Source organism: Glycomyces halotolerans (assembly GCF_054779575.1).
Window position 1 is genome coordinate 111,001 of the sequence record NZ_BAAGXZ010000002.1, and the last position, 54,217, is coordinate 165,217.

The 54,217-nt window shown below is 68.8% G+C and carries 60 protein-coding genes (2 of these 60 running past the window's edge); 25 read left to right on the forward strand and 35 right to left on the reverse strand.

Features of this window, described 5'->3' with window-relative positions; translation table 11 throughout:
• Positions 1-1,158: the end of an Hsp70 family protein gene (locus tag ACYVL2_RS02410; protein ID WP_460539817.1), read on the forward strand. The gene continues 1,173 nt to the left of window position 1, outside the view; 1,158 of the gene's 2,331 nt are visible here — the last part of the coding sequence; the start codon falls outside the window, past its left edge; the stop codon is at positions 1,156-1,158.
• Positions 1,159-1,161: 3 nt separating this feature from the next.
• Positions 1,162-1,665, forward strand: a complete 504-nt coding sequence (locus ACYVL2_RS02415; protein WP_460539819.1) for an SRPBCC family protein — start codon at positions 1,162-1,164, stop codon at positions 1,663-1,665.
• 67 nt (positions 1,666-1,732) lie between these two features.
• On the opposite strand, the gene ACYVL2_RS02420 is transcribed toward ACYVL2_RS02415, so the two are convergent.
• The 3 genes from ACYVL2_RS02420 to ACYVL2_RS02430 form a co-directional block, all read right to left on the reverse strand.
• Positions 1,733-2,692, reverse strand: coding sequence for a chaplin family protein (locus ACYVL2_RS02420; protein ID WP_460539821.1), 960 nt, complete (start codon positions 2,690-2,692; stop codon positions 1,733-1,735).
• A gap of 298 nt (positions 2,693-2,990) precedes the next feature.
• Entirely contained in the window at positions 2,991-3,266 is a 276-nt protein-coding gene (locus tag ACYVL2_RS02425) for a hypothetical protein (protein ID WP_460539823.1), read from the reverse strand.
• 377 nt (positions 3,267-3,643) lie between these two features.
• Positions 3,644-4,618 carry a DUF368 domain-containing protein gene (locus ACYVL2_RS02430; protein ID WP_460539825.1) on the reverse strand — a complete coding sequence of 325 codons (975 nt, stop codon included), beginning with the start codon at positions 4,616-4,618 and terminating at the stop codon, positions 3,644-3,646.
• 214 nt (positions 4,619-4,832) lie between these two features.
• On the opposite strand from ACYVL2_RS02430, the gene ACYVL2_RS02435 reads away from it, so the two are divergent.
• Entirely contained in the window at positions 4,833-5,948 is a 1,116-nt protein-coding gene (locus tag ACYVL2_RS02435) for a hypothetical protein (RefSeq protein ID WP_460539827.1), read from the forward strand.
• 6 nt (positions 5,949-5,954) lie between these two features.
• Here the strand turns inward: ACYVL2_RS02435 and ACYVL2_RS02440 are convergent, their stop codons facing one another.
• From ACYVL2_RS02440 to ACYVL2_RS02455, 4 genes are all read right to left on the reverse strand, one after another.
• Positions 5,955-6,818, reverse strand: coding sequence for a hypothetical protein (locus ACYVL2_RS02440; protein ID WP_460539829.1), 864 nt, complete (start codon positions 6,816-6,818; stop codon positions 5,955-5,957).
• A 108-nt stretch (positions 6,819-6,926) separates the two neighbouring features.
• Positions 6,927-7,283 (reverse strand): ArsR/SmtB family transcription factor, encoded by a 357-nt coding sequence (locus ACYVL2_RS02445; RefSeq protein WP_460539831.1) that lies wholly within the window; start codon positions 7,281-7,283, stop codon positions 6,927-6,929.
• A 607-nt stretch (positions 7,284-7,890) separates the two neighbouring features.
• Positions 7,891-8,913: a LacI family DNA-binding transcriptional regulator gene (locus tag ACYVL2_RS02450; protein WP_460539833.1), complete on the reverse strand. Its 1,023-nt coding sequence runs from the start codon at positions 8,911-8,913 to the stop codon at positions 7,891-7,893.
• A 34-nt stretch (positions 8,914-8,947) separates the two neighbouring features.
• A complete protein-coding gene (locus ACYVL2_RS02455) occupies positions 8,948-9,814 on the reverse strand; it encodes an HAD family hydrolase (protein WP_460539835.1) in 867 nt (288 codons plus the stop codon).
• 111 nt (positions 9,815-9,925) lie between these two features.
• Between ACYVL2_RS02455 and radA the strand changes: the two genes are divergently transcribed.
• A complete protein-coding gene (radA, locus tag ACYVL2_RS02460; protein ID WP_460539837.1) occupies positions 9,926-11,362 on the forward strand; it encodes a DNA repair protein RadA in 1,437 nt (478 codons plus the stop codon).
• A gap of 188 nt (positions 11,363-11,550) precedes the next feature.
• Positions 11,551-13,554, forward strand: a complete 2,004-nt coding sequence (locus ACYVL2_RS02465; RefSeq protein WP_460539839.1) for an acyltransferase family protein — start codon at positions 11,551-11,553, stop codon at positions 13,552-13,554.
• A gap of 6 nt (positions 13,555-13,560) precedes the next feature.
• Here the strand turns inward: ACYVL2_RS02465 and ACYVL2_RS02470 are convergent, their stop codons facing one another.
• Together ACYVL2_RS02470 and ACYVL2_RS02475 are read right to left on the reverse strand one after the other, a co-directional pair.
• On the reverse strand, positions 13,561-14,073 hold the full coding sequence (locus ACYVL2_RS02470) for a hypothetical protein (protein WP_460539841.1): 513 nt from the start codon (positions 14,071-14,073) through the stop codon (positions 13,561-13,563).
• Entirely contained in the window at positions 13,968-15,125 is a 1,158-nt protein-coding gene (locus ACYVL2_RS02475; protein WP_460539843.1) for an RNA-guided endonuclease InsQ/TnpB family protein, read from the reverse strand. Before ACYVL2_RS02475 ends, ACYVL2_RS02470 begins: the two co-directional genes overlap by 106 nt.
• Before the next feature lie 24 nt (positions 15,126-15,149).
• Here ACYVL2_RS02475 and tnpA point away from each other — a divergent pair, with 24 nt between their 5' ends.
• Positions 15,150-15,566 (forward strand): IS200/IS605 family transposase, encoded by a 417-nt coding sequence (gene tnpA, locus ACYVL2_RS02480; RefSeq protein ID WP_460539845.1) that lies wholly within the window; start codon positions 15,150-15,152, stop codon positions 15,564-15,566.
• A 60-nt stretch (positions 15,567-15,626) separates the two neighbouring features.
• Here tnpA and ACYVL2_RS02485 read toward each other — a convergent pair whose 3' ends face one another.
• Together ACYVL2_RS02485 and ACYVL2_RS02490 are read right to left on the reverse strand one after the other, a co-directional pair.
• Positions 15,627-16,583 (reverse strand): hypothetical protein, encoded by a 957-nt coding sequence (locus ACYVL2_RS02485; RefSeq protein WP_460539847.1) that lies wholly within the window; start codon positions 16,581-16,583, stop codon positions 15,627-15,629.
• A gap of 95 nt (positions 16,584-16,678) precedes the next feature.
• Positions 16,679-17,365 carry a DUF4386 domain-containing protein gene (locus ACYVL2_RS02490; protein ID WP_460539849.1) on the reverse strand — a complete coding sequence of 229 codons (687 nt, stop codon included), beginning with the start codon at positions 17,363-17,365 and terminating at the stop codon, positions 16,679-16,681.
• A 181-nt stretch (positions 17,366-17,546) separates the two neighbouring features.
• Between ACYVL2_RS02490 and ACYVL2_RS02495 the strand changes: the two genes are divergently transcribed.
• The gene (locus ACYVL2_RS02495; RefSeq protein ID WP_460539851.1) at positions 17,547-18,242 is read left to right on the forward strand and encodes a TetR family transcriptional regulator; all 696 of its coding nucleotides are present in this window, start codon (positions 17,547-17,549) and stop codon (positions 18,240-18,242) included.
• A gap of 67 nt (positions 18,243-18,309) precedes the next feature.
• On the opposite strand, the gene ACYVL2_RS02500 is transcribed toward ACYVL2_RS02495, so the two are convergent.
• From ACYVL2_RS02500 to ACYVL2_RS02510, 3 genes are all read right to left on the reverse strand, one after another.
• Positions 18,310-18,480, reverse strand: coding sequence for a hypothetical protein (locus ACYVL2_RS02500; RefSeq protein WP_460539853.1), 171 nt, complete (start codon positions 18,478-18,480; stop codon positions 18,310-18,312).
• Positions 18,481-18,686: 206 nt separating this feature from the next.
• Positions 18,687-18,884 carry a DUF4926 domain-containing protein gene (locus ACYVL2_RS02505; RefSeq protein WP_460539855.1) on the reverse strand — a complete coding sequence of 66 codons (198 nt, stop codon included), beginning with the start codon at positions 18,882-18,884 and terminating at the stop codon, positions 18,687-18,689.
• Positions 18,881-19,552, reverse strand: a complete 672-nt coding sequence (locus ACYVL2_RS02510) for a DUF6883 domain-containing protein (RefSeq protein WP_460539857.1) — start codon at positions 19,550-19,552, stop codon at positions 18,881-18,883. The genes ACYVL2_RS02505 and ACYVL2_RS02510 overlap by 4 nt, the downstream gene beginning before the upstream one ends.
• A gap of 118 nt (positions 19,553-19,670) precedes the next feature.
• On the opposite strand from ACYVL2_RS02510, the gene ACYVL2_RS02515 reads away from it, so the two are divergent.
• Complete coding sequence (locus tag ACYVL2_RS02515) at positions 19,671-20,309, forward strand: hypothetical protein (RefSeq protein WP_460539859.1); 639 nt, start codon at positions 19,671-19,673, stop codon at positions 20,307-20,309.
• A gap of 105 nt (positions 20,310-20,414) precedes the next feature.
• Here the strand turns inward: ACYVL2_RS02515 and ACYVL2_RS02520 are convergent, their stop codons facing one another.
• The 3 genes from ACYVL2_RS02520 to ACYVL2_RS02530 form a co-directional block, all read right to left on the reverse strand.
• Entirely contained in the window at positions 20,415-21,119 is a 705-nt protein-coding gene (locus tag ACYVL2_RS02520) for a cation diffusion facilitator family transporter (protein WP_460539861.1), read from the reverse strand.
• On the reverse strand, positions 21,119-21,448 hold the full coding sequence (locus ACYVL2_RS02525) for an ArsR/SmtB family transcription factor (protein WP_460539863.1): 330 nt from the start codon (positions 21,446-21,448) through the stop codon (positions 21,119-21,121). Before ACYVL2_RS02525 ends, ACYVL2_RS02520 begins: the two co-directional genes overlap by 1 nt.
• 86 nt (positions 21,449-21,534) lie before the next feature.
• Positions 21,535-22,302, reverse strand: coding sequence for a TRM11 family SAM-dependent methyltransferase (locus ACYVL2_RS02530; protein ID WP_460539866.1), 768 nt, complete (start codon positions 22,300-22,302; stop codon positions 21,535-21,537).
• A 495-nt stretch (positions 22,303-22,797) separates the two neighbouring features.
• Here ACYVL2_RS02530 and ACYVL2_RS02535 point away from each other — a divergent pair, with 495 nt between their 5' ends.
• Both ACYVL2_RS02535 and ACYVL2_RS02540 read left to right on the forward strand, forming a co-directional pair.
• Positions 22,798-22,935, forward strand: coding sequence for a hypothetical protein (locus ACYVL2_RS02535; RefSeq protein WP_460539868.1), 138 nt, complete (start codon positions 22,798-22,800; stop codon positions 22,933-22,935).
• Between the two features lie 10 nt (positions 22,936-22,945).
• Positions 22,946-23,386 (forward strand): GNAT family N-acetyltransferase, encoded by a 441-nt coding sequence (locus tag ACYVL2_RS02540; RefSeq protein ID WP_460539870.1) that lies wholly within the window; start codon positions 22,946-22,948, stop codon positions 23,384-23,386.
• Positions 23,387-23,474: 88 nt separating this feature from the next.
• Here the strand turns inward: ACYVL2_RS02540 and ACYVL2_RS02545 are convergent, their stop codons facing one another.
• Together ACYVL2_RS02545 and ACYVL2_RS02550 are read right to left on the reverse strand one after the other, a co-directional pair.
• Entirely contained in the window at positions 23,475-23,909 is a 435-nt protein-coding gene (locus ACYVL2_RS02545) for a class I SAM-dependent methyltransferase (protein WP_460539872.1), read from the reverse strand.
• Positions 23,910-24,016: 107 nt separating this feature from the next.
• Positions 24,017-24,322, reverse strand: a complete 306-nt coding sequence (locus ACYVL2_RS02550) for a hypothetical protein (RefSeq protein ID WP_460539874.1) — start codon at positions 24,320-24,322, stop codon at positions 24,017-24,019.
• Between the two features lie 345 nt (positions 24,323-24,667).
• Between ACYVL2_RS02550 and ACYVL2_RS02555 the strand changes: the two genes are divergently transcribed.
• The 5 genes from ACYVL2_RS02555 to ACYVL2_RS02575 all read left to right on the forward strand — a co-directional run bounded on the left by ACYVL2_RS02555 (position 24,668) and on the right by ACYVL2_RS02575 (position 28,681).
• Positions 24,668-25,492, forward strand: coding sequence for a Scr1 family TA system antitoxin-like transcriptional regulator (locus ACYVL2_RS02555; protein ID WP_460539876.1), 825 nt, complete (start codon positions 24,668-24,670; stop codon positions 25,490-25,492).
• The gene (locus ACYVL2_RS02560; protein ID WP_460539878.1) at positions 25,452-25,766 is read left to right on the forward strand and encodes a DUF397 domain-containing protein; all 315 of its coding nucleotides are present in this window, start codon (positions 25,452-25,454) and stop codon (positions 25,764-25,766) included. Before ACYVL2_RS02555 ends, ACYVL2_RS02560 begins: the two co-directional genes overlap by 41 nt.
• A 350-nt stretch (positions 25,767-26,116) precedes the next feature.
• On the forward strand, positions 26,117-26,863 hold the full coding sequence (locus ACYVL2_RS02565; protein ID WP_460539880.1) for an SAM-dependent methyltransferase: 747 nt from the start codon (positions 26,117-26,119) through the stop codon (positions 26,861-26,863).
• A gap of 150 nt (positions 26,864-27,013) precedes the next feature.
• Entirely contained in the window at positions 27,014-27,601 is a 588-nt protein-coding gene (locus ACYVL2_RS02570; RefSeq protein WP_460539881.1) for a dihydrofolate reductase family protein, read from the forward strand.
• 114 nt (positions 27,602-27,715) lie between these two features.
• The gene (locus ACYVL2_RS02575; RefSeq protein WP_460539883.1) at positions 27,716-28,681 is read left to right on the forward strand and encodes an aldo-keto reductase family protein; all 966 of its coding nucleotides are present in this window, start codon (positions 27,716-27,718) and stop codon (positions 28,679-28,681) included.
• A gap of 169 nt (positions 28,682-28,850) precedes the next feature.
• Here ACYVL2_RS02575 and ACYVL2_RS02580 read toward each other — a convergent pair whose 3' ends face one another.
• Positions 28,851-29,357 carry a hypothetical protein gene (locus ACYVL2_RS02580; RefSeq protein WP_460539885.1) on the reverse strand — a complete coding sequence of 169 codons (507 nt, stop codon included), beginning with the start codon at positions 29,355-29,357 and terminating at the stop codon, positions 28,851-28,853.
• Positions 29,358-29,485: 128 nt separating this feature from the next.
• Entirely contained in the window at positions 29,486-30,061 is a 576-nt protein-coding gene (locus tag ACYVL2_RS02585) for a TetR/AcrR family transcriptional regulator (RefSeq protein WP_460539887.1), read from the reverse strand.
• Positions 30,062-30,144: 83 nt separating this feature from the next.
• Here ACYVL2_RS02585 and ACYVL2_RS02590 point away from each other — a divergent pair, with 83 nt between their 5' ends.
• Together ACYVL2_RS02590 and ACYVL2_RS02595 are read left to right on the forward strand one after the other, a co-directional pair.
• A complete protein-coding gene (locus tag ACYVL2_RS02590; protein ID WP_460539889.1) occupies positions 30,145-30,729 on the forward strand; it encodes a dihydrofolate reductase family protein in 585 nt (194 codons plus the stop codon).
• Positions 30,730-30,805: 76 nt separating this feature from the next.
• On the forward strand, positions 30,806-31,276 hold the full coding sequence (locus ACYVL2_RS02595; protein WP_460539891.1) for a rhodanese-like domain-containing protein: 471 nt from the start codon (positions 30,806-30,808) through the stop codon (positions 31,274-31,276).
• Between the two features lie 141 nt (positions 31,277-31,417).
• Here ACYVL2_RS02595 and ACYVL2_RS02600 read toward each other — a convergent pair whose 3' ends face one another.
• Positions 31,418-32,416 carry a hypothetical protein gene (locus ACYVL2_RS02600; RefSeq protein WP_460539893.1) on the reverse strand — a complete coding sequence of 333 codons (999 nt, stop codon included), beginning with the start codon at positions 32,414-32,416 and terminating at the stop codon, positions 31,418-31,420.
• A gap of 112 nt (positions 32,417-32,528) precedes the next feature.
• On the opposite strand from ACYVL2_RS02600, the gene ACYVL2_RS02605 reads away from it, so the two are divergent.
• The 3 genes from ACYVL2_RS02605 to ACYVL2_RS02615 all read left to right on the forward strand — a co-directional run bounded on the left by ACYVL2_RS02605 (position 32,529) and on the right by ACYVL2_RS02615 (position 34,076).
• On the forward strand, positions 32,529-33,356 hold the full coding sequence (locus ACYVL2_RS02605; RefSeq protein ID WP_460539895.1) for a helix-turn-helix transcriptional regulator: 828 nt from the start codon (positions 32,529-32,531) through the stop codon (positions 33,354-33,356).
• A 100-nt stretch (positions 33,357-33,456) separates the two neighbouring features.
• Entirely contained in the window at positions 33,457-33,693 is a 237-nt protein-coding gene (locus ACYVL2_RS02610) for a FitA-like ribbon-helix-helix domain-containing protein (RefSeq protein WP_460539896.1), read from the forward strand.
• Positions 33,690-34,076: a type II toxin-antitoxin system VapC family toxin gene (locus ACYVL2_RS02615; RefSeq protein ID WP_460539899.1), complete on the forward strand. Its 387-nt coding sequence runs from the start codon at positions 33,690-33,692 to the stop codon at positions 34,074-34,076. The genes ACYVL2_RS02610 and ACYVL2_RS02615 overlap by 4 nt, the downstream gene beginning before the upstream one ends.
• 20 nt (positions 34,077-34,096) lie before the next feature.
• Here ACYVL2_RS02615 and ACYVL2_RS02620 read toward each other — a convergent pair whose 3' ends face one another.
• Positions 34,097-36,823: a helix-turn-helix transcriptional regulator gene (locus tag ACYVL2_RS02620; RefSeq protein WP_460539901.1), complete on the reverse strand. Its 2,727-nt coding sequence runs from the start codon at positions 36,821-36,823 to the stop codon at positions 34,097-34,099.
• Between the two features lie 131 nt (positions 36,824-36,954).
• On the reverse strand, positions 36,955-37,548 hold the full coding sequence (locus ACYVL2_RS02625; RefSeq protein ID WP_460539903.1) for an NADPH-dependent FMN reductase: 594 nt from the start codon (positions 37,546-37,548) through the stop codon (positions 36,955-36,957).
• A 180-nt stretch (positions 37,549-37,728) separates the two neighbouring features.
• Between ACYVL2_RS02625 and ACYVL2_RS02630 the strand changes: the two genes are divergently transcribed.
• Positions 37,729-39,114: an MFS transporter gene (locus tag ACYVL2_RS02630; RefSeq protein ID WP_460539905.1), complete on the forward strand. Its 1,386-nt coding sequence runs from the start codon at positions 37,729-37,731 to the stop codon at positions 39,112-39,114.
• A 22-nt stretch (positions 39,115-39,136) separates the two neighbouring features.
• On the opposite strand, the gene ACYVL2_RS02635 is transcribed toward ACYVL2_RS02630, so the two are convergent.
• Positions 39,137-41,959 carry an ATP-binding protein gene (locus ACYVL2_RS02635; RefSeq protein WP_460539907.1) on the reverse strand — a complete coding sequence of 941 codons (2,823 nt, stop codon included), beginning with the start codon at positions 41,957-41,959 and terminating at the stop codon, positions 39,137-39,139.
• A gap of 193 nt (positions 41,960-42,152) precedes the next feature.
• Here ACYVL2_RS02635 and ACYVL2_RS02640 point away from each other — a divergent pair, with 193 nt between their 5' ends.
• Positions 42,153-42,734, forward strand: a complete 582-nt coding sequence (locus ACYVL2_RS02640) for a hypothetical protein (protein WP_460539909.1) — start codon at positions 42,153-42,155, stop codon at positions 42,732-42,734.
• Between the two features lie 121 nt (positions 42,735-42,855).
• On the opposite strand, the gene ACYVL2_RS02645 is transcribed toward ACYVL2_RS02640, so the two are convergent.
• The 6 genes from ACYVL2_RS02645 to ACYVL2_RS02670 form a co-directional block, all read right to left on the reverse strand.
• Entirely contained in the window at positions 42,856-43,761 is a 906-nt protein-coding gene (locus ACYVL2_RS02645) for a hydroxymethylglutaryl-CoA lyase (RefSeq protein ID WP_460539911.1), read from the reverse strand.
• Between the two features lie 70 nt (positions 43,762-43,831).
• The gene (locus ACYVL2_RS02650) at positions 43,832-44,428 is read right to left on the reverse strand and encodes a TetR/AcrR family transcriptional regulator (protein ID WP_460539912.1); all 597 of its coding nucleotides are present in this window, start codon (positions 44,426-44,428) and stop codon (positions 43,832-43,834) included.
• A gap of 17 nt (positions 44,429-44,445) precedes the next feature.
• On the reverse strand, positions 44,446-45,618 hold the full coding sequence (locus ACYVL2_RS02655; protein ID WP_460539914.1) for a mechanosensitive ion channel family protein: 1,173 nt from the start codon (positions 45,616-45,618) through the stop codon (positions 44,446-44,448).
• Between the two features lie 137 nt (positions 45,619-45,755).
• Positions 45,756-46,553, reverse strand: coding sequence for a mechanosensitive ion channel family protein (locus ACYVL2_RS02660; RefSeq protein WP_460539916.1), 798 nt, complete (start codon positions 46,551-46,553; stop codon positions 45,756-45,758).
• Positions 46,554-46,612: 59 nt separating this feature from the next.
• Positions 46,613-47,188 carry a dCTP deaminase gene (dcd, locus tag ACYVL2_RS02665; protein WP_460539918.1) on the reverse strand — a complete coding sequence of 192 codons (576 nt, stop codon included), beginning with the start codon at positions 47,186-47,188 and terminating at the stop codon, positions 46,613-46,615.
• A gap of 9 nt (positions 47,189-47,197) precedes the next feature.
• Positions 47,198-49,315 carry a hypothetical protein gene (locus ACYVL2_RS02670; protein ID WP_460539919.1) on the reverse strand — a complete coding sequence of 706 codons (2,118 nt, stop codon included), beginning with the start codon at positions 49,313-49,315 and terminating at the stop codon, positions 47,198-47,200.
• A 95-nt stretch (positions 49,316-49,410) separates the two neighbouring features.
• Between ACYVL2_RS02670 and ACYVL2_RS02675 the strand changes: the two genes are divergently transcribed.
• The 3 genes from ACYVL2_RS02675 (at position 49,411) to hepT (ending at position 51,050) form a co-directional block, all read left to right on the forward strand.
• Entirely contained in the window at positions 49,411-50,103 is a 693-nt protein-coding gene (locus ACYVL2_RS02675; protein ID WP_460539921.1) for a glycosyltransferase family 2 protein, read from the forward strand.
• A 90-nt stretch (positions 50,104-50,193) separates the two neighbouring features.
• Positions 50,194-50,607, forward strand: coding sequence for a nucleotidyltransferase family protein (locus ACYVL2_RS02680; protein WP_460539923.1), 414 nt, complete (start codon positions 50,194-50,196; stop codon positions 50,605-50,607).
• Positions 50,604-51,050: a DUF86 domain-containing protein gene (hepT, locus tag ACYVL2_RS02685; RefSeq protein WP_460539925.1), complete on the forward strand. Its 447-nt coding sequence runs from the start codon at positions 50,604-50,606 to the stop codon at positions 51,048-51,050. The genes ACYVL2_RS02680 and hepT overlap by 4 nt, the downstream gene beginning before the upstream one ends.
• On the opposite strand, the gene ACYVL2_RS02690 is transcribed toward hepT, so the two are convergent.
• The 4 genes in view from ACYVL2_RS02690 to ACYVL2_RS02705 are tightly spaced (at most 15 nt apart) and all read right to left on the reverse strand, a layout consistent with a single transcriptional unit that may run on beyond the window.
• Complete coding sequence (locus ACYVL2_RS02690; protein ID WP_460539927.1) at positions 51,037-51,627, reverse strand: LutC/YkgG family protein; 591 nt, start codon at positions 51,625-51,627, stop codon at positions 51,037-51,039. The genes hepT and ACYVL2_RS02690 overlap by 14 nt on opposite strands.
• Positions 51,624-53,006, reverse strand: a complete 1,383-nt coding sequence (locus tag ACYVL2_RS02695; RefSeq protein WP_460539929.1) for a lactate utilization protein B — start codon at positions 53,004-53,006, stop codon at positions 51,624-51,626. Before ACYVL2_RS02695 ends, ACYVL2_RS02690 begins: the two co-directional genes overlap by 4 nt.
• Positions 53,003-53,713 (reverse strand): (Fe-S)-binding protein, encoded by a 711-nt coding sequence (locus ACYVL2_RS02700; protein ID WP_460539931.1) that lies wholly within the window; start codon positions 53,711-53,713, stop codon positions 53,003-53,005. The genes ACYVL2_RS02695 and ACYVL2_RS02700 overlap by 4 nt, the downstream gene beginning before the upstream one ends.
• A gap of 15 nt (positions 53,714-53,728) precedes the next feature.
• Positions 53,729-54,217 carry the 3' portion of a GntR family transcriptional regulator gene (locus ACYVL2_RS02705; RefSeq protein WP_460539933.1) on the reverse strand. 210 nt of this gene lie beyond the right edge of the window, so only the last 489 of its 699 coding nucleotides appear in the window; the start codon falls outside the window, past its right edge; its stop codon occupies positions 53,729-53,731.

Sequence of the window (54,217 nt, forward strand, 5' to 3'; positions counted from 1 at the left end):
TCCGCCCCGCCGGCGACCGAAGCCGACCGGGCCCGGAAGAAACGCCGCACCAGGGCGGTCGTGGTCGCGGTGATCATCGTCGACGTCCTCATCATCGCCGTACTCCTCGCCGTCTTCCGGCCCGGTGGCGACGCCGACGGTGACACCGCCGACGGCGCCACCGGTGACGGCGCTACCGGTGACAGCTCCACCGATCCGGGCCTCCCCGAACCCCGCACGATCCAAGCGCACGACGACGCGATCTCCGGCATCGTCGTCCCACCTGGCGCCGACGGCATCACCTACACCGCCAGTGCCGACGGCACGGTCAAACGCTGGGACATCGACGACCGCTCGTTCCAAGGCTCGTGGGACGCCGGAAGCGCAGTGGCGATCGGCATGGTCGAATTCTCCTTCGGCGAGCGCGTCGCCGGCATCGACCGCCGGCTCGGCGTCCACGCCTGGGAACCGGGCGCCTTCGAGGTGGAACAGGTACACGAGCCGCTGCAGGACTTCGACCCCAACGCGATCCGCGGCAGCGCGGTGGGAACCCACGACGGGCACGCGGTCATCGCGCTCATGAGCGACGACGCCTACACCGTCTACGACCTCGAGGACGGCCTGCCGCACGACATCGTGCCGTTCACCGACGAGCAGCGCCGGGGCCGGGCCGATTTCGCGGTCTTCGACGGCGCCGTCGCGACGGTCACCGTCGAGCCCGGAGGCGAGATCGCGCTCTTCGACGCGGTGACCGGCCAATCGCTCGGGACCGACTTCGAAGCGGCCGCCGGGTGGGACGAGACGGACCGACCCGAGTCGGTGAACGTCGTCAAAAGCGACGGTGTCCCCTACGTGCTGGTGTTCAAGGAAGAGCGCCTCTACCGCTGGAACCTCGAGACCGGCGCCTTCGAAGACGAGGTGTACTGGGGCTCCGAGGCACCCGAGCGCCTCGCCCGCAACAGCGTGCCGGTCGACGGCGAACAGGCGCTGGTCAGCATCGACGAGGACGGCGCGGCCTCACTGCGGTCGCTGGACAGCGGCGAAGCGCTGGCCGACTTCTCCCTGACCGAGTCGGTTCCGGTCACGTACGCGACGACGGCTTCCTACGACGGGTATACGATCGCGTTCACCGGCCACGACGACGGCACCGTCCGGCTCTGGAAACTCGGGGAAGGCTGAACAGTGACACTCCTCATCATCGCCCTGGTCATAGTGGCGGCCCTGGTCGGCTACGCCGTTTGGGCACTGCGACGGGACGAGCGGATCGAGACGTCCGCCGCGATCGACGCGCCCGCCCACGAGGTGTGGGCGGTCCTCACCGACTTCGATTCCTACGGCGAATGGAACCCCTTCATCACCGCCATCAGCGGGCAGCTCGCGGAAGGCGAACGGCTCCGGGTGACCATGCGGCAGAGCAACGGCAGACCGTTCCACGTCCGCCCCACCGTGCTGCGGGTCTCGCCGGCCCGCCAGATCCGCTGGCTCGGCCGCCTGGGGACCGGCGGAATGTTCGACGCCGAACACTACTTCCTGCTCGAGCCGCAGGCCGACGGCACGACCGTCCTGGTCCACGGCGAACGCTTCACCGGCGTCCTGGTGCCGCTGATGAAGCGCACCCTCGCCGACACCGAGCAGAGCTTCATCTCGATGAACGGCGCCTTGGCCGAACGGGTGACCCGCGCCTGAGCACGACTGAAGGCCGGCGCCGCGACGCATGTCGCCGCACCGGCCTTCGGACTCGTACCGCTGCCGCTTAGAGCAGGCCGTTGGTCAGTCCGCCGACGACCGGGAGGTCGCCGACCGGCAGGCCGTCGGTCACCGCGCCGGCGGTGCCGGTCACGGAGTCCAGGCTGGGAGCGCCGATGGCGGGCAGCTGCTCCTCCACGAGCTCGGTGGCCGACTCGGTGGTCGAGGCCTCCGCGGCCGAGGACTCGGTGTAGCCGGCATTCTTGTGGCTCTCGGAGCCCGAACCGTGCTCGGCACTGGCGCCGCCCTCGCAAGAGGCGGTGGCGGTGCCGAGAACCGCGACGGCGTTGCCGCAGATGTTGACCGGCGCCTGGATCGGCGCGTACACCTGGTTGCCGTTGCCGATGCCGACGTTTTCCGTGCTGGTCATGTTGGTGTCGCCGCCCTCGAGCGTGGCCGAGGCCCCGCCCACGCACTCGGCTCCGGCGATGCCGCCGGCCGCGACGGCATTGCCGCAGACGTTGACCGGCGCCTGGACCGGCGCGAACAGCTGGGTGCCGTTGAGCAGGCCGACGTTCCGCTTGCTGGTCATGTTGGTGCCGCCGCCGCCGGCCTCTTCGATGGCGGCGCTGGAGCCGCCGGTCGACCAGGCGTCGGCCATGCCCAGGAGCGTGCCGGCGTTGCCGCTGATGTCCGTGGGAGTCTGGATCGGCGTGTAGGCCTGGTTGCCGTTGCCCAGTCCGACGTTGTCCTTGCTGGTCATGTCGCCGCTCAGGCCGGAGAAGTTGGCGCTGGCGCCGCCCTCGCATCCGGCGGTCGCGGTGCCGCCGACCGCCGCGGCGATACCGCAGATGTTGATGGGCGCCTGCACCGGAGCGACCACTTGGTTGCCGTTCGCCGCGCCGACGTTGCCGGACGACGTCATGTCTCCGCCTTGGGCGTGAGCGGCTCCGGCGCCGGCCACGAGGACCGCCCCCGCAGCGATTACACCGGTCTGTGCGGTCTTAAGTGCCCATGAGTTATTCACGAACCGTCACCTTTCAGGGAAATCGTTCTCGATTTTTTGCATCACGTATCCCCCGTGAAGCCCCATCGATTCCGATGGCTTGTGGGTGTTCGCGCCGGCGAGATTCCTCGCCCCGAACGGGTTGCCTCGAAACATGGAGAGTTGTAGTCGGCGCGGGCCGCGCAGGTCCGGGCCCTTGGCGCTGTGCGGCCCGCCGCCGAGTTTCCGCCGGCCTCAGAAGGACGAGACGGTCATGTCCCCCGGAGGCCGGGCAGTGCTTGCGTGTTCGTCGCGGCCCGCGGCCGCGTCCGAAGAGTCCTTAGAAGGGCAGCGGGACCGGCAGGCCCCCGCCGAGGTTCCCGAGCAGGTCGTCGACCGCGCCGGACGGAGCGGGCGGCTGAACGTCCGCGGTCATGTCGGCGAGATCGCCCGCCGCCGGAGTGTGCGGCCCGCCCAGACCCGGCACCGGCAGTCCGCCGAGCAGTTCTGGAGCCGTGTGGGCGGCGGCCTGGTCGACGTCGGCGGCTTGAGCGCCCGTCCCGGTGAGCAGCAGAGCCCCCGTGGCGAGCCCTCCGACGAGCGCCGCCCTACGCATAGTGCGATCCATCTGCTTTCTCTTGCCTTTCTTCAGACCACACGGGGCCGGCGGTGCGACTGGGGTATCAGCGCGGCCGGTGCCGCCGTGAGGACCAAGATCTGTGAGTTGTCGGTTGTTGTCCAGCGCGCCGACCGAGGACCTTTCGCGTCCGGTCGGCGAGACTCTCAGCCGCGACCGCGCCGACTGGATCGCCGACGGATCGAGAGCCCTTCACGCTGCGGGCCGGTGGCACCTCCGGCCGCGACTTCGCGGTATGTGACCGCGCAGCCACCCTGACTAACTGGGAAGGAGAAGCAACGGTTACGCCCGTGCGGCAAGAAATTCGAAATCACCGGATTCGCGGCCACGGGCGCAACCACCGCGACTACCAGTGTCTATTGCTCGACTTTGTTGCGCTGCTTGGATTCCCAGAACATGGCGGCCAGGATGATTCCGGCTCCCAGGAGCGCCAGCAGGATCGGACCGACGATCGAGCCCGAAGGGGCCAGGAGGTCGTTGCCCTCGGTCTGCCACGGCCACAGCGACCGCAGGGAACCGCACATGAGACCGGCCAGCACGGCCATCGTCGCCTGCCTGCGTTGGTGGAGCAGCCACTGGAGGAGCTTGACGAACGATCCGAGACCGAACATCGCGCCGAGCCCGAACACCGCCATGAAGGCCAGGTCCAACTCGTCGAGTGCGTGCTCGACGTGGACGTACAGGCCCATCGCCAGCAGCAGGAACGACCCCGACACGCCGGGGAGCACCAAGGCGTTGATGGCGATCGCGGCGCCGACGAACACCAGCCACAGCGGAGGGTCGGACAGCTCCGACGGCGGCAGGCCGGTGAGGAAGAACGCGGTCACGGCCGCGGCAGCGAACAGGACCGCGTCCAGCGCCCTGAAGCGCCTCGGCAGCATCCGCAGCGGCACCGCGATCGAGGCGGCGATCATGCCGAAGAACAGCGCCAGCATCGGCACCGGCTCCGACTCGAGCAGCGGCGCGACGGTCTTGATCGTCAGCAGCAGCACCGTGACCATGCCGGCGCCGACCGGCGCCAGCAGCGGCCAGTCGATAGCCTTGAGCGCGCGCAGACCAGCGCCGAAGCCCTCGCGGCGGACCGCGCCGGACACGAGCGCGCGAACCGCGTGGAGCAGTTCGCCGGCGGCGTCGATGAGCTGGTCGTAGAGGCCGACGACGAGCGCGATGGTGCCGCCGGAGACGCCTGGGACGCCTTCGGCCGCGCCGATGGCGCCGCCTCGAACGGCGTTGAAGGGAGCCGAGCGCCAGGGGGTGCGCGGCCGCGGACCGCCGGGGGAGGCGGGGTCGTGCGGGACCGGGCCGTCGGAGGTGCTGCGGTAGATGGTCACGGAGCCAGCGTAGTCGGCGCGTCGTGGCGCTCGCTTCGGTCGTCCGGCCGATGCCCGAGGCGGCCCGGCCGCCGCCGGGGTTGCCGCCCACCTTGTGTCGGCGGGTATGCGAGCCCGGGCCATACTTAGTGGTAATCGGCGGATGTGACGGCTCGCGCTCATGCGGCGGAGCGGTCGCACCGCTCACGATCGCGGCGTGGGAGGGAGGGTCACGATGAGTCGCACGGTCGGGCCGTACAAAGATGTCGCGACTTCCAGAGTCGAAGGGGCCTACGAGCTGTGCGAGGGCGTCGACGAGACGGGCCGGCCCGTCCAGATCCTCACCATGGGCTCGACCTCCTCGAAGGACCCCGCCCGACGCGGCCTCCTGTCGGACACGGTGGCCTGGGCGTATGCGACCGCCGGCCCTGACGACGCCCCGATCCTCGTCGCCGACCTGGAAGGCGAGCAGCCGTACGTAGTGGTGCTGCGGGACCAGCGACTTCGCGGCGCCGACCGGATCCTCGACCGGCTGCTCGCGCTTGGACCGGCGACCGGTCCCCTGCCGGTGGGCGCGGCCGCGGCGGCGAGGCCGCAGGCGCCGGCCTCGCCGGCCGGTCCGCCGTCGGCGCCGCCCATGTCGCCGGCCGTGTCGATCGCGCCGCCGAGGCGGCGCTCGCAGCTGCGGCCGATTCTCATCGGCGTCGCCAGCGTGGTCGCGATGGTGGCCCTGGTGGTCGGCGCCTGGATCATCTGGACGACCGTGGCATCGGGCGGCGACGCCTCCAACGGGTCCGCGCCGCCGGCCGACACCGGCGCGACCGCGGCCGACGGAACGTCGACGGACGCGGCCGCCGAAGAGGGCCCCGACTCCCCGGAGATGCCGCGTCTGCAACCGGACGCCGGAGAGGTGTCACTGGCCGGGTCGCTGTTCTCGGACTCGGACGGCACCTCGACGGTCGTACTGCGCGGCTGGCCGTTCGCCTTCCGCGTACCCGACGGCTACCGGTGCGACGCGACCGACCAGTCGACCCGGTGCGTCGCCCCCGACGGGGAGTCGTCCGTGCGCGTCGAGTGGACGGTGTGCGAGTCCGAGTGCGACCAGGACCGGCGGCGGGACCTGCGCGAGCAGTTGCCGTTCCAGCCGTTGCAGGTCCTGGAGAACGGCGAGGACGCGTTCTCGGTGCGTACGCCGTACGAGGAGTGGAAGGCGTCCTTGAGCGTGTTCGTGCAGACCGAGGAGGAGGTCCTGCACGTGACGGCGGTGGCCGAGGTGCGCGAGGAGCGTGCCGCGGAGATCCAGCCGGTCCTCAACGACGTCTACAACCAGGCCACCGCGATCGAGCGCTAGCGGGGGCTATCGGCCTTCGGAGAAGGAGTCCCACGCCGCCAGCGTCGATTCGACGAGCGTGTCCGAGCGCCCGGGCGGTTCGGGCACGAAGTACTGGAAGCCGGCCTCGGTCATCAGCTCCCGGTACTCGTCGAGCCCGTAGGAGCGCAGCAGGTTGTAGGCCGCTTCGCGGCGGGCGTCGTCGATGTCGGAGGCGACCAGCATCGGGTACTCGAACTGGGCGACCTGCGCGGAGCCGGTGGGGATCTGGAGGTCGTCGCCGGTCTCGGCGTTGTGGCGCTCGACTTCGTGGGCGCTCATCACCGGGTGGGCCCCGGGATCTTCGGCGCCGTCGACCGTGGCCTGGTCGACGCCGAAGATGACCATCCACATCAGGCTCGCGGGGTCGTCACGGGGGTCGTCGAGGGCGACGTTGACCGCGTCTGGGTCGACCGAGTCCGGGTCCTCTCCGGCGGGCAGGGCGATGCCGACCGGACTGGAGGCGGTCGAGACCTGCAGGATCTGCCACTGATCGGCGAGGCCGTGCTCGGGGATCTCGAGCCTCAGACTGGTCTCGGGGATCCACACGTCGGCGTCGGCTTCGGCGATGTTCTCCGGCTCGACCGACTCGACGATGATCTCTGCGCACACGTCGGAGCCGCGCTCGGGCGCGCCGCCGCCTCGCTCGACGAATTCGTCGAGCACCGGGGCGATCTCGGGATTGGCGGCCACGGTCAGCGTGGTCTCGGTATCGCACGACCGCACGTGAGCGATGGCCGCGTTCAGCGTGTAGACCGTGACCGGCGCGAACACCGCCAGCAGAGCGGCGCCACCGAGAAGGCGGCGACCCTCTTTCGAGAGTCGTCGCGGTCTGCGGTGTCTGCCGGTCATGTGACCAGTGTATGACCGGACACAAATCCAGTCGAGATCCCGTATTTCAGTTATTCGCCCTCGACCGACGGTGACGGCTGCCGGTACCGTCGGTCGGTCGAGGACGCGCTAGCGACGACGACGCCTTTTGGGAGGCGTCAGGAGATCGGCGACGATCCGCATCGTCTCGGGGACGAGGCGGAAATAAGCCCACACGCCGCGCTTGTCGCGCTCGACGACCCCGGCCTCGGCCAGGATGCGCAGGTGGTGGCTCACTGTCGGCTGGGAGAGTCCCAGCGGCTCGGTCAAGTCCGCAACGCAGGCTTCCTGTTCAGGAGATGCCTGGATGAGGCTGATGAGCTGCAGTCGATTCGGGTCGGCAAGTGCTTTGAGGACACCTGCGATGCGCTCGGCGTCGGCCTTGGAGAGGGTCTCCCCGCTGACCGGCGAAACGGGCGTCTCGGCCTCAACGGTGACTCGCACCATGATCGCGTTCCTTCCGGATTGGTTTCCAGGCGGTTCTGGGGGTATGGCCGCGCTGCCATTAATCCAGTTCCAAACCTGAATATGCCTTTGCGGTGTGGCCGGGCGGTAACGACGACGCTTCCGGCGCGCAAAGGGTTCGGTTCCTCGGATCCGAATGGGAGCTGCACCACGGCTCCTACCTGATCCAAGGCCGAGAATACGCCGACGTTGCCAACTGGACCACCGCTGTCGGAAGACCGGCTCTCCGCGGCCCGACCACACTCGACGGGTTGAAGAGGAGCTACCAGGAATTACATCCATACACGCCAATATTTAATCATTCGCCATCTCCAGCGTGAGATAGAAGTCACTCTCTGTACGTGACCGCCGTCTCAGCATCTAGAACGGCGCGGGTGTGCAGCGTGCGCTCCTCCGCCGGCAACCGCATAGGATGTTTCCGATTACGGCCGCGAAACCGATTTCCGACCCCTCAAGGGTACCAAGTCCTGGGCCTTCGCGCCTCAACCGTTTATATGAGTTTCCTTAGAGCGAAGGCAAAAACGTCAAAACGGCTCGCATGGACATATTCCAATACGCCCATGTGAACCGTTTCCGGAAGGTTCGGTGTTTATTTAGTTCGGGGCGGCGCGGTCGAGGCCCGCTCGATCAACTCGGCCTCGACCGAGATCTGATCGGGATAGTCGCCGCCTTCTTCGAGCGCCGCGTCCAAAGCCCTGATACCCATGTCGTGAAGCGGCAGGGCCACCGTCGTCAGCGACGGAGTCAGGTCCCGCACCACCGGGATGTCGTCGAAACCGGCCACCGACACCTCTTCGGGGATCCGCACGCCCGCCTCGCGCAGCGCCGTGCACAGGCCCGTCGCCTGGACGTCCCCGGTCACGAACACCGCGGTCGGAAGCTCGCCGCGCTCCAGCAGCTCCCGCCCGGCCTGGTAGCCGCCGTCCCGGCTGAACTCCGAGGGCACGAAGACCACCTTCGCGTCCTCCGGCAACGCACCGACGAAGCCGTCGCGCCGGTCCCTGACCACCTGGAGCTGCTCGGGGCCCGAGACGAGCGCGAAGTCGCGGTGGCCCAGATCCACGAGGAACTTCGCCAGAACGCTCGCCCCCTCGCGGTTGGCCGGGCGCACCACCCGGCCCGGCAGACCGGGCTGGCCGACGCTGACCACCGTCGCTCCGAGCTCCAGCAGATCCGACAAGTGGTCGGCCAGCCGCGACTCGGCGGCGTCGTCAGTGGTCCGCGAACCGGCGACGATCACCGCGCGCGGCCGGTAGCCGCGAAGCGAGTCCAAGTGCTGAATCTCCGAGTCCGGGTCGATGCCGGTGTCGGCGATGAGCACCCGGACGTTCCGATGGGCCGCCTCCGCCAGGACGCCGCCGGCGATCTGACCGAAGTACGGGTCGGTGACGTCGTGCAGCAGCAGCGCCACCGTCTGCGAGGTCGACCGCGCCAGAACCTGCGCCCCGACGTTCGGGGCGTAGCGCAACCGGCGTGCCGCCTCGCGTACTCGTTCGCTCAATTGGTCGCTCACCCGATGCGGGGAGCCGTTGAGCACACGCGAGGCGGTGGCCACCGAGACACCGGCGGCTCGGGCGACATCGGCCAGTCGGGCCGGTTGTTTGCGTTCCATTTCGCTGAGGCTACCTACTGGGGGAAAACGCTGCTCAGGCGGTCCTGAGGCGACGATCCCTCCATACGCGCCAGACCACATAAGCCACTGCCGCCACGCCGACGCCGGCCGCGGCGTACTTCAACCGCCGGGGTCCCGACAGACCCGGCCGGAGCGCGACCGGACGGCGGAACGCCAATTGCGGCCAGCCCTCCTCGAGCGCGAGCCGCCGCAGGCCCCGGTCGGGGTTGACCGCGCGAGGGAAGCCGACCGCGCGCAGCATCGGCTCATCGGTGATCGAGTCGGAGTAGGCGAACGAGGACTCCAGGTCGATGCCCCGCTCGGCGGCGAAGTGCTTGATCGCGTCGGCTTTGGACTGCCCGGCGGCATAGAACTCGATCTCGCCGCTGTAGCGGCCGTCGGGGTCGATGATCAAGCGCGTGGCGATGACGTCGGTGACCCCGAGCATGCGGCCGATCGGCGCGACCATCTCCTCACCCGAGGCGCTCACCAGCACGACCGCTCGGCCGGCAGCCCTGTGCGCCTCGATGAGCGCGGCGGCCTCGGCGTACACGAACGGGTCGATCAGCTCGTGGAGGGTCTCCTCGACGATCTCGCGGACCTGGTCGGAGGGCCAGCCGCGGGAGAGCGCGGCGAAGTAGTCGCGAGTGCGCGCCATCTGGGCCTCGTCGGAGGACCCGCCGAGGCGGAACACCAGATGCGAGTAGGCGACCTTGAGGACGTCGCGACGGGCGAGCAGACCGCCCTGGTAGAGCGGCCGGCTGAAGGCCATGGTGCTGGCCTTGGCGATGACGGTCTTGTCGAGATCGAAGAAGACCGCGCCTTTGCGAGGAGTCCCGGGGCCGTGGTCGCTCTCGATGGACGGTGCCGGTGAGCCGGAGAACGGCTCCTCTGTATCCATGGCGCCAGTCTAAGCGCAACCGGCGACAGGGGCGCCTTCGGTGAAAGTTGCGGAGCCGAAATCGCGATCGCCTTCGCGGCCGGTGTCGGGCCCGGCCCGTAGGCTTGCGCCATGCCGAAGAGCCAGCGGATCTCCTACGCCTGCGCCATGTGCGGTCATCGCGTCCCCAAGTGGGTGGGGCAGTGCCCCGACTGCGGGGAATGGGGCTCCATGGAAGAGGCCGCCGCCCCGCCGCGGCAGGCGCCCGCACCGGTCGGGTCGGTGAGCGCCGCCAGGAGACCGGCCACCCCGGCGCAGCGGATCGGATCGGTCTCGGCCGAACAGGCGGCGAGCCTGCCGACCGGTATCGGCGAGTTCGACCGCGTGATGGGCGGCGGACTCGTCCCCGGCGGCGTCACGCTGATATCCGGCGAGCCGGGCGTCGGGAAGTCGACGCTGCTGCTGGAGGTGGCGCACCGGTTCGCGGAGCGGGGCGGAGCGAACAATGAGCGCAGCGGCGAAGCCGGATTCGGGCGGGCGCTGGTGGTCACCGGCGAGGAGTCCGCGGCGCAGGTCCGCAGGCGCGCCGACCGCACCGGTTGCCTGTCCGAGGAGCTGTACCTGGCCGCCGAGACCGACCTGGGCGCGGTGCTCGGCCACATCGAGGACGTGAGGCCGTCCCTGCTGATCCTCGACAGCGTGCAGACGGTGATCGCGAACGACGCCGACGGTGTGCCGGGCGGTGTCACGCAGGTCAAGAGCGTCGCCAGCGCGATCATCGCCGAAGCGAAGGCCCGGAACATGGCCGTGGTGCTCGTCGGGCACGTGACCAAGGACGGCGGCATCGCCGGCCCCAGGGCCCTGGAGCACCTGGTCGACACGGTGGTGCATTTCGAGGGCGACCGGCATTCGATGCTGCGGCTGCTGCGCGGGGTGAAGAACCGCTTCGGGCCGGCCGACGAGGTCGGGTGCTTCGAGATGACCGAGGACGGGATCGTGTCGCTGGCCGACCCGTCGGGGCTGTTCCTCGACGACGCGCCGACCGAGCCGACTCCGGGCACGTGCGTGACGGTGACGATGGAGGGCCGCCGGGCGGTGCCGGTGGAGGTCCAGGCGCTGGTGGGCAAGTCGGTGAAGGACGGGGCGATTCCCCGCCACACGGTCTCGGGGCTGGAGCAGGCGCGGCTGAACATGGTGCTGGCGGTGCTGACGCGCCGCGGCGGGATGCGGTTGCTGGACCGAGAGGTGTACGCGACGACGATCGGTGGCATCCGAGTGCGGGAGCCGGCCTCGGATCTGGCGTTGGCGCTGGCGTTGGTGAGCGCGGAGCAGGAGATCGCGGTGAGCGCTGATCTGGTGGCGATCGGCGAGGTGAGTTTGACCGGGCAGGTGCGGCGGACGGTGAACGCGGACCGGCGCCTGTCGGAGGCGGCGCGTCTGGGGTTCAAGACGGCGATCGTGCCGCGGGGCTCGGTCTCGGAGCGCCACACCGGCATCGAGGTGATCGAAGTGGAGGCGATCAACGATGCGAAGCAGGCTGCGGCCCGGTCTTGGGCCCGGCGAGGTTGAAAAGCTCGGCCGAGCGAGGCTCGCGCTCGGAGATCGGAAAGACTCCGCGTACCGACGCGTCGGGGCCCGGCGAGGTTGAAAAGCTCGGCCGAGCGAGGCTCCGGTCATTGTGATTTGTCGTCAAGGGAGTGTTCGTCCCTTCCGTACGACGAGTTCACCTTTGCGCCAAGAACGTATGCTGAGCTGCCATGGTGGACCTCCGCGACGAGTACCGCCCCGAAATCCAGGGTCTGCGAGCCTTCGCGGTCCTGCTGGTCGCCGTCTACCACATCTGGTTCGGCCGAGTCTCCGGCGGCGTGGACGTCTTCCTCCTGCTGACCGGCTTCTTCATCACCGGCTCACTGGTGCGCTCCTACGAGAAGCACGGCCGCTTGATGCCGGTGACCTTCCTGTCTCGGCTGTCGCGCCGCCTCATGCCGACCGTGGCGGTGGTCTTGCTGGGGATCCTGGTGATCTCCTGGCTGTGGATGCCGTCGTACCGCTCGCGCGGCATCATGACCGAGACGTTCGCCTCGGCGCTCTACTACGAGAACTGGCTGCTCGCACAGCACACCGTCGACTACCTGAATCGGCACGATCCGGTCAGTCCGCTGCAGCACTTCTGGTCACTGTCGATCCAGGGGCAGTTCTACCTGCTCTGGCTCGCGCTCATGGCCCTCGTCGCGGTGGCGGTCAAAGCGCTCGGCGGCCATGTCCGGAAACTGATGTTCGGCGCCTGCGCGCTGGTGGTGGCGGTGTCCTTGCCGTATTCGGTGGCCGCGACCGCCGATAACCAGACCTGGGCCTATTTCAGCACCGGCACTCGGCTGTGGGAGTTCGGTCTCGGCGGGATGCTCGCGATGGCGCTGCCTCTGCTGCGGATGCCGGTGTGGTTCCGCTTCGCGCTCGGGTGGCTCGGCGTGGTGTCGCTGGTGGCTTGTGGTGCGCTGTTCGACGTCTCGGACCAGTTCCCCGGCTATGTCGCGCTATGGCCGGTGGGGGCCGCGGTCCTGGTGATCCTGGCCGGCACGACCGGCAAGCCTCTGGCGGTCGACCGTCTCCTGGCCTCGCGGCCGATGACGGCGCTCGGCGACCGCTCCTACGCGCTGTACCTGTGGCATTGGCCGATTCTGGTCGTGTACTTGTATCTGACCGCGGAGCGGAGCGTGTCGGTGATGGGCGGTCTCGTGGTCCTGGCGGTCTCGCTGGCGGCGGCGTACGTGACCAAGTGGGCGGTCGAGGACCGGGTGGCGCGGCCGAAGCGGCGCGGATTCAGCCGGTCGAGGTCGGTCGCGGTCGCGGCGGCGTTTCTGGTGCCGGTGCTGGGTGCGGCCGGAGTCGCGCAGGCGCAGTTGGTCGAGCGCAAGGAGCGGCTCGACACCAAGATCGAGGAGGCGGCCGAGAGCGGCGAGGTCTATCTCGGCGCCGAAGCGCTCACCGACGAGAAGCTGTGGGCGCAGCTCGAAGACGACGACATGCCGATGGTCCCGCCGCTGGAGGAGATCAAGGACGTCCCGTACTACTACGCCGAGGGCTGCGACGCCCAGACCCGGCGTGTCTGCGTCTACGGGGACCGGAACGGCGAGCACACCATCGCGCTGGTGGGGGCGTCGAGGATCGGTCACTACTTTCCGGCGTTCGAGCAGGCGGCGTTGGAGCGCGGCTGGCGGCTGCTGGTGTTCACCAAGAGCTCGTGCCAGTTCAGCACCGGGGTGCTCTACACGCCCGGCGGCCACGTCTTTCCGGAGTGCATGGAGTGGAACCGGTGGGTGATGGAGCAGTTGGAGCTGTCGCGGCCCGATCTGGCGGTGACGCTGGCGACGCGGGCGCTGCACGACGGGGAGGAGACGTACGGCGGTTTCGTGAACCGGTGGCACCAGTTGGACCACTGGGGGATAGACGTGCTGGCGCTGCGCGACCTGCCGCGGATCGACCACTATCCGGAGGACTGCATCGGGCTCCACGGCGTCGACGCCTGCGCCGACGAGGCGGCGCCGAGTCATGGCGAGACGGATCCGACCCTCGAGTTGGAGAACGTGCCGGACAACGTGGCCTTCGCCGACTTCACGCCGTACGTGTGCCCGGGCGGCACCTGCCCGGCGGCGATCGGCAACATCCTGACCTACCGCGACAAGTCGCACATCACCGCGACGTACGCGGCGACGCTCGCGCCGTTCGCGGAGCAGGCGGTCCTGGACGCGACCGGCTGGTAGCCCGGTTCAGTCCACCGTGACAGCCGTGAGCGCCGCTTCCAGTTCGGCGAGGTGGTTCTCGTAGTCCGGCTCCATCTCGAGGTACGACGTCAGGAGCTGCCGCCGGTACTCCTCGTCGGCGGCCTCGGAGTAGCCGCTTTCGGCGTCGCAGGCGGCGATCGTCGCCGCCGCTTCGAACTCGGCGGCCTTCGTCTCCTCGTACCGTTCGCGGTCGGCGTCGGTGATGTCGGAGTAACGGAATTCGGTGGTGTCGCCGTCGGGTGGTGGCGGCTTCCGGGAGTTGACATCCTCTCCTCCCTGAAGGGAGGAGATTCCCGGCTTGCGGTCCGCGTGTGCGGTCCGACTACGGGTGGGTTCCTGTTTCAGCGAGCCGCGCCGGGTCTCCCCGGTCTTACCAGCCCTCCGCAGGCGTTTTAGGTCTCCGCGTGTCCCTCGGCGACCATCCGCTTGCCTTCGCGGCGGATGTTGATTTCGGCGTTGGCATCCCGGTCGTGGACCGCGCCGCACCCGCACGCCCACGCTCGGACCTTCAGGCCCTCCAGGCCCTTCGGTCCGGTGAGGACACCGCAGGCCGAGCACAGGCGCGTGGACGGGAAGTACCGGTCCACTGCCGCGAATGTCCTGCCCGCGCGCTGTGCTTTGGATTCGAGCCGTGCCAGGAACATCCCGAACGCCGCGTCCTGGACCGACTTCGCAGCCCGGCCCCGGCTGAGTGCTTTGACGTGCAGGTCTTCGACGTAGATGCCTTGGTTCTCGGCGACGATCGTCTTGACCTGCTTGTCGACCCAGTCGGAGCGGGAGTGCTTGATCTTCTCGTGGACCTTCGCCACGCGGACGCGGGCCTTGGCCCGGTTCGCCGACCCTTGCTGCTTACGCGACAGCGACCGCTGGGCTTTCTTGAGCTTGCGCTCCAGCTTGCGGAAGAACTTCGGCGACTCGATCACCTTGCCGCCGCGCAGGACCGCGAACGACTTCAGGCCCAGGTCGATCCCGGTTTCCGCTTCAGGGTCTTCCAACGGTTCAGCCAGTTCCGCGCCGTCGTCCAGCTCGACAACGAAGCTGGCGTAGTACCTGCCGGTCGGGGTTTTGATGACCGTGACCGAGCTGGGCGCGGACGGCAGTTCCCGCGACCACGCGACCTTCAGATCCCCGATCTTCGGCAGGCGCAACCGGCCGTTGCCGAGGACGGCGAAGCGGGCGTTGCGGGTGAAGCGGATCGACTGCGTGTTCGAGCGGCGCTTGAACCGGGGCGGCCCGATGCGAGCCCCGGCGCGCTTGCCTTTGAGGGAGGCGAAGAAGTTCCGCCGCGCCCGGTCGGCGTCGGCAAGGGCCTGCTGCAACACCACCGCCGACACCTCACCCAACCACGCCCGCTCCCGGGTGTGCTTGGCTTCGGTGATCAGCGTCTTGGACAGGACAGCGGTCGTCGGGTACGGCAGTGCCTCGGCGTGGGCGTGCTTGCGGGCGGCCACGGCGTCGTTGTAGACCACGCGAGCGCACCCGAACGCCTGCGCCAGCGATTGCCGCTGGGGGCGAGTCGGGTAGATCCGGTACCGGTACCGCAAGAGCACACGAGGATTCTACACTGTTGGTTTATGGGCACTGATTTCGAGGTACGCACCGGTCGCCATTGCGTTTTCGCGATGCACGCGCACTTGGTTTTCGTCACGAAGTTCCGGCACCGGGTATTCACCGACCGGCACCTGACCCGGATGGAGGCGATCATGCGGGACGTGTGCGCGGATTTCGAAGTCGAGCTCAAGGAGTTCAACGGCGAGGGCGACCACGTGCACCTGCTGGTGAACTTCCCGCCCAAGGTCGCCGTCTCGAAGCTGGTCAACTCGCTCAAGGGCGTCTCCTCCCGCAGGCTCCGTCAGGAGTTCCCTGAGCTGGAGCGACACTACTGGAGGGCGAAGCGGCTGTGGTCGGGCTCGTACTTCGCCGCCAGCGTCGGGGGCGCGCCCCTGGACGTGGTCCGCCGGTACATCGAAGGGCAGCAGCGCCCGAGCTAGGCTCCCAGTCCCGCTGACGCGGGACCGCGAGCAGGCAATCGCCCCGGATTCACCTCCGGCCTAAAGGCCGGAGCACTCTCCGGGAAACCGGTAACGGTCGTCCCAGTAGTCGCCGTAGTCGAGCCCGCCGATGTCCGAGCGGCCCCATTCGGTGTAGCCGGCCGCTTCCACGCAGGTGAAGAACTGCTCGCTTTCGGGAAGCACCGTCAAGTCCGACCACGACATCGGAATGGCGCTGCCGCCGAGGGTCGGCCCCCAGACCCACTGCTGGTGCCCGAAGTCGTGTTCGAGGAGCTGCGGTTCGCCGTAGAGGTCACTGAGGACTTCGCCCTTGCATCCTTCGGGTGGCTCGCTCACATCCGAGCGCTGCCGCCATTCGCCGTCCGGGATGCCGAGCTCGGCCCAGTCGTCGCCGCTCATGATGCTCGCGGCCTTACTCGTCATCGCCCATGCGGTGCCGCGGTAGGCGATCTCCCAGCGCATCTGCTCGATGGCCGGGAGCTGCTCCCAGCCTTCGCCGAGCGGTTCGAGTTCGGCCAGTTCGGCCGGCGGTGTGAGCTCATCGAGGGCCGCTTCTTCGCCGTCGCGCTCACCCGATTCGCGCTCGGCTTCCTGGAGTTCGATGCCGGCCTGGTCGTCGTAGGAGCGAACGAAGCGGAGCCAGATGCCGAGCGCGCGGGTCTCGGCCTCCTCGGGTGCGGGCAGATCAAGCGGATCGCCCGCGGCCTCGAGGGACGCGCTCGGCGGCGGACCCGCGAAGCTCCAGTCCATGGTCAGCTCTTGGACGTCGTGAACGGTGAAGCGCTGCTCCTCGAGGCAGTCGATGATGAGGCGAGTCTCCTCGAGTCCCAGCTCGGCTCGGGTCGTGGCGACTTCGCTCCACAGCCGATCGAGCCGGTCAAGGTCGCCCGCGGCAGGGGAAGCGCTCGGCGACGGCTCAGAGTCGGTCGATGCCCCCGCACCGCAGCCGCTCAGGAAGACCGGCAAGGCGGCGGAGAGAATGACTGCTCGGCGCACGAGGGGTTCCGTTCCTGTCGTCTAGGGGGCCGGCTGCCGATGGTACCGAGGGGACGGTGCCGCTGCGGGCCGGTACCGATCGGCAGCCTTGAGCTTCAGCGGACCGCGCTCGGTTCCAGTGCTTCGAGGGCGGCGGGCCTGAATCCCTTGATGACCAGCCAGAGGGCGAACGACAACTCCCAGGCGAACACGGGGACGGCCACGATCGCGCCGATCGCCGAGGCCTGCGGGTAGACGCCGAGCAGCACCATCACGGTCGAGGCGAAGATGAGCACGCCGCCGACGAGCCCCAGCACGCCGATGGCCCTGGGGACCAGTCCGGACCGATACATCAGGTAGGCCATGAGCACGGTGTGCACGCTGACGACGAAGCTGGGCCCGACCAGGAACGTCCACTCGTGGAAGGCGACCAGGGCCTGGGCGGGGCCGACGAGCGAAGCGTCGCCGCCGTCTTGTCGTAGCGTCAGCACACCGAGGATCGCGGCGACGCCGAGCAGGACGGCGGACGCTTCGAGCGTGCGGAGGCCGACATAGCCGAGCGCGATGCCTTCGTTCTGGCGCTTGACGACCGGGAACAGCGCGACGCCGGTGCCCACGATGGCGACGGCGAGGAAGAGTTCGAGCACCGCTCCGAGCATCACCTGGCTGTCGGCGCCGGGTCCGAGGACGTATTCGGGGTCGCTCAGCACCGGGTCGTAGAGCAGTCTCCCGGTGACCGAGGTGACGTGGGTGACCAGGTAGAGCAGGCCTGCGGCCAGCGCATATTTTCTTGCCGAGTCCATCGGGACTCCTTCCTCGAGCAGGGGCTTGTCGGGTGCCGCCGGCGCGGGCCGCGGAGTGAACGGTGCGGGGCGGCGGCTCGATGACGATCGAGGTGTACGGCGTACACCTCGGCATGAACGGTAGCGTGTACGGCGTACGCCTGTCAAGCGGGCCTGGGCAGCGAGGCCGAAGGGGGATGGGATGACCGAGCGGGAGCGGGCGGCGCGTCGGGAGCCGCTGAACCGGGACCGGGTGCTTCGGGCCGCGGTGGCGCTCGCGGACGAGATCGGGATCGAGGCGTTGAGCATGCGCAAACTGGCGCAGCGGCTCGGCGTGGTGCCGATGGCGCTCTACAAGCACGTGGCGAACAAGGAGGAGCTGCTCGACGGCATGGTCGAGGTCATCGTCGGTGAGATCGATCCCCCGATGGCGCATCCGGATTGGAAGACCGCGATCCGCGAGCGCATCCTCTCGGCGCGGCGGGCGATGCTGCGGCATCCGTGGGCTTCAGGGGTGATCGAGTCGCGGCCGGGCCCGACTCCGGTGGTGCTGGACTACATCGAGTCGATCATCGGCATGTTCCTCGCGGGCGGTTTCTCGGTGGACCTGACCCACCATGTGATGCACGCCTTGGGGAGCCGCATGTGGGGGTTCAGCCAGGAGGTCTTTCCCTCGTCTCCGGCTCCGGACCCGGAAACCCAAGGGGCCATGGCCGAGGCGATGGCGGCGAGGTATCCGGGGATCGTGCGGATCGCGACCTCCGGTTCCCATGACGAGGGCTCGATCGTCGGCGGCGGCTGCGACGACCAGTTCGAATTCGAGTTCACGCTCGACCTCATGCTGGACGGCTTCGAGCGGCTCCACCGCCAGGGCTGGAGCTCGTCCGACCGCCGTTGAATCCCCGCGTCGCGGGTGGCGGCCGGTGTGGCGTTTTACGAGGTGCGGCGGGGATCGGAATGGCTGTTCAGCGGCGATCCGATCGCCGACCGAAGACGATGGCCAGCATGAGCCACGCCAGACCGGCGCAGAGGCCGATGAAGATCGCGATCTCCAAGGCGCTGAGCACGATGTAGAAGCCGAGAGCGAAGATGAGGGCCAGGATGATCGCTCCGCCGATGCGAACGGTGTTGGTCATATGCGTCCCTTCTCGTCGGGGCCAGGCCCATGGCCGGAAGAGTGAGGCCGGCCGAGACGATGGATAGTCCGTTCGCGGCCGGGAGCCAGGAGCGTCGGTTACCCATCAGGAGCCGCGATATCCCCCGTGGCGACTGCGGGCGGCGGGCGGACGAACGGCTGCGATGAACTGCCCGTCCATGTCGACCCACGGTGACCTGCGTGCTTCTAATCGGTAGTCGCAGTCGTGCGCAGCTGGTCGGGGCGGAGTGGAAGGAGGGCGATAGTGATGCCTTCAGAGTCAGTGAACTCGACTTCGAATCCGGGCGGATCCTCGTAAGAGTCCACAATAGTCCCGATTTGGCCCTTGACCAGGCGCTCGTGCGGAATATCCTCGGTCAGCTCGACCACGTCGTAGGGTCTCACGGTCCCTCCTTCGGCGGGAAGCTCATCGTCACCAGACGGGCGCCGCTACGGTCCACGATCCAGGCCGTCCTCACCGTCATTGTCCCTTTCGGGCCGGTCAGATCGAGGTCAATGCTCCAGCGCGTCCCGTGAACATCCGTCCGTCCGGGCATCGGCTCGCCGTTTGGGGCCTTCTCGCGAATCTGTCGTTTCACTTCCTCGGCGTCGCCCGGCCCGAGACCCGTACGGGACTTGATGACCCTCGCCTTATGGCCTCCCACCGGATGCATTGGGTCGAGCACGTAATGGGTGAGCTTCCGGTCATCGATGCCGGCCCGGGAGAGATCGAGACTCCTCGGTGCGTACGGTGCGGCGCCGGACAGCGGGCGGGAGCCATTCCCGCCGGTCGGAACCGAAGTTCCCGAGCCGGCCAAGACACCGACGTACCGGTTCCAGGCGTCGGTGGCCGAGGCGAGGTGCGCGAGGGCTTCGGCGACTCTCTCCTGGGCCTGCTTCCAGGCGGCGAAGGCTTCGTGGGGCAGCTCGTTGTTCGACTCGTCGAGCGTTCGCCGGAGGGCGTCGGCGTTGTCGCTCAGCGCGCTGTCGGCGGTGCGGGCGTTCGCGGCGGCTTCATCGGCCCGCGAGATGGCACCACGGATCGCCGCGACGACTTCACCGACGGTTGCCATCTGGTCAGTCTGACCGAAATAGACCCGTCGTGGTGTCCGCTAGGCGACAAACCCTAGCCCGAGTCCACATTGAGGTGACAGGATGTGCTCGTTCCGACACCCTTCCAGAGGAGAGTCCATGCGTTTGATCCGACGACTCCTGCTCGCGGCGGTCCTCGCCGTGAGCGCGACCCTGCTCGTCCCGGCCGGACCGGCACACGCCGCCGGCCAGGAAGTGAAGATCTGCTTCCCGGTGGGGACGACGCCCGGCGGCGTCACCGTCTGGGATTGCCATACGATCGTCATGCCCGAACTCAAGCCGAAGCCGCCCTGGTGGCCGCCCGAATGCCTTTCGTGCCCGCCCGCGTTCGACTTCTGGGACCATAAGCTCGACCCGAAGGTGCAGCTCGAGTACCTCGACCGTCTCGGACAGGGTTTCGGCCACCTCGCCGAATCCAAGCTCGCCGAAGACCCGGAGGCGGCCGAGGAGCTTCGGGAGAAGGCTGCCCAGACGCTGCTGAGCTCGGCTGAGGTACTCGGAAATTACGAGCTGGAACTGAGCCGGGTCGGCTGGGCCGACCTCGAGAACAACGAGTTCTACGAAGATCCCACGCCGACCCCCGTGCTCGAGGCGGCCGGAAAGAACCTGGCGGCCGGGCTGCGACTGATGCAGGAGGCACTCGGCGACCCGAGCCCGCAGCCCAGCATCGAGGCGGCGATGGAGCGATTCGACGAGGCTTACGCGAACCTCACTCAGCTCGGCACCGAACAGAAGTAGGTCTCGAGTCGGGGCCGCCTTCCCCGGCCAGGGCCCCGCGCCTTTCGCGGCCGCCGGCCACTGGCCGGCGGCCGCACTACCTGTCGAGGAGCGCGGTCAGCGCCGCTACCGGTCGTCGCCGCAGCACGCGTCGTCACAGCTGTCGGGCTGGTCCCTGTCGACGGGGAAGACGGGCGCGCAGCAGTTCTCGCCCTTCCACGCCTCGCGTCCTTCCCTGACCGCGACCACGGCGATGAACAGGGCGGCGAGCGAGTCGGCCCACCACCATCCGAGGAGGCTGTTGGCCGCCAGGCCGACCAGGACCGCGGCCGAAAGATAAGTGCACAGCAGCGTCTGCTTGGAGTCGGCGACGGCGCTCGCCGAGCCGAGTTCTCTTCCGGCGCGGCGCTGAGTCAGTGAGAGCGCGGGCATGATCACCACGGACAGGGAGACCAGCACGAGTCCGACCGTGGAGTGTTCGGGCTGCGCGGCTCCGCCGAGTAGCGTTCGGACCGATTCGACGGTGACCCAGGCGGCGAGCGCGAAGAACGAGACGGCGATGATCCGCAGCGTCACGCGTTCGCGGGATTCGCGGACGTCGTGGTCGGCTGCCGAGAACTGCCAGGCCACGGCGGCGGCCGAGGCGACTTCGACCAGGGAGTCGAGGCCGAAGCCGACGAGCGCGGTCGAGGAGGCGAGGGTGCCGGCGCTGATCGCGACGACCGCCTCGACGAGGTTGTAGATGATCGTCGCCGCGACCAGTAGGCGGATGCGTCCAGTCAGGCGCGAGCGTCGCTCGGCGGTCAATACTGCGGCTTCGGGTGCGGCCATCAGCTGCAGCCCTCGTCGCAGTCTTCGGCGCAGGCGACGGGGTCGACGGCCAGCACCACGCCGAGCAGGTCGCCGAGGGCGTGAGCGAGGCGGGAGTCGGCCAGTTCGTAGCGGGTGCGGCGTCCTTCGGGTACCGCGGCGACCAGGCCGCAGCCGCGAAGGCAGGCGAGGTGGTTCGAGACCGACTGACGTGACGCTCCTAGGAGATCGGCCAGGTCGGCCGGATATCCGGGCGCCTCGCGGAGTGCGAGCAGCAGTCGGGCTCGGGTGGGGTCGGACAGGGCGTGCCCGAAGCGCGCGAGCACCTGCCCATGGGTCAATGTCTCCATGACGACGATAGTACAGCCAATTCTGTATTCATCAACCCGTGTACTGTCGCGCGCTCGGACCGCCGGTTCCATGTGATGGCGACCGGCTAGGGCCGCAATGGGGTTCTTCGATCCCATCTGGGCTCGGCCACTGCGATGACCGGGTGCTGCCCGGACAGGCTCAGCTGGTACGTGTCGACAAGTTTCCAGTCCGATCGCTCGGTCTCGAAGTGGCGTAGCTGGTCCGGCGGCAACAGGCACGCAAGCCGCCCGTCGTCGGCGATGACCCGCCGCCATTCCGCCAGGAGGACGGGGAGGCGCTGCTGTGTGGCGACTTGGCGGCCCCAAGCCGGATTGGTCACTATCCGGTCGACGGTGCCGTTGGGCATCGGGAGTTGAGCGGCATCGGCCTTCGCCAAGGCAATGCCCGCGAGGTGCCGCGCATTGCGCACCGATGCGGCGAGCGCGTCGGGGTCGAGGTCCGAACCGATGAGGTCGGCACCGGGTGCCAGTTCCGCGGCCTCGACGAGGATCGTTCCCGCACCGCAGCAGGGATCGAGCACTGTCATCCCGGCTTCGATCCCGGCGAGCCGGGCCATCGCCGCCGCGACCGGCGGATGCAGCGTGCCCCGGATCGACGTGGTCTTCCAGGAGCGGCGGTGTAGAGGTGGGCGGCGGCCTCGGTATCCGAGCAGGAGACCCTCGGGCGACAGCACCGCGCGCCATTCAGCCGCACCGGCCGGCGGTCGTTGGCCGCCGCGGCGGGAAGCGAACCGGGCGTTGAGCTGCTCGGACAGGAACGCGCCGACGACATCCTCGAGGTCGTGGCGGTTGTAGGTTCGCTGGCCGATAATCGAGGCCGAGACGGTGAACACCCGATCGCCACGGTCGAAGTCGGCTTCGACCGGATACAGGTCCGCGGCCTTGAGCCGAAGAGGCAGGCGCTCCAGATCAGCTTTGGTGGGGCCGGGATCGACGGTTTGGACTACTTCGGTGAGGAGGTCGTCGACAGTTCGCGGCCGATCCACAGTGGGTGGCCCTGGGGCGGCGAGTAGCAGCTGACGCTTCCGGATGGAACGGAGCCGGTATCCGAGCTCGATGAGCTCCTCGGCTGCGAGATGCTCGAGTCCGTGCACGGTGCTGGCGAAGAGATTGCGGCGTTCCGATGATTCGGGCGTGGACGAGCCCACCGTCGAACGACGGTTTGCTGACATGACAAAGCTCCCGGTGAGCGACCTGGAGCGGCGGACAGCCGCCCCACATCGCTAGCCACGGGTTTCCCTCGGACGGCTAGCGGAGAGCTAGCCGAGGCGGAAGAAGCTGTATGTCACGGCGCCATGCTAGCGCAGCGAGCGGCCTACGATACCCATGTGACTCAACGGCCGGCGCTCTTCGACTTCGACAACACCCTCGCCGACCCAGCCGGCGGCGGCGCCATCAAGTGGCCGCTGAACACCCTCAGTACCAGCGACGACGCTCCCTCGCCCCTTGAGCACCGGTATCGATAACCTGGAGGCCATGACGCTGTTCCGCGAGGCCGGGCCGGGCGACTTCAAGGCGATCCGAAGCCTCTACCGACAATTGCACCCGCAAGATCCGGTACTTCAGGACGGTTCCGACGCGACCGCTTTCGAGCAGATCCTGGAAACACCGGGTCTGCGCCTGTTCGTCCTCGAGGTCGACGGCGCCGTCGTCGCCACGACCTATCTGAATGTGATTCCCAACCTCACCCGGTCCGCAGCACCCTACGCGGTCATCGAGAACGTCGTTGTGGACCAGGACAAGCGCGGCGCCGGACTCGGGAAGCGGATTATGAGGGCCACGCTCAATGCCGCCTGGGACGCCGGATGCTACAAGGCGATGCTCCAGACCGGCACCCGGAATCCGGACACACATGCGTTCTACCAGGCATGCGGGTTCTCGGCTGACGCCAAGACCGCATATCTCGCGCGCCCATGACGACCGGCATCGGCGGCATCTCCGCGGCCGGACAGAAGACCCAAGCTCTATAAACCGAGGCCCCCCGGAAACTCGGGACGTATCGGCATTACTCGTGGGACTTCTGTGAGGGCTTCCGGCATTCGAGGATGCCGGAATGGCTGGTGATCCGAAGGAGGTCCTGTTCGGCGAAGTACTCTTCCAGCCGGGCTCCGATCTGGGCCATGACTCGATCGAATTCCGCATCGCTCAGGTTCCGGAAGCTGCGGGTCGATTCGAGCATGGCCGGTGCCTTGTCGACGGCTATGACTTCGGTGGCAGGGAAGTCGGCCCTGAGCCGACGCACGTACTGGCCATTGCCGCAGCCCACATCGAGGATCTTCGCGGGCTCCCCCTTGATGTGGGATGACACTATGCCGGGGAGGTCGTAGTCGGGACTCTTGTAGTCGTACAGCCGCTGCCGGACCGCCAGATTGCTGGGGTCGCGGTAATTCTCGCCCGACTGGAAGTGGTTGACCGATGCTTGACCGTGCTGCTGTCCCATGGTGCCCTTCGTGTCGACGGCGTGGAGCTGGACCGATCACCGCTCGACCTGCGATGGCAGCCCTTGAGGTACACGCTCCATGGCGAGGCCTGGTTGCCGAGCGGAGGTTATCGGGCCCGCTTCCAGGAGTGATAGAGCTGCACTACGTTCAGGCGGAGGGTTTGGCGCAGTTCGGGGGTCGGGAATCGCCAACGCTGAGCCTCCACGAGGTGCAGGTTCGGCGAGTCGGTCTCGACTCCGGTGACCACGCCTAGGTAGTGAGTCAGCTCTCCTGGGGCGATTCGGAAGCAGAGCACCGAGACCCAATCGGGATCCAGTAGGCACCGAATGCGGACCGTCCCGACGACGGTCACGCCCACCTCGATCTCCTCGGGATCGGGCGGCGGATTGAGAGCCGCGCTCGGATAATGCATTCGTAACTCCACTTAGGATTATCGGATATCCGATTGAGTAGTGCCCGAGGACCGCGTATCGGGATCGGGAGGCCGCGGCCCCCGGGCTTCCCCACCGATCGCGAGCCGTATGGCGCCGCTCGCGATGACCACCAAGTTAGAGCGTGTTTCCGCAGGCCACAAGGCACATCGCGCGCCGAGTTTGTCAGTCCGTTGGCGACAGTCCGAACGCAGGACCCTGAAGTTTTGAGGCCAAAACCTTTAGGGCGGTTCGTTGTCGGTGATTGGGATGACTGAGGGCAGTGTCATCATGAAATCCCACCAGTCGAATTGCATCGGGGGTTCACGATGATTCGGGCGAAGCTCATGCGTTGGTTCGTGGCGGTCGTCTTGCGGGACGCGCGAGTCGCAGCAGGTCTCACGCAGTCGGAAGCCGCTTCCGCATTCGGCTACTCGACCGGGACGATCTACAACTGGGAACGCACGGCCAGCCACCCGAAGCCGAGCGAGGTTGCGCAGATCGCCGAGACCTACTCGCTGAGCCCGGAGCTCAAGCGCTACCTCAAGATGATCTTGGAGAACCGCGACTCGAAGCTCCTACAGGCCGACGCGAGGTTCCACGCCTTGTCACTTGCCAAGGCCGAGCTCCACTCAGGTGACATCTTCAAACATGAGCCGCATCTTGTTCCAGGTCCCTTGCAGACTCGTGACTACCATTTCATGGTTCCGCAGGCTGCTGAACAGCTCAGCGAACATGAAGCTCAGAAGGGTTGGAATTTTAAGCAGAGCAGGCAGCTTGGCCTCCGTTCCCGCAAACCTCTCCCTGAGATCCGATACCTCGTCGGGGATAGCCCGGTCTATAGTCTCCGAAGTCTGCCAGATAGCGTTCGCACAGAGCAAGTACGCCAGATGCTTGCAAACGAGACGCTTCCCAACACCTCTATCAGGGTGATGACCCGTTTCCATCATGCTCGAAACACCCAGTTTGAGATCTTCAAACCCGGTAACAGCGATACCGCCCCGCCGGTCTTCATCTACTCCGAGATATTTCACGCCAGCTGGTGCATGGAAGGAGAAGCCCTGATCGACAGGTACGATGGTGCGAGTCAGGCCATGTGGCAACTCGGGATACCGTTGAAGGAGTTCCTCCATGAACACTGCCGTGACCTCGTGGCGCAAGAGCACCCGTAGCGGTGCTTCCGATCAATCCAGCTGTGTCGAGGTCCGGCGAGCTTGGCGCAAGAGCAGCCTCAGCGGTTCGACGAACGATTCCAGCTGTGTCGAGGTCCGGCGAGCTTGGCGCAAGAGCAGCCTCAGCGGTTCGACGAACGATTCCAGCTGTGTCGAGGTCGCGCTCTGCTCCGATGACGGCTTCCACCTCCGGGACTCGAAGCTCGGCGACGGCTCCCCGGTTTTCGACCTCGCGTCCAGCGACTTCGCCGCGCTCGTGAAGGCTGCCGGCTAGTACTGAAAGCGGGCTCGCTCCTTCCGCCGTCGGGGCCAGTATGTGGTGCCCCGTGTCTGGTCACAAGGCGATACACCGGCAGGATAGCGGCAGGAGTCGGAGCGACCCGGCTCTAGGACGAAGCGGCCGCTCGCGGCGTGCTCGCGGCCGGGCGGTCGCGTACCGCCAGTGGATTTCCAGGAACCGGAAAACCGCTGGACTGTCCGCTCGGCGCGGCAGTACCTTCGCCACGTCGCAGCGTCCCGAGTTGGAAGAGGTGCATCTCATGGCGGTCCTGACGTTCCCGGTCGACTCCCGTCGACCGCAATCCACCTCCATTCCAACCTCTTCTGACCAAAGGACGGTCAACCGTGGACCTGGCACGTAGCCACACCATTCGCGAAAGCAGCCATCGCCTCTGCAACCCGTTCACCAGCGAGAAACTGGCGACCCTCGGCGGAGCCATCCGCCCCTCTTCCGGCGCACGCATGCTCGACCTCGCCTGCGGCAAGGGCGAAATGCTGTGCACCTGGTCGCGCGACTACGGCATCACCGGCACCGGCGTCGACATCAGCACCGTCTTCCTCAAAGCCGCCCGCGAGCGCGCAGCATCGCTCGGCGTGGCCGACCGGGTCGGCTTCGTCCACGGTGACGCCTCCGAATACGTCGCCGACGAGCCGGTCGCCATCGCCTCCTGCATCGGAGCCACCTGGATCGGTGGCGGCACCGCGGGCACGATCGAGCTCCTGCGCCGAAGCCTGGCGCCGGGAGGCATGATGCTGATCGGCGATGTCTACTGGCGTCGAGAGCCCGAGAGCCGGGCCGTCCTCGACGGCTGCCATATATCCCGCGAGGAAGACCTGTTCGGCCTGCCCGAGCTGATCGAGCACTTCGCTGACATCGATTGCGACGTCGTCGAGATGGTCCTGGCCGACCAGGACAGCTGGGACCGTTACGTCGCGGCGCAGTGGCTCAACATCCGCCGCTGGCTCGACGCCAACCCGGAGGACGAGCTGGCCGAGGAGATGCGCGCCGCGCTCGAGACCGAACCGGCCCAGCACGCCAGATACCAGCGCGAGTACCTCGGCTGGGGCGTGTTCGCACTGATGAACCGCTGAGCCCTCGGCGGGCACGCATGTGCGTCGCGGATCTACGTCTCACGGCGCTGATGTTGCGCGATCGCGTCGGCGCGATGAGTTCTGCGCTGCCGCGTCGTCTACATGGTCAGCGTCGACACCAGTCGGCGCCCGATCGCAGATTGGAACGCCGTGAGCAAGATCTTCAGCCACATGACCATGTCCCTCGACGGATACATCGCACAGCCGGATGACCAGATCGGCGAGCTGTTCGAGTGGTACGACGCCGGAGACTCGGCGATGTCGAGCGCCAACGAGAACATCTCGTTCAAGCTCGATGCCGCCAGCGCGGCGGTGTTGCGGGAAATGATCGAGAACTGCGGGGCGCTCATCGCCGGTCGGCGCCTGTTCGACATCACCGACGGTTGGGGCGACGAGCACCCCGTGGGCGCACCGGTCGTCGTGGTCACGCATCAGGCTCCGGAGGACGCCGCCGAGAGGTGGCCGTCCACGACGTTCGTCGACAGTGTGGAGGCGGCGGTCGATCGTGCGCGGGAGCTCGCCGGCGACAAGGACGTCACGATCGCGAGCTCGAAGGTGGCGCAGCAGGCGCTCGCGCTCGGCCTGATCGACGAGGTGTGCGTCAGCCTCGCACCGGTGCTGTTCGGCGAGGGCATCCCGTACTTCTCGAGACTCGAGGGCGGGCACGTGCTCCTCGAGGACCCGATCGTCGTGCAGGGCAAACGCGCGGTGCATCTCCGGTACCCGGTTCGCCGTTAGTGGCTCGCCCGGAAGAGTCGGCTGCGGCCTTACCCGGTGTGACCTGCAGGCTTGCCTTGGAGTCCACTCCAGGTTCTAGCGTCGTGACCACACCACGATGCGAAGGAGCACACCATGGAACACATTCGACTCGGTCAGCCCGGCTTCGAGGTCTCGCGGATGTGCCTGGGCGCGATGGCCCTCGGCGCCGTCCAGGACAAGGCGACCTCGTACGCGATCCTCGACCGGTTCGTCGAGTTGGGCGGGACGTTCATCGACACCGCGAACTGCTACATGTTCTGGGTCGACGGCGGCACCGGTGACGAGTCGGAACTGCTGCTCGGACAGTGGTTGGCCGATCGCGGCAACCGCGACGAGGTGGTCCTGGCCACCAAGGTCGGGCGGCGCCCGTCCGTGCCGGGCGGCGGCCTCGAACACAGCGAGGGCCTGGCCGCTGACCGCATCGGTGCGGCCATCGACGAATCGCTCGGCAGGCTCGGGGTCGACCACGTCGATTTGTACTGGTCGCACTACGACGACTCGCAGACCGACCTGGCCGAGACCGTCGCCGGGTTCGACCGGGTCGTGGCGGCCGGCAAGGCTCGGATCGTCGGCGCCTCCAACCACACCGCGTGGCGCGTCGAGCGCGCCCGCGCCATCGCCGAGCGGGACGACCGGGCCGCCTACACGGCGATGCAGAACCGGTACTCGTACCTGCTGCCGCGGCCGGGCGCCAAGCTGCCCGAAGGCGGGCACGTGCACGCTGCGGCCACCGATCTCGACTATGTCGCGGCCACCCCGGGCATGGCGATGCTGACTTATTCGGCGCTGCTGTCGGGCCGGTACACCAATCCCGGCAAGCCGCTGGGCGAGCACTATCGGCACCCGGGCACGACCGCTCGACTCAAGGTGCTCGACGAGGTCGCCGCCGAGACCGGGGCCACCCGCAACCAGGTGGTGCTGGCGTGGCTGTGCGGCCACGACGCACCCGTGATCCCGCTGGTGGGGGTGTCGTCGGTGGAGCAGCTGGAGGAGGCCGTCGACGGAGTCAACCTCAAGCTTGAGGCCGACCAGTGGCAGCGACTGACCGACGCGGCCTAACCGCGATGCCGAAGGTCGGCATGCAGGCTTGCGGCCAGGGCGGAGTATCGGGCCGCTTATTCGGGTGACGCCATGCGCACGTGTACGCAGGCTCTCCTGGTGGATTTCACCTTCCGTCCCGCTCGGGCAGGGTCGAATGTGTCCCACCGGCCGTTTCGATGCCTGGCCGTCAGCGAGACTCGATGGCCTCCCGGAGGATCCGCACGGCCTTCGGCCCGACCCCGTGCATCGCCTTGAGATCCGCATCCGAAAGCTCGGCGACCTGGTCGAGCGTGGTGATGCCGGCGTTCGCGAGCGCTCGGGTGGCCGGCCTGCCGATCGCCTTCGGCAGGTCGCCGACCTCGCCCGCGCCGGCCGTATCGGCGGCCGACGCCCGCGCCGCGAGCTGCGGCGGAGCGCACGAGAACCAGGCGCGCCGCACCCAGTAGTTGAGCGCCTGGCCGTTGATGTCCTCGATCGGCAGACGCACGAAGTCGCCCGCTTTCTCGGCGGTCGCGTGCTGGGCGATCATGTCGTCGGCTTCTGCGGTCGGCAGCCGCAGGCGCACGCGTGAATCCGCATCCAGTGAAGCGAACTCCTCGCCTCCTACGGCGAACACTCGTGCCCCGTCGATATCGCTTTCGACCGACTCAGGGTTGGACAGCGCGACCTTGCGCAGCTGGGAGGAAGTCGTCATGCCTTTCACCCTAGAGTTCATTGCGGGCCCCTGTGGTGCGCACTGGCGGTCGGATCTTGTGGCGGGCGCCGTCGAGCAGCGGCTCGTTCACCCGAGGCGAGGAGCCGTCGGATCCGTGCGGGCGCCGGTCACTTCGGTGGGACGATCCGATGGACGATCGCGGTGATGAGGGCGTCCGCCCGGGCGTCGTCGAAGAGGTCCGGAAGCGTCAACCGCTCGACGATGAGCCAGTTGAGGGCCAGGTAGAGCTCGACGACCGTGTCCGCGTCCCCGGGCATGCCCGATTCCAGGTGGAAGTCGATGTTGTCCTGCAGGTTCGCGCGGATCTGATCGGTGAGCACCGCCCGCAGCTCCGGGCGTCGGGTGGCTTCGAGGCGCAGTTCCAGCAAGGCGAGGTAGCCCGGACGGAAGGCGGTGATACGCCCGACCAGCTCGTGCATGAGCCGGTTCACCGATTCGCGTGTCGGCGGCAGCGTGAGGGTTTCGCCGATCGCCTCGGGCCCGGGGTCGAGCCGTTCGAAGACCCGTTTGCCGACCTGCGTGAGGAGTGCGTCACGGCTGGGGAAGTAGTTGGAGGCCGTGCCGATCGGCACGCCCGCTCGCTGATCGACGGCTCGGAAGGTGAGGCCGCGAGCTCCCTGGTCGGCGAGCACTTCGATCGCGGCGTCGGTCAGTGCCGTCCTGCGTTCGGGGTTCTGGCGCATCGTTCCGCTCCTCGGTCAACATCACTTCATATGTAGTGGTACGGTGAAACAACTTCATTCATAGTACTTTACCTGGAGTGCATATGCGCCACCAGCAGCGCCGCCTGACCTACTACGTCGGTGCCTCCATCGACGGCTACATCGCCGGCCCGGACGGGCAGTTCGACTGCTTCCCCATCGAACCCGACGTCATGGCCGCCATGAACGAGACACGGCCCGAAGCCGTCCCCACCGCCTACCGCGACAGAGCCGGCATCGCCGACGCCCCGAACCGGCTCTACGACACCGTGCTCATGGGCCGCGGCACGTATCTGCCGGGACTGCGGGAAGGCAACCCGAGTCCGTACTCCCACCTGCGGCAATACGTCTTCTCCAGCACACTGGACCCGGCACTCGCCGAGGACGTGACCTTCGTGCCCGACGACGCCCTCCCATTCGTGCGCGAACTCAAACAAGCACCGGGGCACGGCATCTGGCTCTGCGGAGGCGGCAAGCTCGCCGCCGCGCTCATCACAGAGATCGACGAGATCGTCGTCAAGCGCTACCCGCTCTTGCTCGGCGGCGGGGTCTCCATGTTCGACGGCCCCTACGAGCCGACCCGATTCGTCCTCACGGACGACCGGACCTTCGACTCCGGTGCGGCGGTCCAGACCTACCGCAAGGCCTAGCCGACTCGGAACTCGGAACCAGGAATGCTCTGTACCAGCGCCGAGCCGCGTTGTATCAACGGTTAGCTTCAGTGAGGTGGAAACTCACCTCAACCCCGTGCTCCGGGTGCCACCGGCCCCATCCGGTGACGCGCTCGCCTACTTCACCGCCCAGCTCGCCTTCCGCACCGACGTCTCCGACGTCCACGCGGCCCTGGAAACCGGCCGGCCCGGCTTCACACTCGTCGACACCCGCGGCAAGGCCGCCTGGGAACAAGGCCGCATCCCCCAGGCGGTCCACCTGCCGACCGACGACATCGCCGACCGGGCCGCCGACCTCATCGACACCGACCGCCCCGTCGTCGTCTACTGCTGGGGACCGGGCTGCAACGGCGGCATCCGTGCCGCGGCCGCGTTCGCCAAGGCCGGATACCAGGTCAAGGAGATGCTCGGCGGCATGGAGTACTGGATCCGCGAAGGGCTCCCCGTCGCGACCGCCGACGGCGTCGTCGCGGAGGACCCCGACCCGCTGACCGTCCCCGTCAGCGGCGTCTCCTGCGCGTGCTGACCTAGTCGACTTCCGGAAGCGGGCAAGAGCGAAGCCCTTGCCGGTCGCGGCTCCCCGTCTCCAATAAGAACCGCCCGGCAAGGGCTTCGGCAGTACCCGGACGCGGCCGTCCGGCCAGTACTGCGGATTAAAGCTCAACCATCAGAAGCGACGAATCGTGAACTCGTCGGTCGGTTCCTGCCCGGTCATGAGGACGCCCATGTTCCCGCTGAGTACGTACACGGCGCATCCTCGCTGCGTCGCCGTCGTCGGCCACCGGTCGGGCCAGGCCCGCTCCTCGACGACCCTCGCCTTGGTGCCGCCGTGGGTCAGCCGCAGCTGCCACACCGCATCGGTTCCCGGCTGTCCGAGCGAGTTGGTGACCGCGACCAGCGAACCGGTGCTCTTCCACACCAGGCCGTCGACGCCGATGAGGTTCGCCTCGACTTCGATCTCGCGGAGCGCTTCCGGCTCGTCGAGGTCGATGCGCCACAGGGTCCCGCTGTCGGCGTTGCCGACGATGAGGTCCCCGAAGCGGACGGCGACGCCGTTCACGCCGAACCCGTGGTCGGGCGACTGCAGCCGTTCGTCTTGGACGAGCACCTTCGCACTGCCGTCGAGCGCGACCTCGAAGACGATCCCGGCGATCGAGTCGGTCACGTAGGCCGTGCCGTCCCAACCGATCGCGATGTCGTTGGCGAAGTGGCCGGGCGCCTCGGGAGCGAGCGCGCCGAGGTCGACGAACTCGATCAGCTCGCCGCTGTCCAGGTCGAAGATCCCGAGGCCGGCGAGGTCGCCGACGGTCTCGGGCGTCGAGTTGTGCGCGACGCCGTGGTCGGCGGTGGCCACGAGCACCCGGTCCCGGCGGGCGTCGACGCGGACGCCGATCGTCGAGACCAGGGCGGGGTGGTCGATGAGGGTGGACACTTCGCCGTCGCGGCCGACGACCGAGACGGTGCCGTGCACCAGCGAGGTGACCAGGAACGCGTCGCGGCCCGAATCGTAGGCGACTCCTTCGGGGTAGTGGGTCGGCGATGCGGCCTCGATCACTTCCGGCGCGGGGTCGTACCGGCCCCATCCGGCGGCGGCGGGACTGGCGGCGGCCAGCAGCGCTACCGCGGAGAGCGCGCTCAGCGACACTTTCGTCAATTGGTTCAGCACCGATTCCTCCTTCATAATCGTCATCAGAAGCGGCCGGCCCAAGCTTCTTCGCCGCGGAGGCATCGAGTTCGGTGTTCTCTATGCGGGTACTGACACCACCAGGGAGTGCGCCATGGACGAGCTACGACGGACCGCACTGGCCGATTTCCTCCGCAGCCAGCGAAAGCGGCTCACGCCCGAGGACGTCGGGCTCGCACCGGGGCTGCGCCGCCGCACCCCAGGGCTGCGCCGTGAGGAGGTCGCGGTCCTGGCCAATGTCGGGCTCACTTGGTACACCTGGCTCGAGCAGGGCAGGGACATCAACCCGTCGCCGGAGATCCTCGCGGCCGTGGCCCGCGCGCTGCGGTTGGACGACGCCGGAGTGGAGTACCTGTTCCGGCTTGTCGGGCAGCTGCCGCCTTCGCCCGGTCGCGACGCGGGCGGGGTTCCGGGGCGGCTGCTGCGGCTGATGCACGCCATGCTGCCGGCCCCGGCGTTCATCGTCGACGCGGCGTGGGATCTGCACGGTTGGAACGCGGTCTGCGACGCGCTCTGCGGGTTCTCGGAGTTCCCTCCGGAGGATCGCAACGGCGTCTGGGGCGCGTTCGCCTCCAAGCGGTTCCGTACGCAGACGGTGGATTGGGCCGTGCATGCGCGGCGCATGGTCGGTGAGCTGCGCGAAGGGTTCGCTCGCAACCCCGAGCAGCGCGTCGAGGCGCTGCTGGAACGCCTGCGCGAGCACTTCCCCGAGGCGAGGGCCTGGATCGACGAACACGCGGTGGTCCACCGGGGGTCGGGGATCGACATGGCGATCGAGCATCCGATCGTGGGGCTGCTCCAGTTGGAGCAGAGCGTGCTGCACTCGGCGGAGGCGCCAGAGTTCCAGTTGATCGTGAAGCAGCCCAAGCCCGGCACCGGGACCGAGGAGCGGCTCCGCGAACTCGCCTCGCTGTCGGCCTGAGGGTACGCATCACCCGAGCTAAGATTGACACACCCGAAAGGCATGTATCAGATGCTCGACATGCGTATAGGTATCATGAGGCCTGCTGGTGGAGGCTCAGATGGCAAAGAACCTGCAGGTGCGCGATCTTGACGAGGACGTGATAGCCGAGCTCAAAGCGAGGGCCGCTCGTGCTCGTCAGTCGCTCTCGGCCTACGCCGGCCAGATCCTGGCCGAATCTGTGGCACGTCCGACGCCCGATGACCTTCGGGAACGTCTCAAGGCCCTTCAGGACCTGGGAGGCGGCGCAGAACACGACGACATCGTCGATGAGATCCGCAGGATCCGCGAAGCATGATCGTTCTCGACAATGCAGCGCTGGTCGAAGCGACTTCCGGCCAAGACCCGCCGGCCTTGCTCCTCGACGACCTGGCCCGCACGGAGCTGCACGTCCCGCATCTGATCGACTACGAGTTCCGCAGTGCGCTCAGCGGGCTCCTGCTCGGCGGCAAGATCAGTCGCAAGCGCGCTGAAGGGGCCCTACTGGTCAAGGATCACCTGGCCTTGATCCGATATCCCGAATCGGTCACCGGCCCGCGAGCCTGGGCTCTGCGAGAGAACTTCAATCCGTATGACGCCAGCTATGTCGCCTTGGCAGAACAGCTCCAATGCCCACTGGCCACGACCGACGCCAAAATAGAACGCCAGGCGCGAACGGTAGAGGTCCGACTCTACGGTTGAACCCTCCGACCGGCGCTCGGCTAGAGATTGAGCTTGGCCAGTTCGGTCCTGGAGGAGACGCCGAGCTTCGGGTAGGCCTTGTAGAGGTGGTAGCCGGCCGTGCGCGGGCTCAGGTAGAGCTGCTCGCCGATCTCGCGGTTGCTCAAGCCCGCCGCGGCCAGTCGCACGACCTGCAACTCCTGCGCGGTCAGTCGCTCGGCCAGCCCTGGTCGGGCCTCGATCGGTCCGGCATCGCCGGCGGCCCGCAGTTCGCGCCGGACCTTCTCGGTCCACGGTTTCGCTCCGAGCTGCTCGAAAGCCTCCGCGGCGGCGCGCAACCTCGTCTTGGCCTCGTTGACCCGCCTGGCTCGCCTGAGCCATTCGCCCAGCAGCAGGTCGGTCCGGGCGGCCTCGAACGGGTATCTGCCGTCCTCGCGGTGCAGCTCGGCCGCCCGCTCGTAGTGCTTGCCCGCGTCGGCGTCGTCGGCCAGCAGGCCCCGGCAGCGCTCGGCCATCGCCGCCCAGTGCGGTTTGCCGTTCGACTCGGTCCACAGCTCGAACCACGGCACGATGGCCTCGGTCCGGGCCGCCTCGCCGGCTCGGACCGCCGCCTCGACCGCCGCGGGGACGTGGACGAGCGCGTCCCCGGGGCCGTCGGATTCGAAGTGCCGCATGTACCGGTCGAGCGCCGCTTCGTAGCGGCCCAGACCCAAGTCGAGCAGGGCGAGGGCGGTGTCGGTGCAGACGACCGTCTCCGGCGCCTCGGCCGCGGCCGTCTCGACCTGTTCCCTGGCTCGTTCCTCGTCGCCTCGGAGTGCGGCGATCGGGGCGATGACGTGGGCGCGGGCGCGCAGCGGCCAGTCCTTCTGTCCCAGTTCGGTCGCGATGTCGATCGCGTGGGCGGCATCGGCCTCCGCATCGCTCCAGCGTCCTCTATGGAATTCAGTGATGGCTTTGAGCACCAGGGCTCTCGGGAGTGGACCGGCCGCACCGGCCGCGCGGCACTCCTGGATGAGCTCGTCGGCGTCGCGCTCGGCGGTCTCGACGTCCCCGGTCAAGAGGTACCACCAGGTGCGCATGACCCGGTGGGACAGGCTGTTCTTGGATTGGAAGTCGGAGTGGAAGTCGATCAGGCGCCCGAGCGCCTGCATCGCCTCGGCGATGGTGATCGTGCATGACCGGTTGAATCCGGCGGCGGCCACGGCGAGGTCGCGGACGATCGGCGCGTGGTCGATCCCGAGGCGCTCGGCGTGCTCGGCCGCGACCTCGGCGCGGGAGAAGTCACCACTCTGCCAGGCGAGTTCGACCGCTCGGAACAGCGGGTATCCGGCGGCTTCCGGCTTGCCGGCCATGTAGTGGTGGGCCGCTTCCATCCACAGCCGGTACGCCTCGCGGGTCTGCCCGCCCCACGAGGTGACGGCGGCGGCGACCGACGTGGCGCGGGCGAGGATCACCCGGTCGTTCGTGTAGCGGCCGACCGCCTCGGCCAGTTCCGTGGCCTTGGGGCCGTTGCCGGCGTTCAGGGCCGCCTCGGCGCCGCGCAGCAGGCGGCGGCCCTTGTCGGGGCCGTCGGGCGTCAGCGAGGCGGCGCGTTCGAAGTTCGAGTACTCGACCGCGTGGCCGCCGCATCCGGCCGCGCATTCGGCGGTGCGCTCCAGCCGGGCGGCGATGTCCTCGTCGGGACCGGTCGCGGCGGCGGCGAGGTGGAAGGTGCGGCGGTGGTCCTCGGGCTCGAACACGTCGGCGAGCGCCCGGTGCGCCTCGATGCGCTGGTATGTCGGCGCGGACAGGAAGGCCGCGTTGCGGATCAGCGGATGCCCGAACTCGAAGCGGTTGTGGCGGAAGCGGACGAGACCGTCGGCTTCGGCAGGGGCGAGGTCGGCGAGTGAGATGCCGAGCCGCTCGGCGGCGGCGAGGATGTGCGACGGGTCGCCGGTGAAGTCGGCGGCGATGAGCCGCAGGAGCGTCCGGGTGTCCTCGGGGAGGGCGTCGATGCGGTCGGTGAAGGCCTGCTTGAGGCGGGCGGTGGTGGAGTGGCGGTGGCCGGGGAAGGAGGCGGCCAGTCGGGCGTCGGTCTCCACCGGCGGCAGTTCGAGGAGCGCGAGCGGGTTGCCTTGCGCGGCTTGGAGGATCCTCTCGCGGGTGGAGCGGGCCGGTCCGGCGAGGCGCTCGCCGAGCAGGCGGGCGGCCGCCTCGTCGTCGAGCGGCCCGACGACGAGCTCGTCGATGCCGGGGGCCGGGAAGTCGGGGGCGTAGCCGTCACGGGCGGCGAAGATCATGGCGACCGGTTCGGCGGCGAGGCGGCGCGCGACGAACAGAAGCAGGTCGGCCGAGTCGCGGTCGAGCCAGTGCGCGTCGTCGATGACGCACAGGACCGGCTTCGACGCCGAGGCCTCGGCCAGGAGGCTCAGGACCGCGACGCCCACGCGGAACCGGGAGTCTTCGAGGCGCTCGGGCTTCTCGGCGGCGACCTCGAGACCGAGCACGCTGTTGAGCACGGCGGCATTGCCGGCCGGGAGCCGTCCGATGTATCCGGTCAGGGGCAGCAGGAGCGCTTGCAGGCCCGAGTAGGACCAGGCGTTCTCGCTTTCGACGCCGACGCAGCGCAGGACGGTGAAGTCGCCTGCCGACTCAGTCACGGCATTGACGAGACTGGACTTGCCGATCCCGGCCTCGCCGCGAACGACGACGGCGGCCCCGCGCGAGGCGCGGGCAGAGTCGAGGAGCGATGCGAGGGCGGCGGTCTCGGCGGCACGTCCGTGGAGCATGCGTTCAACGGTAGCGCCGCGTCCGATATCCGAATCGTCCTCTATCACATACACTATATCCTATAGGATATATAATATAGGATCGTGCGAATTGGGGCCGGGGCGTCGATCGCCCCGGCCCTTGCGGTGCTTCAGGCCGGCAGCGGGGCCTCCCGGCGCGCGTTCACCAGCGCGCGGGCCCACCACTGGAGCTCGTTCAGGAAGCTCTTGGCGTGCGGTTCGGCGTCGGCGAAACCGGTGAACTCGCCGTTCTCGTCGATCTTCTCCCAGTACATCGGAAACGACAGGGTGTTGCGGATCGTCATCGCGCGCAGCTCGGGGAAGATCTGGCGCAGGTGCTCGGCCGCGCGCTGCCCGCCGGCGCCGCCGCCGTACGAGATCAGCCCGACCGGCTTGGTCTGCCACTCCTTCATGTAGTAGTCGATCGCGTGCTTCAGCGGAGCCGGGTAGGAGTGGTTGTACTCGCCGGTGACCACGACGAACGCGTCGGCGCGGTGCAGGCGCTCACCCAGGTTCGCGACCGGCGCGCACGGATCGCCCGGAGCCGCCCACATGTCCCGGCCCTCCAAATGCTGCGGCAATCCCGCCTCCAGCAGATCCACCACGTCGACCTCGAACCCGCCGTGGGCCTCGGCCGTCTCGGCGATCCACTCGGCCGGGACCGGGCCCCAGCGGCCCTCGCGGGTCGAGCCGATGATGACGGCGAGCTTCAGCTTGTCGGACATGTCGTCCCCCAATTCGTCGGTACAGTGCGATGGCGAGGACGAAGCTACGGACGGACCGACTGGAGCCGCATCTGTCGCCCGACTGAACCTCGAACTCCCTCGTCGACCGCGCGAACCGGTCGCCTCCGCCAGTCGGTCGACGGATGCCGACCCCGCCTGAGCGCTCATAGCTTGGAGCCCATGACAGAGCAGCTTTCACCGGCCCACGGGGTCGAACGCACCCGATGGGGGACGATCCTCGCCGTCGGGTTCGCGCAACTGGTCGTCGCCGGCGGCATGTCCGGCGTCGCCGTCGGACTCCCGCCCATCCGCACCGACCTCGGCGTCAGCGAGGCCGCCACCGCCTGGGTCCTGCTCGCCTACGCCCTCCCCATGGGCGCGGTCGCCATCGCCGCCGGCGCCCTCGCCGACCGCGCCGACCTGCGCGCGGTCGCCGCCTTCTCCATGGGCGGGCTGACGGTGTTCTCACTCGCCGCCGCGCTCGCCCCGAACTTCGCGATCCTCGTCGCGGCCCGAGCCGCGCAAGGGCTCATCGGAGGCGTGCTGTTCGGGATGACCGGGCGGATCATCACCACCTCCGCGGCCGAAGCGGCGCGCGGGCGCGCCCTGTCGGTGATCACGCTGCTGATGACCGTCGGCGGCATGGGCATGGTCGCCCTCGGCGGGTTCATCATCTCCATCTCGGACTGGCGCGGCCTGTTCTGGATCTTCACCGCCGCCGCGGCCCTGGCCCTGATCGCCCTGTGGACGACCGTGCCGAGCAACGGGACGGGACTGCCGCGGCTCGACCGGGACTTCCTCGCCGACCTGGCCACCTCCGGTGGAGCGATCTTCGCGTTCCTGCTGGCGTTCGAATACGTGGACTCGGCGCCCGCCATCGCACTGGCGGCACTGACCGCCAGCGTCGTCCTGGCGGCCGTCTGGACCCGCCGACCAGCCTCCGCGCCGACGGTGTCGCTGCTGCGGAACCCGGCGATGGCCGGAGCACTGCTGAGCCTGATCCTCATGGCCACCATGACCGGACTGCTGAACTTCTCCCTGCCGTTCCTGCTGACCGACGTGCACGGCCTGAGCCCCGCACTCGTCAGCACCGTGCTGCTGACGTTCATCGGCGGAGCGGCGGTGACCACGCCGGCGGCCGGGTGGCTCGCCGACCGCTTCGGCCCCGGCCGCGTCGCACTCACCGGAGCGATCCTGTCGGTGGGCGGGATAGTGCCGCTGCTGTTCGTCGGCGAATCGACCAGCCTGCTCGGCATCGGGACGCGCGTGGCCGCCTTCGGCCTGGTCTTCGGCGTCTTCAACACGCCGATGAACGCCTACCTGCTCGCTACGGCCCCGAAAGAGCAGTCAGGCACCGCCGGGGCGTTCATGGCCACGACCCGCACGATCGGCACCTCGCTGGGCCCGGTGACCGCGGCCCTGGCCTGGGGGCTCGGGTCGACGGCGCTGGAAGGCTACCGGCTCTCGGCCTGGACCATCGCCGGGGCGCTAGTGCTCGGAGCCGCCGCGATGGCCACCACCAGACCGTGGCGCTCCCGAGTGGAACAGGCCGGCCTCGAGCGATGAACGCTCACAGCGGCCGGGCGACTCACAGGTTCAGCTTGGCCAGTTCGGTCCTGGAGGAGACACCGAGCTTCGGGTAGGCGTTGTACAAGTGGTAGCCCACCGTCCTCGGGCTCACGAACAACTGCTCGCCGATCTGCCGGTTCGTCAGACCCTCCGCGGCCAGCCGCACCACCTGCAGCTCCTGCGGCGTCAACCGCTCGGCCAGATCCGGACCGGTCTTGATCGCCGTCGAGTCGCCGGCCGCACGCAGCTCGCCCTGAGCGCGCTCGGTCCACGGGACCGCGCCCAACCGCTCGAACAGCTCCGTCGCCTCCCGCAGATGCGCCCTCGCCTCGTTGATGCGGCGCTCCCGGCGCAGCCACTCACCGAACACCAGCTCGGTGCGGGCCCGCTCGAACGGGTCGATGTCATCGGCCCGGTGCAGCTCCACGGCCCGCGCGAAATGCGCCCCGGCCTCCGCGTCCGCCGCCAGCAGCCCATGGCAGCGCTCGACCAGCGCTTCCCAGTACGGGCGGCCCGTCGCATCGGCCCAGTCGGCGAACCAGTTGAACGCCTCCTTCGCCTCCTCGACCCGGCCCGCGCGGAACGCGGCCTCCACCAGCGTCGGCACCTGCGTGAGCACCTCCATCGGCGTGGCGCCCTCGGCCAGCCGCTGCATCCGCTCGAACGCCGCTTCGTACCGGCCCAAGCCCAGATCCAGCAGACCCAGCGACGTGTCGGCCGGGATCACCGAATCCTCCGGCGCGTCCTCGATCGCGGCCGCGATCAACTCACGGCACCGCCGCTCCTCACCGCGGATCGCCGCGATCGGCAGCAGCACCCACACCCGGCCCTGCATCAGCGCGCGCCGGTCGTTCGTCTCCGCCGCCAACTCGATCGCGCTCGTCGCCGACGCCTGCGCGTCCGCGTAGCGGCCGTAATGCAACTGCGTCTGCGCCTGCACCAGCAGCGCCTGAATGAGCGGACTGGTCGCGCCCGCCTCACGGCAGTCGCGCACCTTCTCCCTCGCGGCCACATGCGCGGCCGGCACATCGCCGGCGAGCAGCCGCCAACGCGCCGCCAACACCTGGTCGAAACGGCGGAAGTCGTCATGGAGCGGCTGGTAGTAGTCGTACAGGCTCCGCAGCGCGTCCACCGCCTCGCTCGCGAACACCCACGGGCGCCGGTTGAGCCCCGCCGCGGCCCGCGCCAGGCGCTTCGCCCAGGTGTTGTTCGAACCGCCGAAACGCGTGGCCAGCTCGTTGGCGTACTCGACCTTCGCGAAATCGCCGGTCTCCCAGGCGTTCCAGACTCCACGCAGCAGCGGGTAGCCGGTGTTCTCGTGGCCGGTGACCGCGTAGTGCTCGGCCGACTCCATCCACACGTCGAACGCTCCGGCGTCCCCGGCCCACGACAGGATCGTGGCCCTGATGAGCGCGGTGCGCGCCAGCAGCACGTGGTTCTCGGTGAGCCGCTCGGCCTTCTCGGCCAGCTCGAGGGCCTTCTCCACCAGCCCCGCGGCGTAGGCGGTCTGCGAGGCCTCCACCAGGCGGCGGGCCCGCTCGTCGGCGTCCGGCGTGAACGACGCGGCCCGCTCCAGGGCGACCATCTCGGCGACGCATCCGCCGCGTTCGGCCTCATAGGACGCGATCGCCTCGAGCGCCGCGGCGGCCTTCTCGTCCAGGCCCGTCGTCGCGGCGGCCAGGTGGCGGGCGTGGCGGATGTCGCCTTCGCCGAACGCCTCCGACAGCGCCCGGTGGGCGTCGATGCGCCGCGCCCGCGGCGCGGCGTGGTAGGCGGCCGAACGGATCAGCGGGTGCACGAACTCGATCCGGCCCATGTGGTACCTGACCAGGTCGTCGATCTCGGCCGGCTCCAGGTCCGACAGGCTCGCGCCCAGCCGCTGCGCCGCCTCGGTGATCACGGCGGTCTCGCCGGTCTCCTCGGCGGCGGCCACGAGCATGATCGTCCGCGTCGTCTCCGGGAGCGCGATGATCCGCTCGGTGAACGCCTGCTTGATGCGCGAAGTGGTCGAATAGCGGCTGTTGGACGCCTCGATGTTCCGCAGCGGGTCCTCGTGGTCGGCCACCGGGAGCTCCAGCAGCGCCAGCGGATTGCCCTCGGCGAGACGGAGGATCCAGTCACGGCTGGTGAACGGCACCGAATCCGAACGGATGTCCAAAATGGCCTGCGACGCCTCCATGTCCAGCGGCCCCAGCGTGAGCGCCGGGATGCCCGGGGCCGGGAAGTTCGGGGCGAAACCGTCGCGGACGACCAGGACCATCGCGATCGACTCGGTCGACAGGCGCCTCGCCGCGAACAGCAGCGCGTCGGTCGAATCGCAGTCGAGCCAGTGGGCGTCGTCGATCACCACGTACACCGGGCGCTTCGCCGAAGCGTCGACCAGCAGGTTCAGCACCGCCAAGCCCACCTGGAGCCGCTGGGCGCCGCCGGTGCCGTCGCCCATGCCCAGCGCGGTCCGCAACGCCTCGGCCTGGGCGGCCGGGAGATTGCCGATCCGGTCCAGCAGCGGGTGCAGCAGCATCTGCAGGCCCGCGTACGACCACGTGTGCTCGGCCTCGACGCCGAGCGTGCGCAGGACCGTATAGCCCTCGGCCCGATCGACCACCGCGTCGACGATCGCGGACTTGCCGATCCCCGGCTCACCGCGCACCACCAGCGCCCCGCCGTGGCCGACTCGGGCGCCGTCCAAAAGCGCCTGAATGGTGTCCAGCTCGTCGTCGCGGCCGTACAGCACCGTTCGCGAGCCGTGCGGATCGCGCAGCGCCATAGCCTGCGAGCCGACCTCGCGGTCCACCGCGGCAGCGTCGTTCGAGGCCCCTGCGGGGCGGGCGGTGGACTTCACGGCGACTCCAGTCCTCGTCGCAGAAAAAGGGACTGTAGCCAGCCTAACCGCGCGCCGGCCCAGTCGCATCTGTCAAACGACTGGGGTCGACCGGGCCCGAACCTACCGGGCCCGGCGACTGGGTGATTCCCAGTAGCGCCGACCGGTCAATCGACCTACTCGGGCGCCCGCGGACGCCCATAGCTTCGAATCCATGTCCACCACGACAAGCCCGCACCGGCCCGCCGCCGCACTGCGGTGGGCCCCCGTCCTATCGGCGACGTACGCGCAGGCCACCGCCTTCGCCTCCGCCGCCGTGCTCGCCTTCCTCATCGGCGACGTCAGCGCCGCGTTCGGCGCCGGCGCCGGCACTCGCCTGTGGCCCCTGGCCGCGTTCGCGCTCGGCCTGGTCGCCGCCGCCAACAGCGCACGCAGGACCGGACCGCTCGGACCGGCCCGGTGGACCGGTTCGGGCGCACTGGCCGGCCTGACGTTGACCGCGCTCGCCGCCGCGCTCGTCCCGAACTTCGCGTTCATGCTCGTCACGGCGCTGCTCATGGGCTCCGCCGCCGGACTGGTCATCGCGGTCTCCGGGCGGGTGCTGGTCGAGGCGCGGGTCGGCGACGGGAACGGATCGACGGCGCTGTCGGCGCTGGCGGTGCTGGCCGGGGTCAGCGCGGCCGTCGGCGGGCTGTTCGCGCTGCCGTGGTTCGGCTGGCGGGGCGTGTTCGGGCTGCTGGTGGTGGCGGCGGTGATGGCGACGTGGAAGTTCGCCGAGCACATCCCGCCCGAATGAGCCGCCGGGTTTTCGGAGGTTTACCCGGCATACCGGGCGCCGCACGCGATCAGATCCCGTGGCCGGCGTCCGGTGCGGGGCTCGGGGGAGGTTCGAGACCTCCGGGCCCCGTTCTCCGTGCTCAGGGCCGTTCGGTCAGGCGGGTGCGGGGGCCGGCGCGCAGGACGCCGGACTCGAGCCTGCGGCCGACGACCTCCTGGGCGAGGGCCGCCACGTCGGTGAGCGCCTCGAGGTCGACGTCGGTCTCCACGCCCATGTCGTGGAGCATGTGCACCACTTCCTCGGAGGCGACGTTGCCCGAAGCGCCGGGCGCGAACGGGCAGCCGCCGAGGCCGCCGACGCTGGCGTCGAACTCGGTCACGCCGCGGTCCATGGCCGTCAGCAGGTTGGCCAGCGCCGTGCCGCGGGTGTCGTGGAAGTGCATGAGGATCGGCAGGTCGGTGTCGACCGCGTCGAGGAGGTCGCCGACCCGGCGCGGGGTGCCCATGCCGGTGGTGTCGCCGAAGGCGATCCGGTCGACGCCGGTCTCGGCGAGCGCGTCGACGAGGCGCGCCACACGGGCGGGGTCGACGTCGCCTTCGAAGGGGCAGCCGAAACTGGTGGCGATGATCGCCTCCACTCCGGCGAGGTGCTCGTGGGCGAGCTGCACGATGTCGCCGAACTCGGCGATCGACTCCTCGGTCGAGCGTCCGACGTTGGCGCGGTTGTGGGTGTCCGAGGCCGAGACGACCACTTCGACCGCGGAGAATCCGGCATCGACGGCGCGCTGGACGCCCTTGAGGTTGGGCGCCAGGGCGCTGTAGTGGATGCCGGGGTGCTTCTCGACCGCTTGCCAGACTTCGGCGGCGTCGGCCATCTGCGGGACGGCCTTGGGGTGGACGAAGCTGACGGCCTCGATGCGGGACACTCCGGTGCGGGAGAGCGCGTCGATCAGGCGGATCTTGTCCTCGGTGGGCACCGGCGGCTCGTTCTGGAGGCCGTCGCGCGGGGCGACCTCGCGCAGTGAGACCCGGTCGGGCTGGTGCATGTGATCGCCTCCCTGCTCACGGCAACGGTCGCGGAACCGTGGCGTGCGGTCCCGACCCCATGCTATCCCGCTATACGGGAGCGAGGGCCCGTAGCGCGGCCTCGCGGAGCAGGCTGCGGACCTCTTCGGGACCGACCTCCTGGCCGAGGGCGAGGAAGGGGGTGGAGTTCATCAGGCCGAAAGCGCCGTGGGCGATGACGCGCGCCTGCTCGGGCTTGAGGCCCTCGCTGATCTCGCAGAGGACCCGCACCCATTCCTCGACGTAGAGGCGCTGCAGCCGCCGGACCTCGCGCCGAGGCTCCTCGGGGAGCCGGTCGAGCTCGTGGAGGTGGAGGATGACGATCTCGGGGGAGTCGACCGTGACGGCCAGGTGGAAGTCGACCAGCGCTTCGAGGGCGACGCGCGGCCGACCGGAGTGGAGGGACGCGTAATGGCGGCCTCCGGCCAGGAGCCGCTCGGACACCGGGATGAGCGCGTCGGCGAGCATCTGCTCTTTGCCGCCCTTGAAGTGGTGGTAGAGCGCCGGGCCGGTGATGTTGGCGGCCGCGCCGATGTCGTCCATCGAAACGCCGTGGTAACCGTGCTTGGCCAGCATCGTGACCGCCACGTCGAGGATTTCGCGGCGGCGCTTGGACCCGGTCCGGCCGTCGTCGTTTTCGAAGTTCACCGGCGCTAGATTACCTCTCAGTTCTGGCTGCGTCGCTGTTCCATGGGGGTGTCGCTGAGGAGCGCCTGGATCTCGGTCTGCATCGGGCCGTTCTCGGCGTCGGCCTCGGCGAACGGGAAGTTGCCGGTGCGCACGTCCATGACCGACTGGTAGGAGTTGACGCGCATCCGGGGGATGCAGTGCGGGTACTTGTCGGTGATCCACCGGATCATGTGCTCGCGCACCTCGCAGCGCAGGTCCCACTGGTCGGACGGGTTGGCCGCCGAGATGGTCAGGCGCAACCGCATGTAGGGGCCGGTGGCGTCGAGGACGACGATGCCGGAGTTGCGGCCGTCCCACAGCGGGCTGGTGGTCAGGAAGCGGCGCAGCTCGGCGCGGGCCTCGTCGACCGGCAGGCGCCAGTCGACGTCGAACTTGACCGTGCCGAGGACCTCGGGGTTGTTGCGGGTCCAGTTGACGTACGGGTTGTCCTTGAAGTAGGAGGTCGGCAGGACCAAGCGGCGCTCGTCCCAGATCCGCACCACCACGTACGACAGGGTGATCTCCTCGATGCGGCCCCACTCGCCCTGGATGACGACGACGTCTTCGAGCCTGAGCGCATCGCCGAAGGCCAGGGACATGCCGGCGAACATGTTCGAGAGCATCGTCTGGGCCGCGAGCGCGGCGACCACGCCGGCCACGCCGGCGGCGCCGAGCATGGTCTGGCCCAGCGCCTTGAGCTCGGGGATGTTGAACAGGATGAGTCCGATCGCGACCAGCCACACGCCGGCCGAGATGAGGCGGTACATGACGATGACCTGCGTCCGCCGCTTGCGACCGTCCACATCGTCTTGTCGGAGTGAGCCCCAGCGTTCCTGGACGGGGTCTTTGGCGACACTGAGCAGATTCGACATCAGCCATGCGCCGCTGGCGACCGTGGCGAACAGCAGCCCTTGGCTCAGGTTCGAGTTCCATCCGTCGGGGCCGCCGCCCCAGCCGGGCACGTCGCGTTGGGTGTGGAGGAGTATCTGGACGCCTCCGGTGGAGGCCATCAATTGGGCCGGTCGCAGTGCCTTCCCGATCAGGCGCGACCACCGCTCGGAGGCGTGGCGCAGCAGCAGCCACTTGGTCAGCAGCCGGGCGAGGCTGACGACCAGGGCGGAGAACACCGCCACGGCGAGGATGACCAACCAGGGGTCGAGATTGCGCATACAGCACAGGTTATAGGGAAACTAGAATTCCTCTCTCATCCCGTCCGGGCAAAAGTCGTCGGCCGCATTCCACACCATGGGAATACGGCCGACGATCGAGCGGCTAATTCATTTTTGCTTGCCGCGCAATGGCATCACTACGGCTCGGTCCGCGGCGTCTGCGGCCGGGACTCGGCTTGCGAACGGGTCGGGGTCTGGGTCTGCGTGTCCGTCTGCGATCCGTAGCGCTCGGAGGAATAGCTCCGCGCCATGGGGTCCGACGGCGACTGCTGCGTCTCCTTCATCTTGGCGGTCTCGGTCTCGGCCGAGTTGAGCATCCGCTCCCAGCGCTGGCGCATGGGGCCGATGAGGCCGCCGCCGACACCGACGATGATGACGCCCGCGACCGCGGCGAGCACCGTCCACATGATCGGCTCGGTGACGCTGTCGGCGATGCCGGCCTGGCTGGTGGCGGCGACCGCGCCGATGAAGATGATCGCGACCTGGGCGATCCTCGCCAGCGTCTGGCCGTAGGCGGCCTGCGAGAGCACGTTGCTCACCAGTCCGTAGACGGCGTTGGCGATCGCGAAGGCGACCACGACGATGAGGATCGCGACGAACAGCTGCGGGAGCCAACCGACCAATCCGGTCAGCAGGTTCGAGACCGGGTTGGGGCCGAACACGCCGAATGCCAACTGCAGCGTGAACAGCAGCAGCATGTAGTAGATGAGCTTGCCGAACAAAGTGCTCATCTCGTAGTTGCCGGTGAATCGGCGCAGTCCCGATCGTTCGCCGAGCCGGTCGAGGCCGACCTTGCCCAGCAGCTTGCCGACCAGCTTGCCGATCCACTTTGAGATGAACCAGCCGATGAGGAGAATGGCAAGGAAGGCAAGCGCCTTGGGCACGAACGACACGATGTCGTCGAAGGCGTTCTGGAGGCTCTGCGTAATGTCCATGCCAGCAGAATAAGACGAAAACGACGGTTATCGGGGATATTCCCATAAATGTCGCTCGGTCAGGTGGGCCAAACGCGCCATTTCTGCCAGGATTTGCTCGGCGTGGGCCCGCGCTGATTCTGATAGCGAGAGGCGTTCACCGGAGTGCCGTAGGGGTGCTCCGCGGGCGAGGAGAGTCGGAAAACGCACAGCTGACCGATCTTCATGCCCGGCCACAGTGTGATCGGCAGGTTCGCGACGTTGGAGAGCTCCAAGGTCACGTGGCCGGAGAATCCCGGATCGATGAAGCCGGCCGTGGAGTGGGTCAGCAGGCCCAGGCGGCCGAGGCTCGACTTGCCCTCCAGTCGCGCGGCCAGATCGTCGGGCAGGGAGACGACCTCCAGCGTCGAGGCCAGCACGAACTCGCCGGGGTGGAGCACGAACGGCTCGTCGGGGTCGACCTCCACGGGGGCGGTGAGCTCGTCTTGGCGCATGGCGGGGTCGATGTGGGTGTACTTCTGGTTGTTGAACACCCGGAAGCGCCGGTCGAGACGCACGTCGACGCTCGAGGGCTGCACCAGCTCGGGCTCGTACGGCTCGATGCCGAGCCGTCCGTTCTTGACGGCGTCGGCGATGTCGCGGTCGCTTAGGAGCATGGCCACAGGCTAACGCGCCTCCGGATCCACGGCATAGGCAACAGTGCCGAGTTCGACCAGCTCCCACTCGTCGGGAACGATCGACGCGCAGTCGTCGAGGTCTTCGGCGCAGACCACGGCGTCGACCTCGTCGATGTCCGCGCCCGGCCTGCCGGGGACGACCGACTGCATCGCCACCAGCTCCACCTCGTCGGGCAGCATCACCCACCACGGGTACTCCCAGGAGTCGTTGCTCTGCACGATGCCGACGTTCCGGGCGTCGGACTCGGCCACGGCCGCGGCCGCCTCCTCGTACTGGGGGAGCCATTCGAGGCGGCGGACGAACCGCTCCTCGTCGTCGTCGATGCTGAACACCGCCCAAGCGCCGGTCAGTCGGCGCGGGAAGCCGTAGGCGACGGTCAGGAGCCCGGCGAGCGCCGCGGTGACGGCGAGGGCGGTGACCAGCGTCCCGGCGAGGACGCTGCGGCGGTTGCCGACCATGACGCGCGCGAAGCGGGCGGCCGCGATCGCGGCGGCCGGGGCCCCGAGGACGACCAGGAAGAGCATGAGCCGGTTGATCCACGGCTGCCAGGCGACGGTGCAGGCCAGCAGGAGGAAGGCGGCCACCAGGGCGGTGGCGTAGGCGCGGCGCAGGCCCGGGCCCTTCCAGAAGAACCACAGCAGGCCCAGGACGATCCCGAGGCCGGTCAGCGGGAACGCCGCGCGGTCCTCGTCGGGATACCAGGCCGGGACGGGGAACGCGGTGTCGCCGAAGGTGACCGCCGGATCGTTGACGTCGACGCCGAGCAGGTCGGCGAAGCCCTCGACACCGGCGGCGAGGCCCTCTGAGACCGGTCTGACCGGGGTGTCGGTGGCGGTCTGGGCGATGCGCAGGGCGTTGACGGCCAGCAGGCGCGGATCGGTCGTCTCGACGCCGATGGACTCGCGCAGCATCGGCGGGCCGAGCGGATGCCCGAAGGTCGAGTGCATGCGGGCGAGGAAGGGGCCGACGAGTGCGGCGGCGAGCACGAGGACGGCGACGGAGGCGAGCACGGTGCGCAGCCGGGCCGACAGGGCGGGGGCGACTTCGTCGCGGGTGCAGTGCCCCGGTTCGCGTCCGCACAGGCACGGCTTGCCGCGGCGGCCGTCGCGAACGAGGCGGCCGATGCCCCACACCAGCAGCAGCGCTGCGGCGGCGAGCAGGCCGGTGGACTTGGTGACGGCGATCAGGCCGAGCGCGAGGCCGAGGTACAGCGCGTCGCTGCCCGGCGGGCGCAGGGCCTTCGCGCCGGGCCGGCCGAAGACGGCCGGACCGGCCGCTTCGACCGGTCGGGTGAATTCGTCGAGCACGAGGGTGGCGAGGCAGGCGACCCACGCGGCGGCGACGAGGTCGACCTGGGTGCTGGTGGCCTGGAGGAGGAACTCGGGAGTGGTCACGAGGACGAAGACGGTGGTCAGCTGGGCCATGGGGCCGCCGCCGAGCTGGGCGGCGATGCGGGACGCGGCCAGGGCCGCGCCGATCGCGGCGAGGTACTGGAGCAGGTTGTAGGCGCCGTCGCCGCCGGTGAGGACGCGCAGGTGGGTCAGGAGGTACTCGGCGCCGGGGCTGATGTCGATCTGGCGGTGGATGTCGGTCGCGTAGGGCGCGACGGTGGCGTTCTGGACCCAGTGCTCGATGCGCGGCAGGTGGTAGGTCTGGGAGTCGAAGTTGTTCGGGGCCGAGGCGACGGCCAGGACGGCGGCGCTGGCGAAGAGGATCACGACCGCGCAGGCCAGCGCCCACTGCCAGGCGGGCGCGGCCGCGGCGGCGGACTTGGTGCGCCGCCAAGTGCGCCTGGTGGCGCCGCGGCGGCCGCGGATCCGGTCGCCGATGGAGCGGTGCTCGGCGGGCGCGGCGTCGCGCAGGCAGCGGACGGCGACCGCGCCGAGGACGGCGACGGTCGCGGCGATCCAGGAGGTGAGGAAGGAGGCGGTGCCGAGGGCGTCGAAGGCCGAGGTGATCTCCACGGTCGCGATCGCCCACGCACCGAGGAGGACCGCGGCTCGGACGACGGCCAGCCGCATCGGAGCGACGACCGCCCCTTCGAGCGGCCGGAGCGCGTAGGCGAGCGAAGGCAGCAGGACGAGCAGCCACATAACGAGCAGCACCGCTCTATTCAACACGACGTCCCGGCCTGGCGCGCAAGGGCGAGTTCAAGTTATCGTTATGTGATCGTATTCGGATCCGCGGAGACGGAGCAGCAATGTTGTTGTCGATTCTCGTTCCGGTGTTCAACGAGGAGCGCCTCGCCGCCGGGACGCTGAAGGAGCTCCTCGCCGTGGAGTTTCCGTGCGAGACGGAGATCGTGGCGGTCGACGACGGTTCGCGCGACCGGTCCTGGCAGGTCATGCAATCCTTTGAGGACGAAGCGCGGGTCCGGCTCATCCGCCATGGGCGCAATCGCGGCAAGGGCGCGGCGATCCGCACCGCCGCGAAGGCGGCCCAAGGCGATTACGTGGTCGTGTTCGACGCCGACGGCGAATACGAGGCCGGTGACCTGCCGAAGCTGCTCTCGCCGGTCCTGGACGGGAAGGCCACGGTCGTCTACGGTTCGCGCACCTTCGGTTCCCATTCGGCCTATTCGTTCTGGTATGTCATGGGCAACAAGGGCATCACTCTGGCGGCCAATGTCCTCTTCAATTCCTACATCTCGGACTTGGAGACCTGCTACAAGCTCATGCCCAGGGAGTTGTACCTCGACTTGCAGGTGCGCTCGGCCGGTTTCGGCATGGAGGCGGAATTGACCGCGAAACTCCTCAAACGCGGCTATCGCCCGTTCGAAGTGCCGATCTCCTATACCGCGCGCAGCCGCGAAGAGGGCAAGAAGATCACGTGGACCGACGGCGTCCACGCCCTGTGGCTCCTCAGCCGCGAACGCGTCCGCCGCCGTCGCTGAGCCCGACCGCGCTCCTCCAGACCGCTCCGGGTTCATCGCCGTCCGGAAAGTCGGATGGCTCCCACCGAGTAGAGCGATTATGGTGAGAACATGACATCGCCTTCGGAAGGACTGGCCCGACTGCGGCAAGCGGCCGCGAGTGGGCGACTCGACGCGCTGTGCGAGCGGTTCGGACTCGATCTCGTGGTGGCCTTCGGCTCGACTGTGCGCGGCTCAATGAACCCGAAGGACCTCGACATCGCGGTGTCCACGCGGGGAGGACGGCCCCGGCTCGCGCTGCTGGACCTGTATCAAGCGTTCAGCGAGGTGACGGGCCCGTGCGACATCGACATCATGGTGCTCGACCGTGCCGATCCGGTCGCGCGACGAGAAGCACTGCTCGGAACCGTGCCGCTTTATGAGCGGGTGCCGGGACGGTTCGCCGAAGTCCGCATGGCGGCGCTGAGTCAGTTCGCTGAGACGACGCCGATGCGCGAGCTGAGCCTGAGGCTGATGGCCCGATGAGCGACCCGCAGGGGGCTCAAGCCATCGTCAGTCGGCGGCTGCACCTCATGGGACGGCTCCTGGACCGGCTCGAGGAGATCGCCCCACCGGATTTGTCCGTTCGCCCTCCCGATGACATCGTCCGTCTGGCCGTCGAACGCATCATCATTCAGGCCGTGGACATCGCCGTGTCGGTCAACCAGCATCTTTGCGCGGAACACTTGGGCACGGCGGCGCAGAGTTACCGGGAGTCGTTCGACCTCGTGGCACGGACCGGAGCGATCACTCCGGAGCTCGCCGCGAATCTCGGTCCGAGCACCGGCATGCGGAACGTCCTGGTTCACGAATATCTCGAGACCGACACCGAAATGCTCGCCGCGGCGATCCCGAAGGCGCTCTCCGGGTATCGGGAGTACATCCGCAGTGTCGCGAAGTTCGTGACCGGTCCGGTCAGTCCAGGATGACGACGTCGAGGCGGCGGGGGCCGTGGACGCCCTCCACCCGCTGCAGTTCGATGTCGCTGGTGGCCGACGGTCCGGAGATCCACGTCTGCGGGCGCCGGTGGTCCACCATGCCGAGCGCCTCGGCCAGGTGGCCGACGATCTTGGCGCGCTCGACCACGATCACGTGGTGGTCGGGCACCAGCGTGATGGCCCGCCGCCCCTGGGCGGGGCCCGCGTCGAGCATGATCGTGCCCGAGACCGCCACCGCCGCCGCGCAGCCGGTCAGGACCGCGTCGGCCGCGTCCAGGTCGGCGGTCGCCAGCGCCTCGTCCGGTACGAACTCGGCGGGGCCGAGCCTCCAAGCCTCGGGCAGGTCGGCGGGCACCACCACCCGCTTCGCCTCGCCGAGCGCCGAGGGGATCGCCTCCAGGCCGCGGTGGACGTCGGCCTTGTAGTCGATGAGGCGGTCGATGAGCATCTCGACGACGTCGGTGCCCTCGTCGAGGGACCGGCGGTACTCGCGCGGGACCTCGGGGGCCGGTCCGGCTCCGTCCAGAGCGCGCCGCATGCGCGCCAGGATCTCCTCGCGGGCGCTCACCGCTCGCGCTCCTTCCACCAGTCGCGGAAACTCTCCTTCGGCGGCACCGACATGTCCCGGCTGACCGTCCACTTCGATCCCGGCCAGGGGAGTCGGCGCACGTGGCCGCGCCGACGCCACGGCAGCGAGAAGAACCTGGCGGCCTTCAACGCCGCCCGCCACAGCCTCGGCCGGGCCATGACCGCCTCGGCCGCGCCCATCGCCGCCTTCTCGCCGGCGGCGTGCGGCCCGGTCTGGCGCAGGTGGACCAGCACCTCGGGGATGTTGATCTTCACCGGGCAGACCTCGTAGCACGCGCCGCACAGGCTGGAGGCGTACGGCAGGTCGTCGTGGCGACCGGGCTCCAGCTGGGGAGCGAGGATCGCGCCGATCGGGCCCGGGTATACGTGGCCGTAGGCGTGGCCGCCGGTGCGCTCGTACACCGGGCAGACGTTCAGGCACGCCGAGCAGCGGATGCACGAGAGCGCCTGGCGGCCGACCTCGTCGGCCAGCACGTCGGTGCGGCCGTTGTCGAGCAGGATGATGTGGACGTTCTGGGGTCCGTCGCCTTCGGCCGCGCCGGTCCACACGGAGGTGTACGGGTTCATCCGCTCCCCGGTCGAGGAGCGCGGCAGCAACTGCATGAAGACCTCGAGGTCCGCAAAGCGCGGCAGCAGCTTCTCGACGCCGACGATGCTGATGAGCGTCTCGGGCATCGTCAGGCACATCCGGCCGTTGCCCTCCGACTCGACGACCACCAGCGAGCCGGTCTCGGCGATCGCGAAGTTCGCGCCGGAGACGGCGACCTTCGCCGACAGGAACCGGCGGCGCAGGTGGAGCCTCGCCGCCTCGGCCAGCGCGGCCGGGTCGTCGGTCAAGCCCTCGGGGGCGTCCTGCATGCGCCCTCGGAAGATGTCGCGGATCTCGGTGCGGTTGTAGTGGATCGCCGGCACCAGGATGTGGCTCGGCCGGTCCTCGGCCAGTTGCACGATGAGCTCGGCCAGGTCGGTCTCCCAGGCGGCCAGGCCCTCGGCCTCGAAGTGCTCGTTGAGCTCGATCTCCTGGGTGGCCATCGACTTGACCTTGACGACCTCGTCGGCGCCGGCCTCGCGGGTGAGGTCGGCGGCGATCCGGTTCGCTTCCTCGCCGTCGCGCGCCCAGTGGACCGTGGCCCCGGCTTCGGTGGCCTTGCGCTCGAACTCGACGGCGAGTTCGGGCATCCGGCGCTGCACGTCGGCTTTGACGGCCGCGGCGGCGCTGCGCAGCGGCTCCCAGTCGTCGAGTTCGGCGGCGACCGACGCGCGCTTGGCGCGGATCGTGCCGGTGGCGTGGGCGAGGTTCGATCGCAGCTGCGGCATGCCGAGCGCGACCTTGGCGGCTTCCGGGAACGCGCCGCTCATGCGGTGCTCGCCAGGATCTGGGCGTAGTGGATGGGCCGCGGTGTCGACGCCGAAGTCGACCGGCGGCGGGAGAGTCCGCCGCCGATGTGGGTCAGGCACGAGTTGTCGGCCGCGGCCAGGTACTCGGCTCCGGTGTCGGCGGCGTGGCGGCACTTGTCCTCGAGCATCGCCGAGGAGACCTCGGTGTTCTTGAGCGCGAAAGTGCCGCCGAAGCCGCAGCACTGGTCGGCCTCGGGCAGGTCGACCAGTTCGATGCCGTCGACGGCGCGCAGCAGCCGCAGCGGCTTGTCGCCGAGGCCGAGCGCGCGGGTGCCGTGGCAGGTGGGGTGGTAGGTGACCTTGTGGGGGAAGCGGGCGCCGACGTCGTCGACGCCGGCGTGGTCGAGGAGGAACTCGGACAGTTCGTAGACCCGCTCGCCGATGTCGGTGCCGGTCAGCTCCGGGTACTGGTCTCGCGTCATGGCGGCGCACGAGCCGGAGGGGGTGACCACGGCGTCGTAGCCCGCGAAGACCCGCTCGAACGAGGCGGCGAGTTTCACGGCGTCCGAGCGGTACCCCGAGTTGGCGTGCATCTGGCCGCAGCAGGTCTGCGCCTCGGGGAAGTCGACCTCGTAGCCGAGGCGCTCCAGGACGGTGACGACGGCCTTGGGGGTCTCGGGGAAGAGGGCGTCGTTGACGCAGGTGATGAAGAGACCTATGCGACTCAAGGGGTTCGGTTCACCTCATTCGTCGTGGCCATCGGACGCCTCGCCTTCGAGGAAGACCGCGGCGTGCCGTCGGCGGGAGTTCTCGAGGTGGCGACGCATCGCCTCCTCTGCAGCAAGCGGTTTCCGGTCGATGATAGCCTCCGCGACGGCGCGATGCTCGTCCTCGGTCTCCTCGATCGCCGTCGGCGCGATGTAGGCGCGGTGGAGATGCAGGTGGGCGTCGAGCCGCTCGATCGACCTGGCGAGCATCGGGCTGCCGCTCACCTCCCCGACGTAGTTGTGGAAGCGCTGGTCGGCCTCCGTGAAGTCGAGCTGGCTGAGCTTGGCGTCGCTGCTGTAGCTCGGCGTGCGCGCAAGCATCCGCAGCGCCGCGGGCACATCCGGCCCGCACTCCTCCGAGCGGGCGGCGGCCCGCCTCGCGGCCACCGGCTCGAGCAGCAGCCGCATCTCGAACAGGTCCTCGAACTCCTCGCGCGTCAGCAGCGGCGTCACCTTGTACCCCAC

Coding starts and splice junctions, on each gene's coding strand:
- ACYVL2_RS02615 (WP_460539899.1), top strand. CDS start 33,690: ATGATCGTTCTCGACAATGCAGCGCTGGTCGAAGCGACTTCCGGCCAA.
- ACYVL2_RS02490 (WP_460539849.1), bottom strand. CDS start 17,365: ATGGACTCGGCAAGAAAATATGCGCTGGCCGCAGGCCTGCTCTACCTG.
- ACYVL2_RS02620 (WP_460539901.1), bottom strand. CDS start 36,823: ATGCTCCACGGACGTGCCGCCGAGACCGCCGCCCTCGCATCGCTCCTC.
- ACYVL2_RS02695 (WP_460539929.1), bottom strand. CDS start 53,006: ATGAGCGGCGCGTTCCCGGAAGCCGCCAAGGTCGCGCTCGGCATGCCG.
- ACYVL2_RS02425 (WP_460539823.1), bottom strand. CDS start 3,266: ATGCGTAGGGCGGCGCTCGTCGGAGGGCTCGCCACGGGGGCTCTGCTG.
- ACYVL2_RS02625 (WP_460539903.1), bottom strand. CDS start 37,548: ATGTCCGACAAGCTGAAGCTCGCCGTCATCATCGGCTCGACCCGCGAG.
- ACYVL2_RS02610 (WP_460539896.1), top strand. CDS start 33,457: ATGGCAAAGAACCTGCAGGTGCGCGATCTTGACGAGGACGTGATAGCC.
- ACYVL2_RS02630 (WP_460539905.1), top strand. CDS start 37,729: ATGACAGAGCAGCTTTCACCGGCCCACGGGGTCGAACGCACCCGATGG.
- ACYVL2_RS02455 (WP_460539835.1), bottom strand. CDS start 9,814: ATGGATACAGAGGAGCCGTTCTCCGGCTCACCGGCACCGTCCATCGAG.
- ACYVL2_RS02645 (WP_460539911.1), bottom strand. CDS start 43,761: ATGCACCAGCCCGACCGGGTCTCACTGCGCGAGGTCGCCCCGCGCGAC.
- ACYVL2_RS02675 (WP_460539921.1), top strand. CDS start 49,411: ATGTTGTTGTCGATTCTCGTTCCGGTGTTCAACGAGGAGCGCCTCGCC.
- dcd (WP_460539918.1), bottom strand. CDS start 47,188: ATGCTCCTAAGCGACCGCGACATCGCCGACGCCGTCAAGAACGGACGG.
- ACYVL2_RS02445 (WP_460539831.1), bottom strand. CDS start 7,283: ATGGTGCGAGTCACCGTTGAGGCCGAGACGCCCGTTTCGCCGGTCAGC.
- ACYVL2_RS02550 (WP_460539874.1), bottom strand. CDS start 24,322: ATGCATTATCCGAGCGCGGCTCTCAATCCGCCGCCCGATCCCGAGGAG.
- tnpA (WP_460539845.1), top strand. CDS start 15,150: ATGGGCACTGATTTCGAGGTACGCACCGGTCGCCATTGCGTTTTCGCG.
- ACYVL2_RS02605 (WP_460539895.1), top strand. CDS start 32,529: ATGGACGAGCTACGACGGACCGCACTGGCCGATTTCCTCCGCAGCCAG.
- ACYVL2_RS02660 (WP_460539916.1), bottom strand. CDS start 46,553: ATGGACATTACGCAGAGCCTCCAGAACGCCTTCGACGACATCGTGTCG.
- ACYVL2_RS02590 (WP_460539889.1), top strand. CDS start 30,145: ATGCGCCACCAGCAGCGCCGCCTGACCTACTACGTCGGTGCCTCCATC.
- radA (WP_460539837.1), top strand. CDS start 9,926: ATGCCGAAGAGCCAGCGGATCTCCTACGCCTGCGCCATGTGCGGTCAT.
- ACYVL2_RS02525 (WP_460539863.1), bottom strand. CDS start 21,448: ATGGAGACATTGACCCATGGGCAGGTGCTCGCGCGCTTCGGGCACGCC.
- ACYVL2_RS02585 (WP_460539887.1), bottom strand. CDS start 30,061: ATGCGCCAGAACCCCGAACGCAGGACGGCACTGACCGACGCCGCGATC.
- ACYVL2_RS02465 (WP_460539839.1), top strand. CDS start 11,551: ATGGTGGACCTCCGCGACGAGTACCGCCCCGAAATCCAGGGTCTGCGA.
- ACYVL2_RS02545 (WP_460539872.1), bottom strand. CDS start 23,909: ATGGGACAGCAGCACGGTCAAGCATCGGTCAACCACTTCCAGTCGGGC.
- ACYVL2_RS02540 (WP_460539870.1), top strand. CDS start 22,946: ATGACGCTGTTCCGCGAGGCCGGGCCGGGCGACTTCAAGGCGATCCGA.
- hepT (WP_460539925.1), top strand. CDS start 50,604: ATGAGCGACCCGCAGGGGGCTCAAGCCATCGTCAGTCGGCGGCTGCAC.
- ACYVL2_RS02680 (WP_460539923.1), top strand. CDS start 50,194: ATGACATCGCCTTCGGAAGGACTGGCCCGACTGCGGCAAGCGGCCGCG.
- ACYVL2_RS02580 (WP_460539885.1), bottom strand. CDS start 29,357: ATGACGACTTCCTCCCAGCTGCGCAAGGTCGCGCTGTCCAACCCTGAG.
- ACYVL2_RS02440 (WP_460539829.1), bottom strand. CDS start 6,818: ATGACCGGCAGACACCGCAGACCGCGACGACTCTCGAAAGAGGGTCGC.
- ACYVL2_RS02450 (WP_460539833.1), bottom strand. CDS start 8,913: ATGGAACGCAAACAACCGGCCCGACTGGCCGATGTCGCCCGAGCCGCC.
- ACYVL2_RS02500 (WP_460539853.1), bottom strand. CDS start 18,480: ATGACCAACACCGTTCGCATCGGCGGAGCGATCATCCTGGCCCTCATC.
- ACYVL2_RS02555 (WP_460539876.1), top strand. CDS start 24,668: ATGCGTTGGTTCGTGGCGGTCGTCTTGCGGGACGCGCGAGTCGCAGCA.
- ACYVL2_RS02640 (WP_460539909.1), top strand. CDS start 42,153: ATGTCCACCACGACAAGCCCGCACCGGCCCGCCGCCGCACTGCGGTGG.
- ACYVL2_RS02495 (WP_460539851.1), top strand. CDS start 17,547: ATGACCGAGCGGGAGCGGGCGGCGCGTCGGGAGCCGCTGAACCGGGAC.
- ACYVL2_RS02655 (WP_460539914.1), bottom strand. CDS start 45,618: ATGCGCAATCTCGACCCCTGGTTGGTCATCCTCGCCGTGGCGGTGTTC.
- ACYVL2_RS02515 (WP_460539859.1), top strand. CDS start 19,671: ATGCGTTTGATCCGACGACTCCTGCTCGCGGCGGTCCTCGCCGTGAGC.
- ACYVL2_RS02510 (WP_460539857.1), bottom strand. CDS start 19,552: ATGGCAACCGTCGGTGAAGTCGTCGCGGCGATCCGTGGTGCCATCTCG.
- ACYVL2_RS02520 (WP_460539861.1), bottom strand. CDS start 21,119: ATGGCCGCACCCGAAGCCGCAGTATTGACCGCCGAGCGACGCTCGCGC.
- ACYVL2_RS02560 (WP_460539878.1), top strand. CDS start 25,452: ATGAACACTGCCGTGACCTCGTGGCGCAAGAGCACCCGTAGCGGTGCT.
- ACYVL2_RS02435 (WP_460539827.1), top strand. CDS start 4,833: ATGAGTCGCACGGTCGGGCCGTACAAAGATGTCGCGACTTCCAGAGTC.
- ACYVL2_RS02575 (WP_460539883.1), top strand. CDS start 27,716: ATGGAACACATTCGACTCGGTCAGCCCGGCTTCGAGGTCTCGCGGATG.